This is a genomic window from Paenibacillus sp. lzh-N1, from assembly GCF_002872435.1.
Taxonomy (GTDB): domain Bacteria; phylum Bacillota; class Bacilli; order Paenibacillales; family Paenibacillaceae; genus Paenibacillus; species Paenibacillus polymyxa_C.
Window position 1 is genome coordinate 5554903 of the sequence record NZ_CP025696.1, and the last position, 57671, is coordinate 5612573.

A 57671-nucleotide genomic window follows, 5' to 3' on the forward strand; every position below is an offset into this window, starting at 1 on the left:
TCATAGAGTCACCTGCGCCTACAGAATTTTTCACCGTTCCTGCTGGTACATTTGCGTGATACACTTCATCAGCCGTAATGAACAAAGCTCCTTCTCCTGCCATGGAAATGAGTACATTTTTTGCACCTGCTTCCAGCAGTTTACGACCGTAAGTGACGATCTCCTCCTCTGAATGAATAGTTACGCCAAACAACTCAGCCAGCTCATGATGATTGGGCTTAATGAGCAGCGGCTTATGAACCAAAGCCTTCATCAGCGCTTCACCTGTGGTGTCGATGACGAATTCAGCCCCGGTGTCCTGACACACGCGAATCAATCGCTCATAGAAGTCTCCTCCAAGAGATGGCGGGATACTTCCCGACAAGACGACAATGTCATTTTTCTGGAGACCCGCCAGCTTTTGTACCAATGCATCGGCCTCTTGCTCACGAATCGCAGGTCCCAAACCGTTAATTTCTGTTTCATCACCATGCTTGAGCTTAATATTGATCCGTGTATCATCTTCGATCATTACAAAATCAGTTTTAATGGATTCTTCCCGCAATGTATCGTCGATAAACCTGCCTGTGAAACCTCCGAGAAAACCAATCGCCGTGCTGTCTGCTCCCAGTTGGTTCAATATACGTGATACGTTAATTCCCTTGCCTCCTGGCAGTTTTAGATCACGTTTCATTCGGTTCAAATCACCGAGCTTCAAATCGTCAACTTCCACGATATAATCAATGGAAGGGTTCAGTGTTACTGTATATATCATTGTTATCCCTCGATTATCTTAGTTTTCTGAGCTATGGATCGGCGTGAACGTTCTGGCACCGACTCAGTAATAAGGATAGCTTCCTTGAGATCGAATAGTTTGGCGAACGTTACTTCTCCAATTTTGCTGGAATCGGCCAACACATATGATTTGCCGGACAGCTGATGGGCACGCCGCTTGATCAGCGCCTCTTCAGGATCAGGAGTCGTATACCCCATCTCCACATCTACCCCGTTCGTTCCCAGAAAGCACTTGTCGAATCGAAAATTGTCCAGATTCTGTAGGGCAATACTCCCGATTACGGCTTTGGTATGAATTTTCATCATCCCCCCCAGTAGATAGCTTCTAATTCGTTTGCTTACCAGTGCTTCTACGTGGGAGAGACCGTTTGTCACGACCGTCACGTCTTTAGCTTCAATGTAAGGAATCATCGCCATCGTTGTTGTTCCCGCATCCAGATAGATACATTCACCATCCAAAATTTCTTTAGCTGCCATACGGGCGACTGCGTTTTTTTGTTGAACGTTTTTGAACGTTTTTTCTTCCATGCCGGGTTCCTGACTTTTCTGATTCAGCAAGGTTGCCCCTCCATGAATCCGCTTTAACAACTGACGGCCTTCAAGATCTATCAAATCACGCCGAATCGTTGACTCAGAAGCTCCCAAGAGATCAGCCAATTCCTGCAACTTTACAACACCACGTTCTTGTAAGCGCTGTATTATTAACTTGTATCTTTCTTCCGTCAGCATCTTCATTCCCCCAACTGTTCTTATCGTACCACAAACCTAGCAAAAAACAATCATTTTTCTTCAAAAAGATTCAAAAAAATTCATTCCAACTTCATTTTTTTACAAAATGGTGAATTCCTACTCTAATCAGCATGATTGCGTTTACATTTTAAAGAAATTTCATCTGCTTTTATGTAAATTCATTCTTCTTACATGGAAATTCAGCAATAAACGTTCAAAAACGTTCTGACACTTCAATTAGTACTATTTTACCATTCTGCGTACCATTCGTCCCAACCTTATTTAGTCAGAAAAGAGCTAATCACCGGGACTTCGTCCTCAGTGTTTAGCTCTTTGGACGCTTAACGTCCCTGACACTCAGTCCTTAACGATTCCAATAACGAAACCATCATATCCCTTGCTCCCCACGGTCTGAAAGGCTGTAGCTGTAATTCTCGATTCCTCAGCCAGCAAATCATAAAACTTTCTTACGCCCTGCACACGAGGGTCTGTGCTGTAAGCTTGAATGATCTCCCCTTCACGGACAACATTGTCCCCGATAATAACGGTGCCAGAACGTGAAAAACGAAGTGCCCACTCCAGATATAATGGATTATTGGGTTTATCCGCATCAATAAAAATGAGATCAAAAGGTGCAACGCCCTCATCCTTCATTTGTGTCAACTGCTCCAATGCGTCTCCCTCTCGAAGTTCCACCATTCCATCCAACTGAGCCAACGATATATTCGACCGAGCGATTTTAGCATGAACCGGATGGGCTTCCAGCGTAACTATTTTTCCATCTGTCGGCAACGCCCTACCCAGCCAGATTGTACTGTAGCCTCCCAAGGTACCAATCTCCAACACACGTCGTGCGCCTTGCATTTGAGCTAAGATATTTAATAGCTTTCCCTGATTAGGCGACACATCATGCGGAGGTAATCCTGCCTGTTGGTTAGTAGCCAATACCTTTTCCAAGACAGCATCATGCGGAATAAGACGCTCCGAGATATAATGATCTACTTGTTCCCACGTATTCGTTGAATGCATTTGCTCCACTCTCCTTTGGCTTTAACTTACAATTTGATTGTAAATGAATTACTATTATAAAAATAATATATGTTTTTACTCTATTCATAATTTAAATGTATGAGTTAATCAGAAAGGAGTCCGGTCTTGAACCTGCATGCATTACGCTTATTTCACGTGGTCGCCTCTACAAGGAGTGTGACACGTGCCTCTGAGCTATTAAAGATTAGCCAACCTGCGATAACAGCCCAGATTAAAAAATTCGAAAAAGAAATATCCCTCACACTGCTCGTGCCCATGGGAAGAGGGATTACCTTAACCGATGCTGGTGAAAAGCTTGCTGTTCTCGCCAAACGGCTCTTTGCTGTCGAACAGCAAATCGAACAATTTTCACAGGATTATCGTGACGGAGCCCATGGTCATATTCGGCTGGCTGCTACTTATTTACCGGCTCATTTCCTCATTCCGGCCTGGATCGCAAAATTCAAACAGCAATATGAACAAGTTGAAATGACGATTCATACCACGAACTCCAATGATGCCTTGCAGCAGCTATTGAATATCGAAGTAGATTTGGCGATCTATGGAGGACTGCCTGAGCAGTACTCCGATACGATTCAGACCGAAGAATTGTTTCGTGATGAGCTATGGTTTGTAGTAGCGCCGGATCATCGGTATGCGAATCAGCAGGTTTCATTATTGCAAATGATGCAGGAGCCCTTTGTTATGCGTGAGAAGGGAAGCTCGACACGAGAGAGATTGTTTTCCTTATGTCGAACCTACAATGCCCCTGCTCCCAAAGTCACACTTAACTTCACAGGGCTGCATGAGGCGATTACCGCAGTGATTGCCGGTTATGGTGCAAACTTTGTGTCCTCACTAGTCGTGCGTGAATATGTAGAACGCGGTGAGCTATGCCGGGTATATGTGGAGGGTGTCCAGCTTCTCAATTCAATCGCTATTTGTACTCGCAAAAATGAGCCACTATCAGCGGCTACCCAGAATTTCATCCAGCTTATTCGCAATCATTCTTGATAAGCATGGGATACCTGTGTACACTTGCGCCTTCTTTTAATAACAAGAGCCATGACTGCGTGCATACCGCATTCATGACTCACCTTGTTATGATAAATATTCACCCTCAATCATCTTCTCCAGGTAATCTCCCGGCTGCGCAAGAAACTCAGCAAAGCTGCATACATCCGCATATTCCTGATGTTCTTCATCGTAATAGCCCAGACACTTGTGCTTGGGATTCCACACCAAAAGGATATCCGAATAGTTATCTACTTCTAGAGACAAACGCAACAGCTTTTGCCGACCTAATTTCATCTCAACCGTATCTATGAAAGAGAAAAACTCAACAAATTGGATACCTAAATCATTTTCTGGCAGGTCTACACGGCGCTGGTCTCCCATTAGAAAGACTGTAAGATCCTTCGGAAGCTTGTAGCTTTTTAAAGCATGTTGTTTATTCTCCAGATTATGAAACGCTGGCGGTTCCACAGACTTTAGATATTCGGCCATTTCCACGTTCTTATTGCTAACAGCAATCGTATATGCCCGATCTCCACCTTTTTCTGCCAGTGTCACGTCAGCCCCATGCTCTACCAGGTACTTAACCATCGCAAAATCATTATTTCGTGCTGCTACAGTTAAAGGAGTCGCTTTATAGGGATACACCATATCAGAGGCATTGTAATTAATATCTGCACCATGCTCCAACAGTAGTGCTACAGTGTTCAGGTCATGGCTACTAACTGCGTTGCGCAGCGTCGCTCCCCCATGCTGCTTTATATCGAGGCCAAGTTCGTGAATCAGCGGGATATTCTTTTTATTGCCATAATAGGCTTGCTCATAGGCACCAGATTTGACTTGATTTTTTCCGTCCAGCTTGGCACCATGGGCCACCACATAGCGGACAATCTCTTCTGAGCAGTAGCGAACAGCTGTTAAAAATGCAGGGCGATCTTTTGCATTGAGTTGAACTCCCTGCTCCACCAACAGCTTTAACACGTCCATTCGCTGAGAAATAAGCGCAAGGTCTAATGGACTTAACGTCGTATGTTTGCTGAGTTTAATTTCTTGTTCTATATCCCAGCCTTCGGTCAGCGCTTGGCGTAATGCCGATATATTGCCTTCTACAATATGCATTGCGATTTCGGGAAGAACGTCAAATTTGCCAATATCTTTTAATTGGATCATTGTATACCCTCACTCTTTATGTATCTATTATCATGTAAATCTATTTTATACCAATCTCCCCTTTACATAAATCCGCCTGACTTCCCAGTTTATTTGCTCACTTTTAATGCAAACAAGTGAGTAGTATAGGTGAAAGTACCTTAGAGAAGCTATAATTGTATAGTATTATGATTCTGTATACTCGATGCAACGAAAAGGAGAACATATGAATAGCATTCAATACTTATCCCAATTCAATTTGCTACATAGTCTCTCACGAGAAGATTTGATTGAAATGGATCAAATGACCTCTATTACGACTATACAAAGAAACACATTTATTCAAACCCCGGATACCTTCTCCAAGGGGCTTTATTTTGTGAAAAGGGGAAAGGTACGTCTCTACAAGCTGAATGCCGATGGGAAGCAGTTCACTTTGGATATTCTCAGTGAGGGAAATGTATTCGGTGAAATGGACATGATTTCGCTGGGGACACGGGACATGTACATAGAAACGATAGAAGAATGCGATATCTGCTTGATGGACACAGACCGATTTGAACATTTTTTAATCCAGCATCCCCGGTTTATGATGAACATGATTCAGGTACTAAGTGACCGGATCTCAGGAATGAGCAGTTTAGCCCAGCATCTGGCTTTGGGGAATTTACAAGATAAAATTATGTATGTTCTGCTGAAATTGTCCGATCAGTTTGTCCTCCAAAGCCATGATGAATATTACAAAATCAATTTTCCCCTCACCCATCAAGAAATTGCCAATCTGGTCGGGGCCACCCGTGAAGCCGTAACAACTGCTCTTCAGGAGCTTGCCAATGAAAAGGTCATTAGAACCGGCTTTAAGACCATTTACATTCATCGTGAAAAACTATTATCTGCTACTAGAAATGTATGGGACCTATAAAGCAAACACAGCAGTTGTAAACTACATTACATCTATATTCCGAAGAAAAGAAGTATCGTATACCTACCCCAAAATATACGATATGGAGTGAATGAGATGAACAATTCAAGATTGCAAAATGAACTGGATTCAGCCAGAATTGATATGGAAAAAATGCTCCCTCAAGAGATACTCGATACATTTGAGAAAACGATTCGAGAAATTAGTGATTCGAATATCGCTAGTGGACTCAGTCTCGGAACCCAAGCACCTGATTTTAGCTTACCCGATTATACAGGCCGCATTATAACCCTTTCTGAGGAAACAACAAAGGGGCCAGTGGTTCTTATTTTTTACAGGGGACATTGGTGTCCGTTCTGCAATTTGCAGCTCAAAGCCTACCAACGATACATGGATGAGATAACGTCGCTAAATGCCCAACTGATTGCCATAAGCCCGCAGACGTCCGAACATTCAATGAACATGCAGCAAAAAAATGAATTGAGCTTTCATGTACTAAGTGATATGCATAATCAAACAGCAGAAAAATACAACCTCAATTTTAGACTTCCTGAATACGCACATGAAATTTACAAATCATTAGACATATCCCTGGATACATTTAATGGTGACAGCACTTGGGAGCTTCCTGTACCCGCTACATATGTCATTGATTCAGAAGGTATGATTCGTGCAAGAGTTGCTGATGCTGACTACAAAAAACGAATGGAGCCTGCAGAGGTATTACAGATTCTACGCTCTCTAAAATCATCATGAATACATAAAGACACAAAAAAGGAGGAAGTATATGGACTCTAAAAGTCCGATCCTAATGCCAGATTCGATATTACACCGCAAAGGAGCTCGCAAAGGAACAGATATCCCCCCTGATGTACTTCAACTGCTACAGCAGGGACAGCTTGAGACCGTGAATCTTACCGAATGGCTAGCTGTGGATCATGTTGTTCTTCTGCGGAACGCTCTGGATGAGTTTGGATTGCAGCGATCATTCAATGTCTTCTTGACTGAATTGGATCATCTGAAGGAAAAAAAGATCATGAAAATGATACCCGCAATAGCACAGGCGTGGCTTCATGTGTTTGAGCAACAAGCGCTAGAAGAACGTACTCGACTCTTTGACGCGATGGCCTCCCATCTTTCAGACAGCATTCGCTGCTGGGCTGCCTACATCATCGGGATTGATTCCCGTTTAAGTCTAGAAGAAAAATTAGCTGGCATTCGACCATTTGCAGCGGATTCCCATTTCGGAGTACGTGAAATAGCCTGGATGGCAATGAGAGAACCTATATTCTTGCAACTGGATGAGGCGCTTGCGCTATTAAACAGCTGGGTGCGAAATGAGGATGCTAACATACGTCGTTTTGCTATTGAATTAACCCGGCCACAAGGCGTTTGGGCCAAGCATATCCCTGAACTAAAAGAACATCCCGAGCTGGCTCTTCCACTTTTGGAAGCGGTTCAATCCGACCCAGTCAAATATGTTCAAGACTCGGTGGGCAATTGGCTGAATGATGCCAGCAAAACTAACCCGGAATGGGTAACTCAGGTTTGTGATACATGGCTGATGACTTCTGATACAAAGGAAACGAAGCGAATAGTGACTCGGGCCCAAAGAAGCTTGAACAAAATGAAATAATTTGAAGACTCCTCCCTATCCAATCCATATCTAAAATATTCACATAGACTATGAGATACATCTGGAATATTAGGAGTGGAATTTCTATGTCTATTATCCGAATCTATATGGAAGCAGACAGTATTGTATCTGGGAACGTTGCAGCGAGACGGGTTAACGACACTTTCTGCTACTAATCTAATCATAAATACTGGCTTATTAGTTGGCGTTACCGTAGTTGTTGAGGTGATCAATTTCAACACCAGCGCTTCCTCAACTTCTGTCAAGTATAACGTGTGAAGGCTGTCCGCTAAAGGGCATATTTAAGCTTCGTTTGGGGCATATCCTGATCTTGTCCCTGGATATGCTGCTGCCGTTCTTTTTTAAATCGTATAGGAGATAGTCCCTTATATTTCTTGAAGCTGCGACTTAATGAATGCGCATCTGGATATCCCACACGCTCTGCGATCTCCTGCAAAGTGGCATCCGTCTGCATTAGCAGCTCTGCCGCCCGATTCGCCCGTATCTGAACCAAGTAATGAATTGGACTGGTATGCATTTTACTTTTGAACAGCCTTGATAAATGTCCGGTACTGCACTCTAGGTCCTCCGCAATAGATTCTAGTGTTATAGGCCGACTAAAATGCTCACGAATATAGGTTACAGCTTGCGCTACCAAGTCAGGCTTAAGGGGCTGAATACCTTGTCGATCCAGTTGATGTAACAACTCGAATACAAAATGATGAAACAAAGCTTTGACATGCAGTTTACCAAGTCCCGATCCCTTATCTTATGCCATTCTTGCTCCAACAGCTTCACTTTATCATACAGGGGCAGCGGGTAATGAGGTCCGAAAGCATACTGATTCTGAAAGGGATTTTCCCTTTCCAGCAATTGTGCGACCTCCTTACGACCAGGCAGGGCCAAAGTTGCCTTGTACAGAATGATATAATATTCAAGCACATCCTCTGTCAGGACGCTCAGACACATTCCTTCCCCCCCATGCAGGACATGGAAACGATCCACCCTATGAACACTGTCATCCAGCCATACTCGTGCACTTCCGCGCACCGTATATAAAAACGTACTGACCGGAAGTCTATAGCTCCTCAATTCTTCCCCTTTATCCATTTTCTTATGGCGAACATCCATCACCTCTATAAACACATGATTCCACAATACAATGTGATCGTTCAACTTCATTACTACCACTCAGCCCCTATCCAAACCGATGTGTTGCTTATCCCGCCCAATTTATTAGAATAAATTTATTATAATTGATAATCATTCTCACAAGCAATCATTACGTCTAACTTCCTCTAGATCGTCAAAGCCGCTGATTATCCCCCTATGCAAATATAAGAAAAAGCCCTGTAAAAGGGCTCTCTTTCTTGTGATCCATTCTATTGTCGCTTAAAGTTCCACCTCTATGATTAGGTTCCAAATCGTTTGCGATACCCACACTTTCGGCACAACTCTTCTACTGCTTCTCTTCTGGAGAATCCAAAGTACAGACGGTTTGCACGCTCACCTTCCACGATCTCGGAAAAAGTTTGCTCATGCACATTTCCTAAGTTAATGACACCTTCTCCATCAAGACAGCAAGGGACCACTGTTCCATCCACCAAAACCGCCGCCTGACTGCGAAGCGCGTGACAAAAGCCTTTTCCGTCATCTTCCGGAGCACTCAGGCTAGGCCATTCAAATTCGTAGTCCTGATTCAAATATACATTAGGAGCGATTTTGACCCCACTGCCCGGTATTACTTTTTCCTCAATCCGATAATCCAGTCCAAACTCTTGCTCCAATTGCTCCAGTGTCTCCCGGTTGCGCTGACGCTGCACATTAGTCAAATTATCTTGAGTCAGATTCCAGAGACGGAAGGAGATAATGATATTGTGCTTCACAGCTTCTCTGACAAACGTGAAAATATGACCCAAATAACCTTCTCGATCCACAGAACCTTCATGCCCGTCGAAACTATGAAGAGAAAAATTCATCTGCCGTAAGGCTGGCTGACCAAGCAGCTTATGTCCGGTCTTCGGCAGCAAGGTACCATTGGTGGTAATGTTGACCTTTAAGCCTTTCTCATGCGCACTCTCCAGCAAAAGATCAATTTTGGGATGGAGCAAAGGCTCTCCTTTTACATGCAGATAAATGTAATCCGTATGCGGCTTGACCTGATCAAGCACATTCCGAAAAACTTCCGGATCAATAAATTTTTTGACACGTTGTGTCTGAGGGCAAAAACTGCATGCAAGATTGCAAATGCTTGTGATCTCAATGTATACCTTCTTAAAAGTCTTCAACATGATTTCCCCATTCTAACCTTCATCCTGAACATTTGGTTTATGCTCACTAATCTTATGATTATAACGGGTTATGAACGAGAGGTAAACTCTGCGGATATTTTCTATTGACCATAGGTCTGACCTAAGGTTTATAGTGAAGTTATTCAATTATCAATTATGAGTAAGGAGACCTATCATTGAAAAAACACATAACGATCAGCCAGCTTGCTCAGCTCATGAATGTATCTGTACATCAGCTGCGGTATTTTGAGGAAAAGGGGATCCTTTATCCGTTATACACAGATGAAAATCAATATCGAATGTACGGACTTCATGAAATTTATCAACTTTCCCATATTTTAATGCTACGTAAACTAAACATCCCTGTCGGTCAAATTGAAGAATGTATGACTTCCTACACTGCCGATGATTACAACCAGCTTTTAGAACATTCGTTACAGAAGGTACAGGATGAAATCGCTAACTTAAAGTTGCTCGAACAGTTTATTCACAAAGTGCTAAAAGAACATCATACCCTTACCCAGCAGAACAATGAGTATCGACTCAAGCTGCAGGGCACTCGACATTTAAAGCTGTGGTTTGCATTGGAGAGTGATCAAGAACTCACGGCCAGGAATCTATTTGAGCAGCGGCCTGCCCCGCCACAATTATTTGAAAATGATCTACATTATCTATCTGATTCTGGAGAGGTGAAGCTATATTATGAAACGACATCAGGAACAGCTGACTACATTCTGGAAGAAGGTACCTATCTCTACAAGCATTTCTCCGCCACTGAAGACGCTGAGATAGGACACCAAGTCCAACAACTGGAGCATTATGCGACCCAGCACCAGTATGAATGCTTAAGCAAAATCATTGTGGTGGAAAAATCCTATCTATCCATATTTGACAGCAACGAGCTGCAATATGAGATTCAAGTACAAATTTCGGATGTGCAGGAGGACGTTACATGAGTCCACAATCCTATGACATTGTTGCTTATCAAGAGCAAGACCATGAAGCCGTATGTAAGCTCTTAGTGGAATCATTTAAAGCAAAATTTCAAGTTCTTGTTGCACTGGAGGATCAAGATATACAGCGTTTATTAATGCAGGTTTGGGTTCAAAATGCTAATTGTATATCTATGAAACAATTTGTCGCCAAAGAGAACGAAGATGTTGTTGGTGTCCTTTCGCTCAAATGGAAGGCTCCCTCCTCTTCACTTCCTATAGCCAATCTCATTTCTTTGGCTCCGCTTATAAAACAATTTGGCTGCTTTAATGTATTTAAATTTTTGACAGGCATGCATGCGCTGGAATATAAGCCTGCCATAGATGAGTGTTACATAGATCATTTGGCGATTCGCTCAAGTCATCGCAATCAGGGGATCGGGCGACGTTTTTTAGCTTTCGCACAGCAGTTTACGGTTGAATCCGGTTTCCATGCGTTGACACTTCATGTAGCACATAAGAACCAGCAGGCTATTCGTTTGTACCACAATCTAGCGTTTGAAATAGAGCAGTCCCAATATAATTATTGGCGGCATTTTTGGTTCAAGGAGCCTGTATGGCATCTAATGAGCTGGAAAGAACGAAACTGCAATCGAGGAGAGAACAGCATTGAACAAAACATATAGGCTTACCCTTGGTATTGTGGCAGGTCTGGTTGTTGCCTTGATATTGATTGTTTTATATCAAAATTCCTACAAGATGACGGAAGAAAAAATACAAATTGCGACTCCCAAAGGAGTATTAACAGGTACACTGGCTTTGCCTAAGAACTACTCGGGAAAGATTGGACTGGTTGTTTTTGTCCATGGAGATGGTCCAATCAATGACACCTATGATGATGGATACAAACCACTGTGGGAAAGGTTCGCTTCTAAGGGCTATGCTTCCTTATCCCTGAATAAGCCCGGTATTAACGGCGCTCCAGGCAATTGGCTGGAGCAGAGCATGGAGGACCGGGCACAGGAGATTCGATATGCAGTTGACTGGGCCAAAACCTTACCGATGATTGATAAGCACAAAATCGGCCTATGGGGAGCCAGTCAAGCTGGCTGGGTCATTCCGAAAATCGTTAAAGAGGAGCATGATATTGCATTCAGCATCCTTGTATCGCCGGCCGTGAATTGGATTACACAAGGGCAATTTAACACCAGGAAAGAGTTGGAACAAGAAGGAGCTAGCCCGCAGCAAATTAAAAAGAGACTGGACTACGACCAAAAGATTCTACAACTACTGAAAAAACATGCTTCCTATGAAAAGTACCTAAGCATGGCCGATCCTGAGAATATAATTCCCAAAGAAAGATGGAGCTTTATAGGCAAAAATTTTCGTTCTGATTCTACGGAAGAATTAAGCTACTTAAAATCCCCAGTACTCTTGGTTCTGGCTGGAAAAGATATGAACGTAGATGTAAAAGACACCGAGCGAGTATATCGCCAAAAGATATCTCCAGAGCTGCTGTCTGTCATTCATTTGCCTGAAGTTGACCATTCCATGATGAATGAACAAATCGCACATTCCAAGCCCCTAACCTTCTTAACAGCCATATTTGCCCCGAGACAATTGGTGAATAGTGAGTACCTGAAGATTCTTGCCGATTATGTCAGTCAGCATTAAACAATGATATTCTTTTTTTCCATATTTCTTTGGAATAGGCTAATGAAAACCCCATCGAAAAGATTCTTTCTACACCTTTGTCCTTGACTCTTTTTATGGCTTCATAAATAACGGCTTTTCCAAGCCCCATTTTTCTATACTTCGGTATCGTACCTACAGGCTCCAGTATTCCTATTTTATTTAGCTCGTCGTACCAGAGAGTAGTGAAAGAAGCAACTTCATTCGCATCCGAAATTCTAAACCCGTTTGGTAATTCCAGCTTTACATCATGCGGTACATTCATATAGGACGTCGTTTCTTTCCCATCCTGCAAGATGTACCCTCTTTTTTTCAAAAGCTCCTTCAGTTGCTCTCCATCCTCGTTTACGATTATATCTAAAGTAGCTACATTCTCACCATGTAAAGCTATTTCAATTCAGCATAATCTATTAATTCATTTAGAAATTCATTTGAAGGAACTCAACTCATTTGTAAAATATGAACTGCGTTGAAACAACGATCAAAGTTACACTCACAAACAATGGGTTGCTATTTATAATCAAACTCGATAAGCGCTCATTCAACCCTTACCTGTCCTTGGTTAGGCTGGGAACAGATCTATGAACAACAAAAAAAACGGCATTTCTGCCGTTTTTTCTAAAGAATGGACTCTCAGGGACTCGAACCCTGGACCAATTGATTAAGAGTCAACTGCTCTACCAACTGAGCTAAGAGTCCATATAAAATTATGGTGGAGCCTAGGGGGATCGAACCCCTGACCTCATCGCTGCCAGCGATGCGCTCTCCCAGCTGAGCTAAGGCCCCGTCACATGTAAATGAATTAACGTTTCAAGCGACTTCTATATCATATAAAATATTCGACCCTGTGTCAATACTTTTATAAAAAAAATATAATCCTCTTCCCACCACGGCCCTAAAAAGATACAGTCAGCGATCAGTCGCTGTCTGTATCTTTGGATAACAGTGTTTTCAGTTCCTTCATAAACATATTGATGTCTTTGAACTGCCGATAGACGGAGGCAAAGCGTACGTAGGCGACTTCATCCACCGGATAGAGCTGTTCCATGACTAGCTCACCAATCTGCTGGCTATCCACCTCTGTGGCTGCTGTGTTGCGTATAGCGTTCTCCACCTGAGATACGATCAGATCAAGTTGCTCGACTGATACTGGACGCTTTTCACAGGCTCGAATGAGACCGCGCAGCATTTTATCACGGCTAAACTCTTCACGGCTGCCATCTTTTTTGATGACCATCAGTGGGGTCTCTTCTACCATTTCAAAGGTGGTAAAACGCCTGGCACACTGTTCGCATTCGCGACGGCGGCGGATGGACTTATTATCATTCGCTGGTCGCGAATCCAACACTTTCGTGCCATTGTAGGCACAATATGGGCACTTCATAATCTCATCACTTCCTTTTTCCAATAAATTCCCGAAGCTTTTTAGTAATAATTTTGTCGAAACGGATCATAATATGTTTACCACGTCGCGAGGAGGTGAACAACAATGGCACAAGGAAACAATGGCAACTCCAACAACCTGGTAGTCAGCAGATCCTCCGGTGCTCTGGAGCAAATGAAATATGAAATCGCTCAAGAGCTGGGGATCAGCATTCCTCAAGATGGATACCAAGGCAACATGACTTCCTATGAGAACGGTTCGATCGGGGGCTACATCACAAAACGCCTCGTAACGATCGCCGAACAACAATTGGCAGGTCAATACCAATAATCTCGGTAATAATCAAGAAGTAATACGAAAAAGTGTAGGGATAGGCTGCTAAAAACAGCCTGTCCTGCGCTTTTTTCATTTTAAAGCGAAAAGGCTCATATTGTCATTAACCTGTCACTTAAAACTCATTATAAATTTTTGTATATTGCCTGTAATAGTAGATGACTCGCTGTACATAATGCCGTGTCTCACCAAAAGGGATTTGCTTAATGGACTCTTCTTTGCCATCCCACACCCCTTGATCCAGCCACTCCTTAACTTTACCTGGACCAGCATTGTATGCCGCTACGATGACCACAGGATTATCCTGAAACTTCATAGACAGGTTATGCAGATACCAGGTTCCCAGCTCAATGTTGGTGCCGGGCTCGTGCTTTACACTGTCCAGCGGGACCTTCTGAATCTGGGCACTGTCCATAATCCAATTGGCGGTATTCGGCATAATCTGCATAAGCCCCAGTGCACCCTTGTGTGACTGCTTGCTGGTTTTAAAGTTTGTTTCCACACGGATAATAGACGCCACCAAAAATGGGTCCACTTCATACGTCTGTGAATATTGCCGAATTTCATCCTTATATTGAATCGGGTAAAACCAGGACATCCAATTGGAGTTGAGGAACAGAATCAGGACAAATCCGACAAACAAAATGAGCAGGACTCTTTTCTTACGTAAAATGTTCATGCAAGTCCCTTTCGCTGCCAAAACTGATCAATTTGCCGCTTCGTCTCAGTCTGTGTTCCGCTATTATCAATAACAATATCAGCCAAACTTTTTTTCTGCTCGATATCCATTTGTGCGGACAGGCGAAGCTCGGCTTGCTCTTCTGTCAGACCGTCTCTAAGCATCAAACGTCGGAGCTGAATATCACGTGGTACATATACAACCATAATTTCCTCGTACAGGCTCTCCAGCCCAGACTCATACATTAACGGGATATCTGCCAAAACAAGCTTGTCCGGCTGCTCCCGTTCATAAGCTTCCATGCGCAGACGCATTTCCTCACGAATAGCAGGATGCGTAATATCGTTAAGTGCCTGTCGCTGAACAGGGTCTCCGAATACAATCTCTCCCAGTCTTTTGCGGTGCAGGGTTCCGTCACTGTTCACTATAGCTTGTCCAAAATGCTGTATGACCGCCGCCAGCACCGGATGCCCCGGAAGCATGACTTCCCGGGCAATGGCATCTGCGTCGATCAGCAGCGCACCCTTGGCGACCAAAAGAGCCGACACGGTGCTTTTTCCGGTAGCGATCCCTCCGGTTAATCCGATATTCATGCTCTTCACCTCATAACAGCTTCAATATGCCCATCATAATGAGTAATAATGCCGGCAATACACCGAGCGCCTTCATAAATCGAAATGCTGACAGGAAGAACCCTGCCCTCATACCAGCGATCAAAAATATACCACTGAATAACGTAATAGCCAGCGCAGTAGACAGGGGCTGAAAACCAAGCATGGCTGCACCTAATCCCGCTCCAAACGCATCGACCGATAATGCAATACCTAGCCAAACCGCTTCGGTAGCAGATATACTGCCGGAACGATCCATATCCGCAGCAGATGGGCTTCGAAGAATCCGAATAACAAGCCCCCATTTGCGGAACTCCAGCGAAAATAACGTTCGCTCCTCTTGCTGTAGCTCCAAAGAGGTTTCTCTCGGTAGGCCTTTTCCTGAGCTGCTTAGAGACTTTGTATTGGCATCCTCTGCACTTTTTTTCTCCGCAAGTGCTGATATATTCCCTGGATCAACCTGTTCCGTAAGGCAAAGATTCCCCGGGACTTCCGCTGCTTCCTCCGTCAAATCTTCCTTGCGGTGCAGAGCCTGAATCAAAGAGTAGCATCCGATACAGATCAAAATGACAGCACCGAAAACCGTCGTATATACAGGGGACAGGACACGAGATAGTAATGCGCCGAGCTGCATGGATATGCCGATCACTAAACCTGAACATACTGAGATGATGGCAATCGACAACAGTGGAATTTTCATTTTGCGCAGACCATATGTAACACCGACTCCGAAACTGTCCAAACTTAGCGCAAATGCCAGTAACAGCAGGGCTCCCCAATGATTAGCCACTCCAAATTCCCTCCCATTGCGAAGGCTGGGCCTTACAGCAACCTACTTCCTTCGCAGTATTGGTACTTGGAACAATATATGAGAGGGATGGGCTTGGGGTGACTGTGCCTGTTTAGCGCAAAGGCTGGCAGACCGGGCAATGATGTGTGCCACGTCCGGCTACGACGGATTTTTCGATCAATGTACCACAGTTCATGCAAGGCTTCGCGTTACGTCCATAAATTTGCAACTGATGCTGGAAATCGCCCGTTTTGCCCTGTCCGTTGACGAATGATTTGATGGACGAGCCACCAACCTGAATCGACGCGCCCAGCGTGGAGACAATAGCTTCATGCAGTATGCGAAATTGACTATCCGTTAAGCTTTTGGCTGGCTGTGCCGGATGAATCCCTGCCTTAAATAACGATTCATCTACATAAATATTCCCGATGCCTACTACATATGACTGGTTTAACAGCGCTGCCTTGATCGAAGTCGAACGAGTTCCAACAGCGGCACGCAGCATTTCAGGTGTAAAAGCCTCGTCCATCGGTTCCAAACCGAGTTTGTTTAGCGGCTTTTCCAGCAAATCCTGTCCTGCCGGAAATAAGTGCATCGTGCCGAACTGGCGCACATCCTGATAACGCAGCTCCGTACCATCTTTAAAATGAAAGATGACATGGGTATGCTTTTCCACAGGATCATCTTGTAAATACAATCCATAGCGTCCTTCCATTCGAAGATGGGAGACAAGCACCAGCCCGTCCAGCAAAATCCGAAGAAACTTACCGCGTCTCTCCACTCCTGTAATCCGGTGGCCGGCCAATTCCATCGCAAATGCGTGGATATCATCGGGACGTTGGATAATACGCGGCAAATTTACGGTTACATGATCTATATGTTTATCAACGATAAGCTCGTTTAATGTTCGTTTAATGGTTTCTACTTCCGGTAATTCCGGCATGATGTCTTCACCTCACCCTATATTATAACGGAAGCAACGTCAAATTGGGACTATCTGCTCATTGAAATATCTTACTTGGCCTCATACCAATTGCTGCCATAGCTGACTTCCGCTTTAAGCGGTACAGCCAATTTTAATGCAGCTTCCATGGTAGCCGGGACAAGCTCTTTCATCGCCTCCATTTCCTCAGGCGGAACCTCGAATACAAGCTCATCATGTACTTGTAGCAGCATGCGGCTGCGAAGATTGCGTTCACGCAGCGCTGCGTCCATCTGCACCATCGCCAGCTTGATAATATCGGCTGCGGTACCTTGAATCGGCGTATTCATCGCTGTACGCTCAGCGAACGAACGCTGGTTGAAATTGCTGGCGTTAATCTCAGGCAAATATCGTCTGCGTTCCAGTAGCGTTTTTACGTATCCATCCCTCTTCGCATCCTTCACAATATCATCCATGTAACGGCGAACACCTTGGAACACGTCAAAATACTGGTCGATAAAGCGAGCCGCTTCCTTCCGGGTAATATTCAAATTTTGCGACAGACCATAGTCGCTAATCCCGTAAACGATCCCAAAGTTGACCGCCTTTGCGGAACGACGCATATCGGAATCTACAGCTTCTGCTGGTACACCGAACACATCGGATGCGGTCTTGGTATGGATGTCCATATCGTGGACAAAAGCCTCTTTCAAACGCTCATCATCCGAAATATCAGCCAGCACCCGCAGCTCGATTTGTGAATAGTCTGCCGCCAAAATCGACCAGCCCGGCTCCGAGGGAACAAATACTTTGCGGATTTTGCGTCCTTCTTCGAGACGGATCGGGATATTCTGCAAATTCGGAAATTGACTGCTCAAGCGTCCGGTTGCCGCAACCGTCTGCCGGAAATACGTATGCACTTTACCTGTCTTCTCCGAAATTTCTTTAAGCAATCCTTCGACATACGTCGATTGGAGTTTGGCAATGGTGCGATATTGCAAAATATTTTGCACAATATCATGATATGGAGCAAGCTTTTCCAGTACCTCTGCATCGGTCGAGTACCCGGTTTTTGTCTTTTTAATAACTGGCAGACCCAGTTTATCAAACAAAATCTCACCCAACTGCTTGGGCGAATTAAGATTGAACTCTACCCCTGCAATGCTGTAGATCTCACCCACCAACGTTGCAATCTGGGCTTCAAATTCTTTACCCAAAGCGCGCAGTTCCTCTACATTCACCAAAATCCCCTGCTTCTCCATATCCGCCAGAATGCGTGATAACGGCATCTCCAGCTCATGGAACAGCTTGTGCATTTCCGTCTTTTCCAGTTCCGCCTGCTGCACGGGTACCAATGCTTCGATCACCGCTGCCTTACGTGCCACATGATCGGATAGTACATCCACGTCAGGAACTTTATATTTAGCTCCTTTACCAAACACTTCGTCATCTGGACGAATCGATGACAAGCCATACTTGGCTGCCAGTCCACTCAACGTCTGATTCGCGTCTGTCGGGTCTAGCAAGTATCCGGCCAGTTGCACATCAAATTCGGCTCCGGCAAACTCAATTCCATGCCAGTGTAAAGCCAAGTCTGTACGGTGCAAATCATGACCGCGTTTTTTGCGTTCAGGATCGGCAAGCCATTCGCGAATAGGGGTAGCTGCATCACTTTGTAGAACATTCAGTGTCATAAAGAACTGCCGCCCCGTTGCGGCAAATATTAAGCCTACAATTTCAGCATGATGCGGATTATCACCATGCGTCTCCACATGCAGCACATCTATGTTATTCAGCACTTCTACCAATTCGCTGATACGCTCTTCATCCAGCACAGTCACGTCTGCCGCGGCTTCCTCTACGCCAACTTCAGCACTGCCAACCTCGCCCGATAAGGATAAACGCTCCAGCAGGGACTTGAACTCCAGTTTCGCCAGAGCTGGTCCAGCCGTCTCTGCCTGTAGCCCGCTGAAAACTACATCTTCCAGCTGTTTGTCCAACGTTACATCCCGATAAATAGTCGCCAATTCCTTGCTCATTCGTGCATCGTCAGCATGTGTCTCCACGCGTTCTTTCATTTTGCCCTTCAGCTCATCCGTGTGCGCCAGCACCTCTTCGACTGAACCATATTGATGCAGCAGCTTGAGCGCTGTTTTCTCACCCACGCCCGGAATGCCAGGAATATTATCCGACGTATCGCCCATCAGACCCTTAAGGTCTATGATTTGCAGCGGCTTCAAGCCGTAACGTTCCTGAATCTGCTCAGGTCCGTACGTTTCCACCTCGGTAACCCCTTTGCGGGTTAAGCCGACCGTGACATGGTCTGAAGCCAATTGAAGCATGTCCTTGTCGCCAGTCACAACCAGCACATTGAAACCCGCTTCGTCCGCTGTTCTGGACAGGGTGCCTATAATATCGTCTGCCTCATAGCCATCCAGTTCAAATTGGGCAATGCCAAAGGCGGTCAATAGCTCTTTCAGCAGCGGAAATTGCTGGGACAGCTCCGGCGGCGTTTTCTCCCTTCCACCTTTGTAATCCTCGTACCCTTTATGGCGAAACGTAATTTTACCAGCATCAAAGGCAACCAAGATATGTGTTGGTTTGTGCTCCTCCAAAAGCCGCAATAACATTGTCGTAAATCCATACACCGCGTTCGTCTGCTGTCCGCTTGAATTCGTCAATGGCGGCATAGCAAAAAACGCCCGGTATATGATACTGTTACCATCTATAAGCATGAGTTTATCCATTTCGCACCTCACAAGTTCATCAATGCATTCGTAACGTTCTTACGTTTTACTCATTCCTCTTCCTATCTTAACATACAAGACTCTTTTTCAGAAAAAAACGGCTGTTTCCTAGCCAAATTTGCCTTTTGCTCAAAGACAAGTCTGGGTTGGAAACAACCGCTATATACCAATCGCTCTACTGGTTCAAATCTGGTCTCTCCCCTGTCACGAGATATACAGTGCTTTCACCGATATTCGTGGCATGGTCACCAATACGTTCAATGTACCGTCCTACAAGCAATTGCAACATGGCCTGTGAAGCCTCTGCTGGCTTTTCTACCATAAAAGCGTATAGATCGCTGATCATGTGGCTGTACAAGGAATCTACCCGATCATCCTCTTTAGCCATTTTGTAGGCCAGATCTGTATTTTCATCCAAATAGGATTTGATCGCATTGTCGATCATTTCTTTAACAATGGAAGCCATGTGTGGGATATCTACCAACGGCTTCATCGCCTGTTGCCCTTCCAAGCGAAGTGTGACCTTGGCAATATCAAGTGCCAAATCGCCCATACGTTCCAAATCACTGGAAATTTTAAATGCAACAATGATCCGGCGTAAATCCTTCGCTACCGGCTGCTGGGTAATTATGAGCTTGGAGCCCATATCCAGAATATTTTCTTCCATTGTATTGAGGGATGCATCATTTTTGACTACCTGCTGGGCCATTTCTGTATTTTTGGTCTGCAAACATTCAATAGCCTGATCGAGCGCCTTCGAAACGTGTGCACCCATTTCGCGCAGTACGGCTCTCAGTTCTTCTAATCCTTCATCAAAACCTTTTCTACGTATCATTTCGAAGTCACCCCTTCTCGCATAATCATCAATTTGGCTTTAGCCAAAACGCCCGGAAATATAATCTTCCGTACGTGAATCCTGTGGCGTGGAAAACATCGTCTCAGTATCCGCTGCCTCCACTACAACCCCATTCAAAAAGAACGCAGTTCGACCAGACACACGCGCTGCCTGATGCATGTTATGCGTCACCATGACGATAGTATACGTGTCTCTTAATTCTTGAACCAGTTCTTCAATTTTCATCGTCGAGATCGGATCCAGCGCAGATGTAGCCTCGTCCATGAGTAAAATATCTGGCTGTACAGCAAGCGCCCGGGCAATGCATAGCCGTTGTTGTTGTCCACCGGACAAGCTCAGAGCAGAACGCTTCAGAAAATTTTTAACCTCTTCCCAAAGTGCTGCCTGCCGCAGACTTTGCTCCACCAGTTCATCTAACTTGTCCTTTTGCCGAATTCCATGCAAACGCGGGCCATAGGCCACGTTATCATAAATGGATTTGGGAAACGGGTTAGGCTGTTGAAAAACCATTCCCACCTGTTTACGCAGCATTTCTACTTCCATGGTATCGCCGTATATATCCTGACCTGCGATGCTCACGGTGCCTTCAATACGTGTTCCCGGTATCATGTCATTCATCCGGTTCAGCGTACGTAGCAAGGTTGATTTGCCGCAGCCGGATGGGCCGATGAAGGCTGTTACCGTTTTTTCAGGAATATCCAGGTTTATATGTTTCAACGCGTGGAATTTTTCATAATACAAATTCAGCTTATCAATCCGGATTACGGAATCATTCATGGATTTATGATCTCCTTCGTGTTGCAGTTATGGTCCTCAAGCATTGCACCTGATTTGCACAATATGAAGATTATATAAGCTGTGTGTAAATTCAGTGTGGTGGATTTGTTAACGGTATGTAAAATGATCAAGAACTCAGCATGAGTTCAAGCTCCTGTGCAATTCCGGCTGCATTCAAGGCCGCTTCTTCTGCGGAACGGGACATTTCGCTGTTTTTAGCCTCTATTTCATCGACTGCCTGCAATAATTTGGCAAACGTTTGGGTTCCGGCAGATATAAATTTAGACCCTGTATGAATCTGCTGCATACTCGTATCCGTCAGTTCAGCGGTATCACGCAGCATTTGCTCGATATGAGTGAGTAAGCCTGTAATCTGTACAGAAAAAGCTTTGGTCTGGAGTGACATATTTCGAACCTCTTGAGACACAATCTGAAAACCACGCCCGTGTTCACCAGCATGAGCCGCTTCAATGGACGCATTGATCGCCAGCAATCCGCTGTGATCTGCCAGTGCACGAATGGATGAAGCCATGCCCGCAATATCATTGAGCGATTGGGTTAACGCCGTCATCTGCTCATGCTGGCGCTTCATTTGCTCCGTCACTGCATGATAAGAAAGCAGAACATCCTCCAGTTCCACTTTGCCACGGCGGGATAATTCACTCATTGAGCGGGTTAGCTGCACACTGTCATCGGCCTCTTTCGCTGCATCCAGAACAGTCATCCGAATACGCTGGACTCCGTCATAGCTATGTCGAATCACATCGCCCCGGTCTTCGTCTGCTTCTCTTTGCATTCGCTGAACGACAGACAGGATATCACGAATTGTGAGTACACCGAGTAATCTTGTCCCTTCCTTTATTAGTAAACAATCGTAAAAACACTGATCTTCACGCATCATCGCCTGTTCTACAATTTCTGCTGCTGGACTTTTCAGATCCACAATTAATGTATTGGGATCGGCAAATATAGAAGCCGGTTTGTCATAGAACAATGCCGCAGCAAACCTGCCCGTAAAATGACGATTGTACGCATCTCTCATGATGATGCCCAAAGGAAGATCATTTTTATCCACGACGATGACACAGGGAATATCTTCCTGTGTTTTCATGAGTGCTAACAGTTCTTTGCAAGACATATCCGTGCCAATGATCGGAACCTCCCGGCATGGCACATAGGTAGTAATCGGCTTGAACGTTTCACGTTCAATCACGGCAGTGGAACTCGTCTGGGTCTTTGGTTCCGTTATCATCGTTCTGAAGTCCCCTTTTTTTAACTACTTGAAGTGACGGGAACATCATATCGGTCATTTGTTGATTTTAACGGCTATTTTTGTTAACTAAATGTAAAATCACAAAATGGACATAAAAGTCACTGCTACTGCCTGGAAAGAGAAAAACGCTCCTCATTTATAACAAATGAGAAGCGCTTCTTTTTTTATTTACAACCAGCTTGTACCCCACTCCACGGATTGAATCAATATGAACCGAGTCGGGATCAAGCTCCAGCTTTTTACGTAAGGAACTGACGTGTACATCCACTGTCCGTTGACCGCCGATGTAGTCAAAGCCCCACACGGCATTCATTAGATCATCCCGAGTCAGGACCACACCCGGCTTGCGGGACAAATAGAGGAGCACCTCAAATTCCTTCGGTCTTAAGCTGATGGACTGACCTCCAAGAATGACTTCATATTTCTCAGGGTAGATCTCCAGCTCGCCCAGTTGAATTTTGGAGCCATCCTTCTGTTCAGACAACACTCCTTCATCCCCTCCGGATGTTCTTCGCAGTACAGCCGTTACGCGGGCCAGTAGCTCAGAAACGCCAAAAGGCTTTGTGATGTAGTCATCAGCACCCGACTTCAGTCCTTGGACCACCTCAGCCTCCCCGTTTTTAGCGGTTAGAATAATGATAGGTGTTGTCAGCCCCTGATGGCGAAGTCTGCTGAGAATATCCAGTCCATTCATCCCCGGCAGCATCAAATCCAGCAGGATCAAATCGTAGGATTCTCTGGAGGCTCTTTCAAACCCAGCACTGCCATGATCCTCCGTGTCCACTTCGAAACCTTCTTGTATCAAATTGTAGGATAGCAATCTGGCAAGCGTTGGTTCATCCTCAATAACCAGCAAACGTTGTCCCATTAATAACTTCATCTCCTGTTTACCTGTTAAAGGCGCATTGGTCAAAATCCTGAAATCTTTTCCATACTCATGCGACACCCGTTTATTTTATCACGGCATTGTTAACACAATGTAAAAAATATTATAGTTCATTCTTCCTGTTGCAATAACGGTAATTCAACGGTAAACGTGGTACCCAAACCAAGCTCGCTTTCCACTGAGAGTGTACCATGATGTAGATCGACCAAGTGCTTGACGATGGACAATCCCAGTCCCGTTCCGCCCGAGTTGCGCGAGCGTCCTTTGTCCACCCGGTAAAAGCGCTCAAAGATACGTGGCAGGTCCTTCTTCGGTATCCCAATACCCGTATCACTGACTGTAAATACGACCTTTTCCGTGTCATTGTCCCGTTGTAACGTTATAACCTTGATCTTTACCTTGCCGCCATCAAGGGTATAGTTAATGCCATTAGACAAAAGGTTCAGGAAAATCTGCTGAAGCTTATCTTCATCTGCCTCCATAAACAGTTCATCCGGGATATCCATGTGCAGCGTAATTCTTTTTTTGGCAGCTACATTATTCAGTTTCTCCAGCAATGATTCTATGAATGATGAGATATGAATCGGAGAGCAATCCAGAGGGGACCGTTTGGACTCGATTTTGGAAAGCTCCAGAATATCGCCGATCAGTCGATTCAGTCGTTCACTTTCGTCATATATAATTTGCAAAAAGGAACGGGCCGTTTCCTCATCTTTAACCCCGCCACCAAGCAATGTCTCGGCAAAACCCTTGACTGCGGCAATCGGTGTTTTTAGCTCATGGGATACGTTTGCCACAAATTCGCTTCGCATATTTTCCAACCGTCGAATAGCTGTAATATCCTGCAACAAGAACAGCATCCCCCGGTATCCCCCTTCATCCTCATACATAGGGACACCATCCAGCAAAACGAGTCGTTCCTCAGGATTGTACAAATGCACCTCACCATGCAGCCTTTCTCGGCTTTGTATACTGCCCTCAATTAGCTTTGTGAGCTCATAGTGCTTCTTCAGCTCATGATACGGCTTGTCTGTCACCCGCTTACCCACGACACCGAGCATACGCTCAGACTCACGGTTGACAAGCGCTATGCATTCACGAGCATCAATCATCAGAATCCCGCCTGTCATATTACTCATGACACTCTGGAGGAGATCCTCATTGTCACGTATCGTTTTCATTTGGTTTTGGAGACTGTCGGCCATACGATTAATAGCTTCACCCAGTTGTCCTACCTCATCCCGGCGCTGTACACCGACCCTAGCGTCATAATCTAGTCCTGAAATGCGGTTGGCTACCCCTGTAATATGTTCAATGGGCGAGGTGAGGCTGCGAGCAATACGATAGCTCATCAGTCCAGCAGCAATAAACAGCAACACAAGACCGATCCCGATGGCCGTCCAGCCTCGCTGCATTCCCTCTTCCACCGCTTTCAGACTCATGGACAAACGGATATATCCGTCAAAGCCCTTGTCCGATACAACAGGCTCAGCGACGTATAGCATGTTTCGTTGCAAAGTTTCACTGTAGCGTATCGTCCGTCCGATTCCCTCCGACGTAGCTTGCCGTATTTCTTCACGCGATGCATGGTTTTCCATCTTGCGTGGATCGCTTAACGAATCACCCACCACCGTTCCATCCTTACGAATGAAGGTCACTCGCGAATCGGTCAGATGGGCAATTTCCTTCGCCTTCTGAGAATAATAGGAGACGTAATCTGTGCTGGATAGGGCATCAGCATTAACAAATGGGAAAGTAGCGCGAAGCAGGTCGATCTCGCGACCCATGTTCTCCTCTAGCACCTTCATATTCGAATTTTTAAAAATTTGTCCCATAGTGATCCCAGCAGCAAGGACAGATACGCCAATCAAAATCAGCATGATCAGGGTAAGCCTGAAACGAAACGATTTCATAGAAATTTGCCCATCCTTTTATGTAAGTTAATCTCATTCTACAGGCTACCTGCATTATGTTCCACTGTGAAAAGAAAAAAAGGCCGGAGCAAAAGACTGCCCCAACCTTTTCTTTATCCTCTTATCCGTTTACAACTTCACCGCCATTGATATGAATAACCTGCCCGCTTACATAAGACGAATCGTCTGAGGCAAGGTACACATAAGCTGGCGCTAATTCTTCCGGCTGACCTGGGCGCTTCATAGGCTGTGCTCCTCCAAATTCGCTCACTGTTTTTGCATCAAAGGTAGACGGGATTAACGGTGTCCAGATCGGTCCTGGGGCTACAGCGTTCACCCGAATACCTTGATCCGCTAAATTGAGCGAAAGGGAACGAGTGAATGATGTGATTGCCCCTTTGGTGGAGGAATAATCAATGAGTGTCTTATTCCCAGCATACGCGGTAATCGACGTTGTGTTGACGATCGCGCTCCCTTTCTTCAAATGCGGCAACGCCGCTTGTGTCAGGAAGAACATACCGAAGATATTCGTACGGAACGTGCGCTCCAACTGTTCTTTGGTGATATCCTCCAGCTTTTGCTGTGGATGCTGCTCGGCCGCATTGTTCACGACAATGTCGAGCTTGCCCAGTTCGTTCACCGTCTGTTGCACCGCTTTTTTGGCAAATTGGTCATCTCCGATATCGCCAGGAATCAACACGCATTTGCGTCCTTCCTGTTCGACTTGACGCTTGGTTTCTTCCGCATCCTTATGCTCATTCAAGTAGACGATAGCTACGTCCGCACCTTCTTTAGCATACGTGACAGCTACAGCCCGCCCAATTCCACTGTCTCCACCAGTAATCAGTGCAACTTTGCCTGTGAGCTTGCCAGCCACTTTGTAAGTTGGTTTTTCAAATTGAGGTGCAGGCGTCATTTTGGATTCAATCCCCGGTTGCTGGTCCTGATGCTGTGGGGGCAAGGTTTGCTGAGGTTGGTTGCTTTTAGCCATTATACATTCTCCCTTCAAAATCAGATATTTTTTAGGATGCAACATTTGCATCCACTCTACTCCTGATTTACCACACAAACTTATCGGTTAAACGAAAAAAGAAAAAACTAGCTATCTGAGCACACAAAAAAACGGCCTGTGCTTATTCTGCACAGACCGCTTTATTCAACGTTAGCCTTCGTCATTATTTAATTGGCCGATTAAAATGGTTCATTAAATAATATGGCTGTATACCATTAAAATCGTAATTAGAATCATGAAGACAGCCAGCAGCGTGCTGAACATCCGCATTTTACCAGTGTATTGCGTAATCGGCTGTTGGTTGCGAACCGCTTCCAGTGACAAGCGTAATGGCTTACCCATAGCACCAGCGATACCGGAAATGGCAAGAAACAACACCAACACAACAACGATCCATGCTACCGAATAAGAATCCCAAACAAAGATCATATAGATGCCGCTAATAAGCACAAGAATCAGTGCAAATTGAGCCAGACGGTTCAATAGCTGTACAGCCGATATCGTCCCTTCCTGCGCGCTTGGAGCCAATTTGTCGATTTTGCCCACAACAAAGGGAAGCAATAAATAAAAGCCCATTGCCAGTGATCCAATAATGTGAATAAAAAACATTCTTTACAACCTCCCAGTTCTTTGTTTTCTTACAAACTTTTTTTCCATAGAACGATCATATTCCAACGAATGACTAGCATCTTTGCAATGTTTTGGGACATGCTTTTCTATGTAACTATTAGTGCATATGAACTCTATTATACCGGGGAAGTGGATCAAAGCAAAGGAATAGGACGGGGAAAGTTTCAGCTTGGGGGGAGGGTACAAACCCAAACTGAAATTTTCAATATTAAATGAAAAGGAAGAAAACGAATAGACTATTAAAAAATAAAAGAGGTGGCCAGCAGCCATAACGATGGCTAGGGGACACCTCTTCAAGTAAAAGTATACTGTTTTAGTAGAAAATCGGATCTATACGTTGACTATTTTAGTCACATTGCGAACCGCTTCAGCGGATTCATCGAGCGCTGCTTTTTCTTCGGCTGTCAATTCCAACTCGAACACTTTTTCGATGCCATTACCGCCAAGAAGTGTAGGCACACCGAGGAACAAGTCCTGATAGCCATACTCTCCTTCCAGGTAAGCAATGACTGGAATAATCCGTTTTTTATCTTTTACAATCGCTTCTGTCATTTGCGCAAGCGAAGCTGCCGGAGCATAATATGCGCTGCCATTACCCAATAGGTTAACGATCTCTCCGCCGCCCACTCGTGTACGTTGTACGATCGCCTTGATACGTTCCTGAGAAATCAGGTTTTCGATAGGTATACCTCCCACGCTGGAATAGCGTACGAGCGGCACCATATCATCACCGTGACCACCCATAACGAAGCCGCGCACGTCTTCAACCGAAACGTTCAGTTCCTGTGCAATAAAGGTACAATACCGGGCTGTATCCAGCACACCTGATTGACCAATAACCCGATTTTTCGGGAAATCAAGCGTTTGGTATGCAGTATAGGTCATAGCATCGACCGGATTACTCAGAATAATGACGATAGAATCGGGCGCATACTTCTTCACATTCTCACATACGGATTTTACAATTCCTGCGTTCGTGTTGACCAAATCATCACGGCTCATACCCGGCTTGCGCGCGATCCCGGCTGTAATAATGACGATATCCGAGTTAGCTGCATCCTCGTAATTAGAAGTGCCCATGATCTGGGTGTCAAATCCCTGCACTGGACCAGCTTCCAAAATATCAAGCGCTTTGCCTTTAGTCGGATTCTCTAGTTGCGGAATATCGATGAGTACGATATCACCTAACTCCTTTTGAGCCAGCAGCAATGCGGTAGTGGCACCGGTAAAACCGGCGCCAACAATGGATATTTTTTTGCGTTGAATGGTCAAGTAGTATTCCCCTTCCTTACAGGTTACTGATAATGGTATCCGCGAACTCGGAGCATTTCACCTGTGTAGCACCATCCATCAGACGGGCAAAATCATAAGTTACAATCTTCTTATTAATGGACGTCTCCAGTCCTTTGTAAATCAGGTCAGCTGCTTCTTTCCAACCCAAGTGTTCAAGCAGCATGACGCCGGACAGAATTACGGAACCAGGGTTCACTACGTCTTTGTCAGCATATTTTGGAGCTGTACCATGTGTAGCTTCAAAGATAGCATGCCCGGTTACATAGTTAATGTTTGCACCTGGCGCGATACCAATTCCACCAACTTGAGCAGCAAGAGCATCGGACAGATAGTCCCCGTTCAGGTTCAGCGTAGCAATGACATCAAATTCAGAAGGACGAGTCAGCACCTGCTGAAGTGCAATATCAGCAATCGCATCCTTGATAATGATTTTGCCTGCATCTTCAGCTGCTTTTTGAGCTGCATTTGCCGCATCCTCACCTTCTTTTTCCTTGATGACATCATACTGGGCCCAAGTAAATACTTTATCTGCAAATTCTTGCTCGGCTACTTCATAGCCCCAGTTCTTGAAGGCACCTTCGGTAAATTTCATAATGTTACCTTTGTGTACGAGCGTTACACTCTTGCGTCCGTGGTCAACAGCATACTGAATAGCTGCCCGTACCAGACGCTTTGACCCCTCGGAAGACACTGGCTTGATCCCAATTCCTGAAGTTTCAGGGAAACGGATTTTATTCACGCCCAGCTCTTGCTGAAGGAACTGAATCACCTTTTTCACGTCTTCGGACCCTTCGGCATATTCGATCCCTGCGTAGATATCTTCTGTGTTCTCACGGAAAATGACCATGTCCACCAACTCAGGACGTTTTACTGGAGACGGCACACCGTTAAAGTAACGAACAGGACGCAGACATACGTATAAATCCAGTTCTTGGCGCAATGCCACATTCAATGAACGGATACCACCGCCAATAGGTGTCGTAAGTGGACCTTTAATGGCTACAATATACTCACGGATGGCTTCCAACGTATCGTTAGGGAGCCACTCACCGTATGTATTGAAAGCTTTCTCACCAGCGAATACTTCATACCAGGCAATCTTTTTCGTGCCGTTATATGCTTTTTCTACAGCTGCGTCCAGTACGCGCTTGGAAGCTTTCCAGATGTCGCGACCTGTGCCGTCACCTTCGATAAACGGAATGACCGGATGGTTTGGAACCTGCAGTTGACCGTTATCAATCGTAATTTTTTCGCCTTCAGTTGGGAGCTCAAACTTTTCAAATTTCGCCATAAGTTCCTTTTCCTCCTCAGATATGAATGGGTACAGGACGAAAGACATGATCTTTATCATAGACAAAAAATTATATCTCTCGCCGACCCTTCTATTGTACCTTATTTTTTAAATTCAGGGTATACAACCTCAATCTTCCTCCAAAGGTTAGCGCAACTCTGGTGACACATATTTTTGATCCATTGGGCCTGTGTATTCGGCACGAGGACGAATCAAACGGTTATTTTCATACTGCTCTAAAATATGTGCAGTCCACCCCGATACACGGCTCATAGCAAAGATAGGAGTAAACAAATCCCTCTTAATACCCAGCTGGGTATATACGGAAGCAGAATAAAAATCCACATTCGGTTTCAAGCCTTTTTGCCCTGTTACAATACTTTCAATTCGAACTGACATATCAAACAACGTAGTGTCGCCGTTCATTTCTCCCAGTTCGCGGGACATTTTGTGCAAATGCTTGGCACGCGGATCACCGTTTTTATAGACACGATGTCCGAAGCCCATAATTTTTTCGCGGTTATCCAGTTTGGCCTGAATATAGGAGTCCACCTGATCCAGACCGCCAATCTCCTCCAACGTTTTGGCAACAGCCTCATTGGCTCCACCATGCAACGGTCCTTTTAAGGCCCCGATGGCAGACGTGATCCCGGAATAAATATCTGATAAAGTGGCTACCGTTACACGCGCAGCAAAGGTCGAAGCATTCAATTCATGATCGGCATGCAGCACGAGAGCCTGATTGAACGCTTTAATAGCCGTCTCCTCCGGATCCCTGCCAGTCAGCTGATACAAAAAGTTTTCAGCAATAGAAACACCTTTTTTAGGCGCAATTGGTTCCAAGCCTTCGCGTATACGTGCTATGGCTGCCACAATTGTGGGCAATTGCGCCTGAAGCTTGACGGTTTTAGTCACATTGGACTCTCTTGACATATCATCCGCCTCTGGGTCATACAAAGCAAGAGACGATACAGCTGATCTCAAGGCAGCCATCGTGCTCAATTCTTTCGGGTATAACTTTAATTGAGTAATAATTTCATCCGGAATAGCAGCATAGTCGCTTAACTGGCTGCGAAGCTCTTGCAATTGTTCTTGGTCAGGTAATTTTCCAAACCACAACAAATAAGCTACCTCTTCAAAATCGGCGTTAACAGCCAAATCATCAATGTTATAACCCCGGTACGTGAGAACGCCATCTACGATAGAGCTTATGGAGGAAGTGGTCGCTACGATCCCTTCCAGACCTTTGGTCGCCGTCATCGTTACATCTCTCCTTTGTAAAAACATTGTGAACGGACTTGCAATGTAAACATTTTCAAAAGTAAGATATGTCTTTTAAATAGCTGAGTAATGTTAACGCCATATGTCAATATTTAAACCTTCTTTCACTATACTGGATTTTGTCGTTTATGTGAACATTGAGGGCTATTCCAACACATTCAAATGTTTTATCGCTTCTATAAAGAAATTTTTGAAACCCCTTACAAAAAATATGAGCTCATTTGCACTTTTTTACATAGGTCTTGTCTTACCCTCTCCCCGCATAAGTATAGTAGAGCACTGATTTTAAGGGACACCATCGAAAAGAAAGGAGTCGTGAGCGCTTGAGCCGGTTAATCCTGAATCGCATATTACGTGCTCTATGGGTCGTAATCGTGATTGTAGCTCTGTTGCTGGGCATATATGTGCTGTTCCCTCTCGTTTATCCTTTCCTATTCGCCTGGCTTGTGGCCTATGCTATGAACCCACTGGTCGTTTTTTTGCGTAACAAGGCTCGTATGCCGCGTTGGGCAGCTGTCACGGTCTCATTATTTGTATATTTAGGCGGAATCGCAATCATCCTGTCTGCTGCAATCACCCGCATGGTTCGAGAAGTGATTAAGCTGGCCATGACTTTTGACGGGCATATCGAGCGTTTTAAAAGCCTGTTTATTGATTGGACTCAAAGCGATTTGATCCAAAATATAATTATTGAAATCAACCATTTTATTCGGGATAATCCCGATTACCAACACACCATCAACAGCAATATTGATAAAACGACTCAAACCGTCAGTTCGGCTGTTACTACGCTAGTTGGTCAATTTTTTAATGGGGTTTTGAATTTACTAACCTCTCTGCCTAATATGGGAGCTGTGCTTATGGTTATTGTATTATCGGCCTTTTTTATTAGTAAGGATTGGGATCGACATTATCGGATACTTTCGAATACGGTTCCAGATACGATCCGCAAACCATTGTCAGATATTTGGCACGATCTGCGTAAAGCATTGTACGGCTATTTGCGTGCACAGTTTATTATCATTTCCATTACGGCATTAACGGTTATCATTGGGCTGTTCATCTTGCGTGTGGAATCGGCCTTTACTATCGGTTTGATGATCGGGCTGGTGGATTTGTTACCTTATTTAGGGGTTGGCATTGTGATGATTCCGTGGATACTGTATGCGTATATGTCAGGGAATTTAGCACTAGGGGTTGGATTGTCGATCCTATATGCCATCCTGTTGATTGGACGGCAGATCGTGGAGCCTAAGGTGCTGGCCAGCAGCGTGGGATTGAACCCGCTTCCCACCCTCATCGGTATGTTCATCGGGCTCAAGCTGTTTGGCGCTTTAGGACTCATTATCGGACCTGTATCACTCATCGTCCTTGATGCACTAAATCGCGCAAATGTCATTCAGGACTTGCGCAACTATATTCTTGCTGGAAGAGTCCGTTAGTCATGGATAGGGGATAACGGCAGCTCAGTCAAAAGCGCCGAAATGTAATACTGCCGTTTTTCATTTTTTTCTCCAGCCACTTTAATAAAAAACGTCGGTACAATACTCGTGTTAAAGGAAATACCAACGTAAAACCAATAATATCCGTTATAAATCCAGGGATGAGCAGCAAGCTCCCACCGAAAAACACACATAATCCATCTAGCATTTTACGGCCGGGCATTTGGCCCCGATTCATTTCATTTTTGGCATCGGCAATCACCTTTCGGCCTTCAAATTGCATCATGGCAGCGCCAATCAAGGTCGTCAGAATAATGAGCAGAATAGTTTTCCCCGCTCCAATCCAGTGACTTACCCATATAAACCCGTACAGCTCCGCCAAAGGAATGAGCAGCAGCAACAGCCACAGACGTTTACGCATCATCATGACTTCTGTCCCTCCCCGCCTGCAAAAGCAGACCTTAACGCAGTGTACAACTCAGGTAGTGCCTGATCGAGCCGAACGGGCTTCCAGTCGGTATTCAGCCACACATGTCGTGTCGTTCCTGTGACCAGCAGTTCTCCCGGCAGCGTGTCAGCCTCTGTCCATACCTTTCCCACATTCTTTTGGTGCTCCTCCTCCGTTACCCGTCGAACCTCATAAGTATAGTTCAAACGTAGTCTGGAGAAGTCCGTAATAGCGGTATAAATAGTAACTAAATCATCATATCGAGCAGGACTCGCATATTTCGCATTGATTTCAATAACTGGCAGCAAAACTCCCCGATCTTCCATACTCCGGTAGTTAAAGCCTGCCTGCCGGATCATTTCCGTACGCCCGATCTCAAACCAGTTTAAATAATTCGCATGATACACGACCCCCATCTGGTCGCTTTCCTGATAACGGACACGTAGAGGTGCGCCATACCATCGTAGTTGCGTTTGTTTCTCCTCTTGAGTCATACAAGCTCTCCTATCTTTGTGCATCTTTATCTCTATTTTGCCCTCTCTCCATTAAACCATATTTACCGCCTGGGAACAAAAAGAGGGCCGAACCATACGGCCCCCCCCTCTCAAAGCATTTACAATGATGGCTTTATTATTGTGGCAACGGCTTGGACAGTTTATAATATCCACTTTCCGAAGCCAGTTTCAGTAAGCTCTTCGCTTGACTTCCCGCCCAGGCGTAACCGAGTCGTCTTTCTTCACTAATTTTCATGATGTCCGTATACTTTTTGCCATCTCGGTCTGAGAAGAAATACTTATTGTCCTCCACATTGTAGAAACGATACCACATCACGCTTGATGCATCCTTTTGGAAAAACTCCGGACCTTGACGGTTGTATTTCATACCGTCGATCCGATTCATATCAAACCATTTCAAGGCACTCTGAGCAGCCTTTTTCACCTCAGCCGTCTGCGGTTGAGACATCAAGAAGGCTGTAATGCCTACCGATTCCGTAGTTGTTTTGGAAGCAAGCTCGAATGCTCGCGCAGGTACAGATTCATAAGTAACCGGATCATGCTGTGCTCCCCAGATTGTCGGTGTGCCATTGTTTACAATTTGAGCTTTAATTGTGTACTGTACGCCTTTATTCAGAGCCTGCTGAAGTCTGGAGCGATATGTATTGTCAAGAATATCGCTATCAAACGGCTGCCTTTTGTTTACAATGTCATCTGCCAGTACCATCACTCTAACCATTGCATCATCGTTGTAGGTTGCGGCATCAGAATAATTACCACGTTTAGGATATACCTGCGGCCAAGCACCGGAGGAATATTGAGAGGTTAATACAAAATCAATTGCTTTTTGTACACTGTTCTTAATGTCTTTGTTTTTGGTTTTTTTGTATACATCCGCTAAAAAGCGGATCTCGGTTGTCGTGGCCTCGTTATCAAACGTTCCGAGTTCAACACCATCCTTGCTCTTCCATGTAGAGCGAGCTGCCTTGCCATCCCATTTGGATTTATAATTTTTTTCCATCGCTTTGAAGAATCCGCCATGCGGCAATTGCCACGATACAATATTCAAGGCAAGCGTAGTGTCCTTGGATGTATTCCCTGTAGAAAATTTACTAAAATCACGATACTTGTCCAGCAAACTACTCACATTCACACTAGCCAATGGAACAACAGCATTTTTGTAAACGTTTGCATCATTGTACACGGCCTGGGTAACACTAGCACCTGCATCAGTCAAATTCTGCTCAGCTGCTGCCCATGAAGGGCTAACAAGTCAAGTTGTTAGGGTAATAGCCATTCCAGAAAAAGCAATCCATTTGACAGATTTTTTAACGTTAAACCTCATTGCAAACCTCTCCTTTAATTGGATTGTGGTATTACAAGAACTATTAAACACATGTATTATATGAAAATATAACCAAATAATCAATATATTTTATTATATACAAATGTAAGAGTTTACTAAACTAACATAAAAAAACATCTTACCAATACTAGATTAGTAAGATGTTTTTTTATGTTTCATATATATAACAAGTCGCCAAACTGCACGGCTTATCCAAAGCGACCCATGATGTATTCTTGAGTCAACTCGTTTTCAGGATTGGTGAAAATATCATTTGTTTTCCCATGTTCAACCAAACTTCCGACATAAAAATAAGCCGTATAATCGGAAATCCGTGCAGCCTGCTGCATATTGTGCGTCACAATAACGATGCGCAGTTCTTTTTTCAATTCGGTAATAAGCTCTTCCACCTTGCCTGTAGACACAGGGTCCAGCGCGGAAGCTGGCTCGTCAAGCAACAGAATTTTCGGTTGGACAGAAAGTGCACGTGCAATACAAAGCCGCTGCTGTTGCCCGCCAGACAGAGCAAGAGCGGAATCGTGAAGACGATCCTTGACCTCATCCCATAATGCCGCCTTACGCAGGCTGCTTTCGACGATTTCATCAAGCTGCTTCTTTTTACGCACTCCCCGGTATTTAGGACCGAAGGCAATGTTATTATAAATCGATTTGTAAAAAGGGTTAGGCCGCTGCCACACCATGCCAATTTGCTGACGCAGCTTGATCACGTCCGTCTCTGGCGCGGTCAAATCCTGTCCGTCCATCCAAATATGTCCCGTTGTCGATGAAGACGCAATCTCATCATTCATTCGGTTAAGGGAACGCAAAAAAGTCGATTTACCACAGCCGGAAGGCCCAATCAGGGCGGTCACGGTCTGCTCTGGAAAAGCTAAGTTTACTTTTTTCACGGCCTCAAAACTTCCGTAATAAATACTCAAATCCTCAGTACTGAACGGATGTGGCGCTTGCCCCGCAAGTTGTTCTGAACGCGTAGACTGAACGGATGTTGCTGGTGTGGCGGTTTTTGCCGCTCGTGTAATCACATGTTCCATTGTTCTCCATCCCCTTTCTAATCCATTCGTTTGGCAGCTGTCAACCGACGGTAAACGACTCTTCCGAACCATCTTGCACTCAAGTTGAAGACCAGTACCAGCAGCACCAATACCGCAGAAGCGCCTGCCGCGATATCTTTGGAGTCAGGAGCAATACCTTCACTGTTGACCTTCCAAATATGAACAGCCAATGTTTCAGCAGGCCGCATCGGATTAATAGGCGATCTGGCATGCAATGGATTCCAATCGGTAAAATCAAGCGGCGGCGTACTCATCCCTGCTGTAAACAGCAATGCGGCGGCTTCGCCGAAAATGCGGCCTGCGGCCAAGATGGTACCCGTAATCAAGCTTGGCAGCGCAGCTGGCAACAAAATGGAGGTAATGATTTTCCACTTGGACAATCCAAGCGCAAGTCCGGCTTCCTTTTGCTCCTTCGGTACAGCGCGGAAAGCCTGCTCCGTTGTGCGAACCATCAGCGGCAGATTGAATACGGCCAAAGCCAGAGCCCCTGACAAGAGGGAAAAGCCAAAATCAAACGTATTTACGATGAGTAATAGTCCAAACAATCCAATGACGATCGACGGGAACGAGGACAATACTTCAACGACAAGTCGTATGAAGTCCGTAATTTTCCCCGGCTTTGCATATTGCGCCATGTAAATGCCGGCGCCCCAGCCAATTGGAATGGTAATAATCAAAGTTAAGATTAGCAAAAATACAGAATTAAACAGTTGCGGACCAATGCCGCCACCTGCACGTAACGTTTGCGGAGCACTGGTTAGAAAATCAAAAGAAATATGGCTAACTCCGCGGGCCAAAATGAAGCCCAGTAATCCCACCAAAAGTGCAACAATGAACAAGGCGAAGAAACAGATTACAAATGTAGCGATCTTGTCGGTCGTTTTAGCTTTCATCAAACCCGGTTTCTCCTTTCAAGCAGCCTAACCAGCAGCACGAAAATGAATGTCATGAGCAGAAGAACAAGCGCCATACTCCAGAGTGCATTGTTATGAACAGAGCCCATCGCTGTGTTGCCCATGCTAAGTGTAATGACGCTGGTCAAGGTCGAAGCGGATTCCAGCAAGGAATGCGGTATGTGCGGAGCATTCCCGATAACCATCTGTACAGCCAATGCTTCTCCGAAGGCACGAGCCATACCGAGAATAATTCCTGTTAAAAGAGCAGGCAGCAACGTCGGAATAATAACACGGGCAATCGTCTGCCAGCGGGTAGCACCCAACGCATAAGAGGATTCACGCAGCCCTCCCGGCAAAGAAGACAACGCATCCGCCATAATACTCGTAATTGTCGGTAAAATCATAACTGACAACACAAGGCAACCTGCGAGAATACCGATGCCTTGTCCCCCAAACACGTTTCTCAGCAGTGGGACGATTACGGTCAAGCCGACAAAGCCATAGACAACCGACGGAATGCCGGATAATAATTCAATGGCAGGCTGAAGGATGCGTTTACCCGATTTTGGCACGATTTCCGTCATAAACAAAGCTGCACACAAGCTAAGCGGACTGGCAATTAAGGCCGCTAATATGGTTACGGCAAAAGAACCCGTAATGAACGGAAGCGCGCCGAAGGACTTGGGCTCGCCATCCGGGCTCCATTTGGTTCCAAAGAAAAATTCTCGCAGACTGACTCCATTCACCGCAAATGTAGCTACACCTTTGGAGGCAACAAAATATACGATGGAGACAATGACTGCAACTAAAAAAACGACACAAACCGACGTATAGATGCGGCCGGTCCATTCTTCCCAGTAATGTCTTTCTTTCATAACTCGGGATCGTTTATTCTGTTCCATGTATGCCTTCCCTTCAATTGGTTCCATACTGTAACTCCTTTAACCGAAGAATAGAGGCCGGACGCTAGTCCGCCTCTTCTTCGTGAATATACTCGCGTTAGCTGCGTGCATCCGAACAGGAGATCGCTCTCCTTATTTCGTGATATTACCGTCAGCATCACGTTTCACTTGCATACCTGATACCGGAATGTATCCCAAGTCTACAACGTCTGTTTTTTGGATTTCATCAGACAGAATGTAGTCCAAGAATGCTTTTACATGTTCTTTTGGCTCACCCTTGGTGTACATATGCTCATATGCCCACACTGGATATTTACCTTGTTCTACATTTTCAACGTTAGCTTCCACACCGTCATACTTCAAAGCAGTAACTGTGTTGTCGATGTAGGACAGAGCCAGGTAACCAATCGCACCAGGTGTTTCAGCAATCAGCTTTTTCACAGTACCAGAGGAATCTTCCTGGATGGAGCCTGGCAGATCTTCCGTTTTTTGTCCCAGCGCATATTTTTCAAAGGTTGCACGAGTACCGGAGCTGCTTGGACGGTTCACGATCACGATTTTTTGATCTGCACCACCAACTTCTTTCCAGTTCGTAATTTTACCTGTGAAGATTTGTACCAGTTGATCTTTCTTCAGGTCTGTTACGCCTACTTTAGGATTCGCTACCGCTGACATGGCTACAACTGCTACTTGGTGATCGACCAACTCTTCTGCGCCGCTCTCCAGTTTTTCCTTTGCAAACACGTCAGAGTTACCGATATCCGCTTGTCCACCGGAAACTTGAGTCAAGCCAGTACCGCTACCGCCACCCTGCACTTGAACTGCAATGCCTTTATATTTATCGACAGCCATAAATTTTTGTCCCGCTTGCTCTACCAATGGTTGAAGTGCAGTGGAGCCAACAGCCAGAATATTACCTGTCAGTTCAGCAGCTGCTTTATTGTCTGTTCCTGCAGCAGCGTCTCCTTGTGGTGCAGCATTGTTACCTGATCCGCAAGCTGCAAGTGCAAATACCATGGTGAGAGTCATCAGAATGAACGGCCATTTTTTCAACATTTTTTATTGTCCTCCCCTTAGTTAAGTGACGGTTTTTTATTTATGACCATCAACACTTTTACATTGTAGGCCTGGAATGTTAGACGAACGACTAGGTTTTGTAAAACAAATATAAAATATTGATAGATAAATTGTTTTTCAGTATATAATTAATCTATAGTGTGAATTCACGCATAAATATCAAGTAAGGAGAATTGTTCGATTCCATGAATATTTTAAAATTGCGCATCTTAGTGCTGATCGACAAATTCCATAAAGCAACAGAGGTTGCCGAAACTTTGCAAATCAAACAGCCCACCGTCAGCTTTCATATGAAAAGTCTGGAAAAGGAAATGGGTGCGACCCTGTTCACTCTCCAACAAGGCAGAATTATGCTAACTGAGGCTGGTAAAAAAATGTTGCCTTACGCAAAGCAGATTCTCTCTCTCGAGCAAGAAGCCAGACAAGCTGTAGATGAAATGACAGAACAATCACAGGGCCTCTTACATCTGGGCGCAGAGTCGATTTCAGGCATGTATCTTCTCCCGACTATCATGGCTGATTTTGCTCAACAATATCCAGAATGTCGTATTCAGTTAGAAATTCAATCTCCGGATGTAATCAAGCAGCTACTGAAAGACGGAGAAGTTGATTTTGCTTTTCTCGACGATGGAGAATCTCTTCTGGAGAATACTGTGGCAGAACCAGTGGCTTCAGATCAGGTGGGAATTATCCGCTCTGCATCGGCAGAGACATCCAAGTCACTGGACATCAATGGGGCCGATACGCTGGATAAACACATATGGGTAAAATATAGCGGGGCATCCGTTGTAGATTCCTATTCCTCGCTAGTTAAATCCCATCTGGAAATCAACTCTTGGGAAGCAGTAAAGCAAGTGGTTAGTGGTGGAGAAGCGCTTGCCTTCTTTCCTGCCTGCGGAGTTCGTAGCGAGGATCATACTATCCCCTCGGTGGAATGGCTTCCTTATCCCGAAACTGACAGCACAAAGAGCCATTATCAAATAAACATCGTGTATCAACAAAATACACATAAGAACATGATGCAACAGGCATTCCTTGATTTTATACGACGAGAAGGAATAAGGACTAGCTAACAAAAAAAAGAGCATCCAGGCCTTATTGACCTGAATGCTCTTTTGCTTACTGTAACGAGTAGATGCCGTCCCAGTATTACTTCGTGGAGACTACAATTACGCTTGTGCTGGAACGCAGCTAATTTTGATCAGGTTCGTGGAACCGGAATCACCAAGAGGTACGCCCGCTGTAATCACAACCAAATCGCCCTCTTTAACGAGGCCAGATTTGCGACCACCTTCCAGCGCATTGTCAAACAGACTATCTGTTGTGTCGACGATTGGTCTGCCTTGTACTGCATGTACGCCCCAGATCAGAGCCAAACGGCGAACTGTTCTTTCCTGTGTTGTCACAGCGATAATTGGAGCTTCTGGACGGTATTTAGAGATCATACGCGCCGTTGTTCCGCTTTGTGTGGACGTCAGGATTGCTTTGGCATGCAGGTCAAGAGCAGAAATAGAAACGGATTGGCTGATTGCTTCTGTAATACTAATTTCTTGCGCCGTTCTTTGTTTTTTGAACAAATCGCGGTAGTTCAGAGAAGACTCAGCTTTTTCGGCAATACGTGACATTGTCAGTACAGATTCTACCGGATATTTCCCAGCAGCTGTTTCGCCGGACAGCATAATTGCATCTGTTCCGTCAAAAATAGCATTGGCTACGTCACTTGCTTCCGCACGAGTCGGACGCGGGTTACGTTGCATGGAATCCAGCATTTGTGTTGCTGTAATAACAGGCTTGCCAGCTACATTACATTTGTTAATCATCAATTTTTGCGCCAGAGGCACTTCTTCAGCAGGGATTTCCACACCGAGGTCACCACGGGCAACCATCAGACCATCCGAAGCTTCCAAAATTTCATCCAGGTTGTCAACACCTTGCTGATTTTCTATTTTGGAAATGATTTGAATGTGGCTTGCATTGTGCTTCGCCAGCAATTCACGGATTTCCAGTACATCACTTGCTTTACGAACAAAAGAAGCTGCGATGAAATCAATGTCCTGCTCAATACCAAAAATGATATCATTAGCATCTTTCTCCGTAATACCAGGCAATGAGATAGCAACGCCTGGAACGTTAACGCCTTTCTTGCTTTTGATCGTTCCGCCATTGACAATGCGGCATTTGATTTCAGTGCCTGATACTTCAATAACGGTGAGTCCGATCAGACCATCGTCGATCAGAATGGTGGAGCCGGGCTCCACGTCCGAGGGAAGATCCTTGTACGTAATGGAGATACGATCTTGCGTACCGAGAATTTCTTCCGTTGTCAGCGTAATGAACTCGTCCTGAACAAGCTCAATAGGTTCAACTTCGAGCTTTCCTGTCCGGATTTCCGGCCCCTTCGTATCGAGCAAAATAGCAACATTTTTGTTAAGCTCCTTACAAGCTTGACGGATGTTTTTAATCCGGTTGCCATGCTCCTCGAAATCACCGTGAGAGAAATTCAGGCGGGCTACGTTCATACCAGCCATAATCAGTTTCTTCACATTTTCCAATGATTCACTGGAAGGACCGATGGTACATACAATCTTAGTTTTGCGCATTTGGGTTTTTCCTCCGTTTTCAAAGGTGCTACTCTTTATATCTTTTTCCAACAATTAAATCTACTACACTTTTTCCTATTTGTATAGGAAGTTCGTCATATTTATTGTTACCCGTTTCCAGCGTATTACAACATAGGTTCAGATTCCGAAGGTTTTAAGAAAGTATATTGACCTATTTTCCGGAATTTTTGATACCTGTCTTCTCTCAATTCATCGCAGCTCATATTCGTAAGGTCTGCCAAATGGCGTTCTAATAACTCCTTGATTGCAGCAGCAGTCACTTCATAGTTACGATGTGCGCCCCCTTTCGGCTCTGGCACAATACCCTCGATAATCTCCATGCGCAGGAGGTCATTAGCGGTGATCTTCATCGCTTCAGCTGCCTGATCTGCCTTAGAAGCATCTTTCCATAGAATCGAGGCTGCGCCGTTTGGAGAAATGGCCGAATAAATAGCATGTTCCAGCATCAGCACACGGTTACCCACTGCAAACGCAAGCGCACCGCCGCTTCCCCCCTCGCCGATGACCACACAAATAACAGGCACCGAAAGCTTTGCCATCTCCCGCAAATTGCGGGCAATCGCTTCCGATTGACCTCTCTCCTCTGCTGTATTACCCGGATAAGCGCCCTTCGTATCAATAAATGTAATAATAGGACGCTTAAATTTGTCAGCCTGCTGCATCAGCCGCAAGCCTTTACGGAATCCTTCCGGATGGGCACTACCAAAAAAGCGTGCAATGTTATCTTTCGTATCCTTACCACGTTGCTGGCCAATGACGGTCACCGGAATACCATTTAGCTTGGCAATCCCGCCCACAACCGCCAGATCGTCTCCGAACAAGCGGTCGCCATGCAATTCAATAAAGTCCGTAAACACCTGCTCGATCAAATCAAGGGACGTTGGCCTTTGATGATGGCGGGCCAGATGCATTTTTTGCGATGCTGTAATGTTAGAATATATTTCTTCTTCCATCTGGAGATAACGTTCTTCCAGGCGGTTAATTTCATCTGTAAAATCAATTTGCTTATCCTGTCCGAATTGCTTAAGTTCTTCGATCTTCTGTCGCATCTCGACCAGGGGCTTTTCATAAGGCAATTCGCCAGCCATTTATTCCTCCCCTTTCACACTGTGCAGATCAAGCAATTGCCCAAGGGTATCACGCAGTTCCTTGCGATGTACAACCATATCCAATTGTCCGTGCTGCAAATTAAATTCGGAAGTTTGGAAATCATCCGGCAGCTTCTGTCTGATCGTTTGCTCAATTACAATACGACCTGCAAAACCGAACACAGCACCTGGCTCTGCAATAATAATATCTCCAAGCATAGCAAAGCTGGCGGAGACTCCACCTGTAGTCGGATCAGTGATCACAGAAATATAAAGCAATCCCTGCTCGTCCAGACGAGCGAGAGCAGCGCTTGTTTTGGCCATCTGCATCAGACTCAGAATACTTTCCTGCATACGTGCCCCACCGGATGTGGAGAAGATGATAAGCGGCAAGCGCTTGTCTATCGCCTGCTCAATGGCGCGCGTAATTTTCTCTCCTACGACTGAGCCCATACTGCCTGTAAAAAAGTCAAAGCTCATCACCGCTACGACAACAGGAAGCCCATGAATAAGGCCGTCGCCCGTAACGACAGCCTCGCGCAGGCCAGCTTTCAGGGTCTGTTGCTCCAACTTACTTGCATATCCCGGAAAGTCCAGCGGATCAACCGAAATCATATCGGCATCATATTCCGTAAACGTGTCTTCGTCGAGCACCATACGAATGCGATCCATCGCATTCAAACGCATATGGTATCCGCACACCGGACACACTTTCAAATTTTTCTCCAACTCTTTGCTGTATTGAATACTTCCGCACTTGCCACATTTGGTCATAAGACCTTCGGGAATTTCCCGTTTGGGACGATCCGGCATGTCCGCTTGATCGCCGCTCAGCGCCCGTTCCGAAGGGATGGTCGCGTATTTACGCTTCTTTTGGAATAAATCTTTAAACACAACTACACCTCTCCAGCCGTTTATTTGTCAGCCGTAACCGATACAAGGTCCTCTGCCGTCGATGCGGCACCTCTTAAGCATTATGTTCATACACACGTCAACGCCAGTTAATACAACATTACCGCCGATCGTGCATCCTTTGTTCCATTCATGCTGCTGTATCACTTCCGCCGTTCCGGACTCAAGGGCGCAAAATCGAATTCAGCACTTCCTGTATTTCTTCGACTTCACCCGAAGGCACAAGTATCTCAAACTGTTGCTTGGATGCACTGATGGCCCGGGTCTGCACCATAAAACCTTCTTCAGACAGTTTGAGCTTAATCATGTCAGCCAGTCTGGCCGTCGGTGCAATATATATCACCGTCCACATGCCTTGTTTCTACCCCCTAAGCCTCAAGTTTTGAGCCCATATAATAGACTCATGATAACATACCTTACTTTTTTCCCGCAACAAAAGCCCTCCTGATCATTCAAGTTCCGTCGGAGGGCCTAGAAAATCATTAATTCTGTTTATTCAGGCCAATTAAACATCCAATGATGCAGGATAATGCTTGGCATGAAGGCTCCGATGGGCAATACGCGAAGAAGCGGCGGCAGCCAATCCGGCGACAAGATCATCTAAAAACACATGAATACCACTGCCTTTTTGGTTCAGCTTTTCGATAATTCCAATCTTTTCTTTATCCAGATAGCCAAAACTGGTTAAGCCGATCATGCCGTACACGCTCGTAATGCCAAGAGCCATTGTCTCGTCCACTCCATACAGCGGTTCGTCTGCCTCCATAATGGCTTGAAGTGGCTGGGGAAGAAGTTTTTTTTCGGCCAGCTCATCAAGCGCAATGCCTGTCAGCAGTGTATATTGTACCTCTCGCTTTTGCAAAACCGCTTTGACACTTTCTACACATTCTTCCATAGTCAAATGAGGATAATATTTTAGCTGAAGCTGAAAAACAATGTCCGCAATGGACTCGATCTGAATGCCTCTGCGATTTAACAAGGTTTCTGCATATTCATAGGACATAATTTCCCTCCCGCTTTCACCATGCAGTTCTATTCTTCCACCGTGCGGGACTTTATGGTGCAGGATACGTGTTGAACCTCCTGTTCCGCCAGTTTTCCAAGTGTATGCGAAAGGGAAGGAAAATGTTCATTAAACCGTTACAATAAAGACGAGTTGCTGTGTGCCTGTCATTTGACTTTCACGGTGCCTTCACCCAGCATCGATTCCATTCGATCAAAAAGCTGAGGAGAAGGCTTAATGCTGTAAGCATCACTCAACGCCAGCAGACGCTGGTTGCTCTCGTAAAAAAGTACGGTAGGTACAGCACCGGGATGCTCCTGTAGCAATGCCTTGAGGCTGACCAGCAAGCTGGCGTCCTCCTCGGCCTGGCGGGTGATTTTGACAAACACCCGCTGACGGGCGGGCGATTCCGAGCCGCGCGGGGAAGGCACCTGCTCACTGTGAGCCGCTTCGCCTCTGCGTTGTGAAGAAGCCGCTACGGGACGAGCCTCCTTCTGCTGGGGCGACGCTGATGGAGCTGCTGCCGAAAGCGAGGTCGACACACGTGGCGCTCTCCCGCCCGTATTGCCAGCAGCTGGCACGGATGTTCCAGCTGCTGCGGACGAACGTGCTCCGGTACGCCGGCGCTGAAGAAGCCGTGACAGCGCGTCTTCCGCCAACGGAACTGCCTCATCCGCTAGGAGCTTGAAGTGTTCGTCCTGCTGCTGCATCTTGGCGCGAAGTGCAAGCAAGGCACCTTTTTCAATCCACTGCTGGCTTCGCTTCCAAACTTCAGGAAACAGCACAACCTCACAGCGTTCAATCTGATCCTCCAGCTCAATAAAGGCCATAGCCTTTCCCTGCTTGGTCGTAATCGTCTTGAGTGACACCACCATGCCTGCGGTCACAATAACCGTTTCATCTGGCACATCGCTCAGCTCCATCAGACGATCCGCTTGGCTGCTTTCCAGCAGCGACTCAAAATCATCTAGCGGATGCCCAGACAAATACAGTCCCAGCAGTTCGCGTTCCAGCTCTAATTGCTGGCTGGTACTAAATGGGGGTACATTGGGATATTCGATATCCCAATTAGGCATTTCCACAAACCCAAACATATCAATTTGCAAATCGTCACGTTCCTTGCGCCATTTGGCAGCTGCATCCACCGTTTCATCAAGCATGGCAAGCAACTGTGCCCGATGGCCTGTCAATGAATCAAATGCCCCTGCCTGAATGAGCGATTCAATCACTCTCTTATTACACACCCTTAAATCAACACGTCGACAAAAATCGAGCAGACTGTCGAAAGGACGTTCCTTACGAACAGCAAGAATGCTTTCCATTGCTTGTGTGCCGACATTTTTAATTGCAGCCAGTCCAAAGCGGATATCACCGTGCTGTAATGGGGTAAACAGCACCCCACTCTCATTCACATCAGGCGGCAACACTGCGATATCCATACGACGACATTCGACGACATATTCAGCCACTTTTCGGTGACTTCCCATTACGGCCGTCAGCATGGAAGCCATGAATTGTACAGGATAGTGAGCCTTAAGATAAGCCGTCTGGAATGCTAGCACACCATAAGCGGCGGCATGGGCACGCGGAAAACCGTAGTCGGCAAAACGGACGATCATATCGTAAACCCTTCCAGCTTCCTCCTCCGTGTAGCCCTGCTTGATACTGCCATCGACAAAATGGCCACGTTCCCGATCCAGCACCTCACGCTTTTTCTTGGATACCGCGCGGCGCAGCAGATCAGCCTCTCCCAAAGAAAAGCCAGCCATGCGCGAAGCAATCTGCATGATTTGTTCCTGGTACACAATAATACCGTACGTATCCTTTAAGATCGGTTCAAGATCAGAATGTGGATAAGAAATCTCAATCTGTCCGTGCTTAGCCTGTATAAAGTTAGGAATAAAGCCCATCGGACCCGGACGATACAAAGCCACGACAGAAATGATATCCTCAAAAACACTCGGTTTCAAATCCTTGAGCACCCGGCGTACACCGGCCGACTCCAGCTGGAACACGCCTCCTGTATCTCCTTTGCCCAGCAAGTCATAGGTATGCGGGTCATCATCGGGAATACGGCTAAAGTCAGGTGTTTCTCCATGCTGCTCCGCAATCCAGCGCATGCACCGTTCAATAATGGAGAGCGTACGCAGTCCAAGGAAATCCATTTTCAGCAAACCGATGCGTTCCAGATTTTCCATCGAGTACTGCGTTAAAGGAACCCCTTCGCTCCCCTCTTGCAGCGGAACAGCATCGGTCAGTGGAGTCCGCGAGATGACAACACCTGCCGCATGTGTCGAAGCATGACGAGGCATTCCTTCTACTTTGATCGCCATATCCAGCAGTTCACGTGTCTTGGGCTTCGTTTCATACAGAGCCTTCAGCTCGGGGGTAATCTCCAGCGCATGTCGGATATTAATACCGAGCTGCGCCGGGATCAACTTGGCTGCCTTGTCCACCTCGCCATACGGCACGTTCAATACACGGCCGACGTCACGGACTGCAGCTCTTGCCGCTAATGTCCCAAAGGTAATAATTTGCGCTACATGCTCATTTCCGTACTTCTGTACTACATAGTCGATAACCTCGTCGCGGCGTTCATCGCTAAAATCAATATCTATATCCGGCATACTGATCCGTTCAGGGTTCAGAAACCGTTCAAAGAGCAGATTGTATTTCATTGGATCAACATTCGTGATATTAAGCACATAGGCAACCAAACTACCTGCGGAGGAACCCCGTCCCGGACCGGTTGCAATCTTATGCTTATGAGCAAAAGCGATAAAATCCCATACGATCAGGAAATAATCGCTGAAACCCATACTATCGATCGTATTTAATTCGTAGTTCAGCCGCTGGTCCAGTCTTTCCCGCTCCTCTGGCTGCTCCCACACAGGATCGCCTCCATAGCGACGCTCCAGCCCTTGCACGCACAGACTACGCAAATAGGACGAAGACGTCATGTCCTCCGGCAGCGGGCGATATTCAGGCAAAATAGATTGGCCGAATTCCAGTTCCAGCTCGCACTTCTCAGCAATACGCACTGTATTGGCGATGGCTTCTGCTACATGTGGAAATAAACGAGCCATTTCCTCCTGACTTTTCAGATACAACTGACGTGTTGGTATCCGCAAGCGCTCCTCATCGTCAACTGTCTTCCCTGTCCCAATACAGATCAGGACGTCCTGGACATCAGCATCCGGCTCGGTTAAGTAATGCACGTCATTCGTCGCCACTAGCGGAATATCCAGTTCCTTTGCCAGTGCGATCAATTGAGGATTTACGCGCTTTTGCTCCGACAGACCATGATCCTGAAGCTCCAGATAAAAGTCATCGCCAAAAATGCTATGGTATCGTTCCGCTGCACGTCGTGCTTCGGTTTCTCTGCCATGCAGCAAATGCTGCGGCACTTCACCGCCCAAGCAAGCGCTCAAGCATATGATGCCTTCATGATGGGCAGCCAAAGCATCCATATCGATGCGCGGCTTATAGTGAAAACCCTCCAAATGGCCAATGGAGCACAGCTTCATTAGATTTTGATAGCCTGTTTTATTTTTGGCGAGCAAAATTAAATGATATATAGGCTGATCCTTCCGGCTGCCACGCTCCTTGCGCGATCCTGCCGTCATATAAGCCTCACACCCGATAATCGGCTTAATGCCGTTCTCTACACATGCTCTATAAAAAGGAATGGCACCGTACATGACCCCATGATCTGTAAGAGCCAGCGCCTTCATTCCGTAAGCTGATGCCTGTTTGACCAATTCCTCGGTACGAGCCGCGCCGTCCAGCAGGCTGTACTCGCTGTGAACATGCAAATGCACAAATGAACTCATGCGCTTCTCTTCCCTTCACCGCTTGATTTTCTTCAAACTATTTTATCATATCCGCGTTAGTAGCGCCCATAGAATAAAAGTACAGACCCGGGCGGACAAGCGCGGTCCTGATTCATATACCCAAGGAGGAAAAGGGCATGAGCACTTTTATATCCAAAGCGATTCTCGACTTCTTCATTGCCTTCGGCATCGTGCTCGGAGGAGCCATGCTCGGCGGAATGGGAGCTGTAGTATCGCTTCAGCCACCTACCCAGACGATGCTGGAGGTTGCAGGAAGGATTAAAATATGGGCGCTTGCCGCCGCTGTGGGGGGAACGATGGACCCGATCCGGGTCATTGAGAGCAATATGTTGGATGGTAATTTGTCACCTGCCATTAAGCAGATATTGTATTTGATTTTCGCCTTTCTAGGCGCTCATATGGGTGCAGAGCTGGTCAAGTGGGTATGCGGCAACGGACGGCCGTGAGGTGAAACGACTATGAGAGTTCCCCCCTTTGAGCGCCTGCGCCCTTTTATGCAATTATCCTCCGTTTTTGTACTCGGTATGATTACGGGAGGAATGATCTATAATGCCATCTGGCATGCGAGCTTCAATCAGCTGTGGGTGAACAACCAGGACCTTCAATTCCAGCTCCAGCAAGCCGAAGAGGACAACAAAACATTACGTAAATACAGCAAGCGCCAAACCGTCATCAAAGAAATCAAGCTGATCGCGGAGGAAGCTTCGGCTGAAAAAATTGACTCTATTAATCTAAAAGAGCTTCTTCGCCGCGTCAGTCGTGATCTGGAGGTGCTGCGCGGCAGAGATATGTTTGAGATTGACTCTGATAGCAAGCTGGTACGTATGTTGCTGCACCAAAAAAAATACACCGTTCGTGACAAGGAGTATACAATCCAGGTCAAAACGATGCTTGTAATGGAAGGTGTGCTGCAAATTTGGCTGGAGGCCAAAGAAAGACTGCCTCAAAGCCACTAATCGATCTATTTCACCCCACCTTTTGCTCCAATCCAGAGGTAGATCAACCATGTTCAATAGATTGGAGCGTCATCACTGCTTTACACACCAAATGATTTTCCCGTGAAATCGCAATTTCTAGCTTACATGTGCGGCGACTCATCTCGAGCAGCAACGGACGAAGAACGACAGCATCCTCAATCTGTACCGGTCGAATAAAATAAGTCGTCAAATTATCCAGCACATAATCCTTGCCGCTCATATCTCTAGCTGCTCGGTAGCCCGCTTGTGTCATCACGTTGACCAGTACGCCTTCCGAGATCGTCCCTAAATTGGTGGCCATCTGTGGAATGATAAAACCGCGAAAAAATAAGGATCCGTCCTCATTACGCTCCTCAGCAAAACCGTTCCAAATCAGCTGGTCGAACGTCTCGCCCAGTTGTGGCTGCTTTTGGGCGTTACGCAGTGCTTCCAGCACCTCACGCCGTGTAACGGACCCAAGCAGCTTACGGTTGCGGTCCACGACCGGCAAGTAATCTACACCTTCCCATGCCATCATTTGAGCAGCAGAAGCCAGCGAGGTCTGGTAGGTGACCGTAATTGGGTTACGGATCATACATTTATCCATCGTATGCTCAGGTTGAAGTCCTTCCACATCTTTACGGCTGACGATACCAATTAAACGATTCCATTCATCCACTATGGCAAAATGATGATATCCTGTGGTCGCTGATAGCTGTTCAAATTCGGTAAGCGTGCTGTTGATTTTCAAGGTCAGCGTCTTCGGTTTGCTTGCCGCAATGTCTTCAATCAACATAATTTTCTTTTTGATCAGGCGGTCAAATATTGCTCTATTAATCATAGATGCCACCGTAAATGTATCATGGCGCGAGGAAATAATCGGCAGACTAATCTGGTCTGCAAGCTGCTTAACCTCCCGACTCGTACCGAACCCCCCTGTAATCAGCACACCTGCCCCTTGCTCTAATGCAAGCGAATGTGCATCCTCCCGGTTACCTACGATCAGCAAACTGCCTGCGTCAATATAACGAGCCATCGCTTCCTCACGCATCGCCCCGATCACATACTTGTGCAACGGCTTCTCTAGCCCCTCGCTTCCGCCCAGCACATGTCCCTCTACAATATTCACGACATCCGCAAAGGTCAGCTGCTCAGACAAGCCACGTGGGCGCTTCTCCACTCGTACTGTTCCGATCCGTTCCTTGGTAATGACAATTCCTAAATTCTCTGCTTCTTTCACGGCCCGATAAGCCGTGCCTTCGCTAACGCTCATTTCTTTAGCCAACCTGCGTACAGAAATTTTGGAGCCTATTTTCAACTGCTCGATATGACGCAATAGCTGCTCATGCTTCGTAACTGTTTCATCTAGCCCGTCCAACCTGTTACACCCCCAACGTTCAATCTGTATCATTCTGTATCTATTATACCACAAAACCCCTTTGTTTTAGACCCTTGTTATTAGGATATCTTTCCTTTGGAAATAACAAAAAAGCGGTCCCTTGTTACAAGAGACCGCTTCGTACTAGGATTGATTTGTAATTTAGGAGCAAGCTTAGGACAATCCGGAGGAAAACTTACAGCATATTGCCTTTGTCAGCTTTATTATCCCATTTCATCTGCCACTGCTGCATTTTGGCCCGTCGCACACGCTCCAGCGTTTTGCGTTTTTCCTCATCTACACCCAGCAAAAAATGCAGGTTCGCTCCGATGACAAGCAACGCAAAAAGTACCCATACCATCCCAAAGCCGTTGACCCAGTTCAAACCACCTGCCAGCGAGATGCGTGGTAACGCGACCAATACCATAGCCAATGCGATCAGTGTGTACATACCGTGTTTCCATTTTTTAAAAGAACCCAATCGTATCCCTTCCTCTCCCTGTGACTCTATGTATCTAGTCTATGAGAGGACAGGAAGGAATATGAGACAAACTTACAGAGACGAACCGTACAAATGTTGAAGACTGTCTGCAATAATCTTATTTACGTCCTCAATAATCACTGCCAGGCGACGTTCAGCGTCGAACAGACGACGGATGTTAAGGTTCAAGCTGAGTACCTCGAACATTTTTTCCATCTTTTCCATCTCTTCCTGTGCTGGCATATCGCCGCTCATCATCCGCTGTTGCACTTCCATTTGGCGTTCACGGAAATCGTCGAGCATTTTCTTGGCTTCCGGATCAGTCTCAATCAGCTTCATCGCTGATGTAATTTCCTCTACCTCTTTGCTTTCCTTCAATGCTTTCGCTAAATCATGGGCTTTGTCATAGATATTCATGATTGTTCATTCCTCCATTACAAGTTTTGTGTCAACATTTCACATTGTCCGTCAATCACCAAGGTATATATGTCCTCATATGATGAATCAGTGCTATTACAGCCCATTCACGTTTCCCGTTACTTTCAAGACATCAAGTTGCTGCCCGGAAGGAGATCCACGATGTCCATCAAAAAAACAACGATTCAAATCATCGGATCGGGCATCTTGCAGGATGACGTACTCATGGTCGGCGAGTCCCTGCTTCGCAAATGGAAAATATCCACAGGCCACCCCGTTCAGCTCGCCTTCGGTTCGTTCCGCCAAGAGGTTACCGTCATATCGGTACCCCGATACAGCGGTCTACGCGTGGGAAGCGTGCTGGCCCGAAAAATGGGGCTTCATGCCAGTCATGACAGTTGTAATCTGCGAGTAACCTACAGCCGAGGCCGCCGGACACTTCGAGTGGGCCCACTTATTAGCGTGCTGGTTAGTCGTGACTATCCCGAACAGCCCGACAAGCCTTTCGGGTCGATCACCCTGTTCTGCCGTGAACTAGTCGGGGAATGCCGCAGACAAGGAGCATATGTGTATTTCTTCACCCCGGAGCATATCGGAAGTCAGCCCGGGCGAGTTCAGGGATGGGTGTATGACGGAGGCTGGAAAAAGACGGTCATGCCTGCCGGCGATGTCGTCAATAACCGGCTTACCTCCCGTAAACTCGAGAACAGAACTAGCGTACAGCATTTCATGAAAGAAGTAAAATCGCAGTACGGCACGGCCTTTTTTAATGAAAAGTTTTTGGATAAGAACGAAGTGTTTGATGCACTCAAATCGAATTCTTCCCTGCGCAAGTATTTACCCGAGTCCCACTTGCTGCAAACCTTTGCCGTTTTCAAAAAAATGTGCAACCAGTATCCCTCTGTTTTTCTCAAACCCGTGCGCGGAAGCCTTGGTAAAGGCATTATGCGCATTAACAAGCAAACCGATGGTACCTTTTCGGTGCTATCCACAACAGCGGGCACCCCCCGAAAGCAAACGTACGCCAACGTCGATAAACTGTACAAAAGCTTAGCGGGAAAAATGAAATCAACACGCTTTCAGCTGCAACAGGGTCTTACCTTGATTGATCACGGTAAACGTCCGGTCGATTTTCGCGCGCTTGTACAAAAAAATGCGTCTGGAACCTGGACCGTAACATCCATTGTCGCTCGGATCGCCGGAGGCAGCCACTTTGTATCCAATCTGGCAAGAGGCGGTACGCTCAGTACAGTCAAGGAAGCACTGGCCAAAACCACGCTGCCCGCAACTGTTAAATCGAATGGTCTTACCTCTCTCAAAACAGCAGCACTGGATATCGCAAGCGGAGTAGAAAAGGCAATTCCCGCCCATTTCGCGGAATTTGGTATTGATTTGGCGATTGACAGCACGGGGCGTATCTGGTTGCTGGAGGTCAATTCCAAACCATCAAAAAATGACAATACGCCGTTAAACGATCAGAAAACCCGCCCGTCCGTAAAAAAAATGATTGAATACTGCTGTTATTCAGCCGGATTCAAATGAATCCATCTCTTTCAGAGTCCGGCTGCCAAAGGAGCTGTTGTCGGTGTCTCTTGTTATGCCAGGCATGCTGGGCGTGCTTGTTAGCCGAAAGCAGGACGCTACTCCCCCTATTACCGAAGCCGATTTCTGCCGCAGGCTAAGTTTGTTGGGCAAGCGCTCTGGTATTAGCGTAATGGCGTTTACCGCCGAAGGAGTTTCACCTGAAGATCATTCCATACGGGGTTATGTTTATCGTGCTGGATTATGGACATTCGGCCGCTTTCCCTTGCCGGATATTGTTTATAACCGCTGTCTCCATGTCCATGAGAGCCAGAATGTCAAGCGCACACTGGGAGACATAGCGGAGCAAAAATCGTGCAAGCTCATCTACTGGTCGCGTAACTTGCCTGGCAAATGGCAGGTATATCGCGCTCTGCATACGGTAGATAAAGTGCGGCCCTTTGTACCGCCTACGGCCCCATACCGGGATACGCTCCAGCTTGTGGAGTGGCTGCAACGCCATTCGGAGCTATTTATGAAACCACAGTCCGGAACACATGGCAAGGGCACGCTGTATCTCCGGCTGGCGGAAGGAGGTCAGGGACTGTACGTACAAGGCAGGAACTCCCAAAATCGCCCGTTCCGTCGCTTGTTTTCTGAATTGGATGCAGGATTGTCATGGATCGACGGTATTGCACACAAACGCGCCTATATCGTGCAGCCTTATTTGAAATTAACAAGCCAAAGCAATCATCCCTTTGATGTTCGCGCGCTCATGCAAAAGGACGGCAACGGTTGTTGGCGCCTGACGGGCTTTGCCGTGAGAGAAGGCAGAAAAGGAACTCTGACTTCCAATCTGCACGGTGGGGGCGAAGCCCATCCGGCAGAGCCTTACCTTCGTGAACAATTTGGCGTGGACAGCACACGTCTCATCATCGGGCAGATGATGGAGCTGTCCTTGACCATTGCCGGGGCGTTGGAGGAACGCTATGGTCGCCTTGGCGAGTTGGGAATTGATTATGGTATTGACCGGAGCGGGAATATCTGGCTGTTGGAGGTTAATTCCCGCCCTGGTCGGGCTTCCTTTTTTCAGACTCGTCAGCCAGAGTGCGCTTTTCGGTCGGTCAACCGCCCGCTCGAATATGCTCGATATTTAATGACCCATTCCAAAGCGACAGGGCCAAAGGGCGCGGGCGCCTCCCTTGAACATACGGTATAGGAGGATAAACAGATGAGTTTAACGCATTGCAATGTGCATTTCTCACAGCAGCCCGACAAGGTGGCGTATATATCCACTGCCTTGTTGAAAAGCCTTAAGTTATCTGGAGCCAAGTCCATTCGTTTGCGACTTGGCAAGGATCAGATTCCCGCAACAGTAAAACCCATTCAGAAGGCGGGACGTCATCTATACTTGACCTCCGGCTTACGCAATGCAATCCGTGTTCCCAAAAGCGGGTCTATCTATTTGCGGAATCTGGACGGAGATGTTCAGCTTGGACCGTTGATTGGAGTATTGTCTGATGCTACTAGCTCCACCACCCGCCCTTTCGGATCACGCACAGGCTTTATTAAGCAACTGTTGAAGGAAGGCAGCAAAAAGTCTTATATTTTTGCCTTCACCCCACGGGATATCAACTGGCAAAATGATACGATTAACGGCTATTTTCTGTCATCCAGCGGGGAGTTTACCCGTAAACTCGTACCTCTGCCGGACGTAATTTATAATCGTTTGCCGAGCCGTCGCTCTGATTTTTCCCCAGCGATCAATCAACTACGCGAACGCTTTTCCCGTAAACGAATTCCTTTCTTTAACTGGAGCTTTTTCAATAAATCCGATATCTATCATTTGCTAGAAAATAATCCAGAGGTTAACCGTTATGTCCCTGAATCCTATATGAATCCTAGCTCTGAACGTATTCGAGGTATGCTGGAGCGGCATCAATTTGCTTATTACAAGCCAAGTAGCGGCAGTCTCGGCAAAGGAATCTATCGCCTGTCCTATGTCCCCAAGCAAGGATACTATGTAAGGTACCGAAAAAAAAATAGCAATGTATTGCTGCGGTTCGCCTCTTTTAATTCCATGCTGAGGATGCTTCACTCCAATAAGGGGCAGACGCTAAAAGGCTACGTCATTCAGCAGGGCATTCAGCTGATCGAGATTGATAATTGCCCGATTGATTTTCGGTTTCATATGCACAAAGACGGTAATAACCAATGGGTCGTCGTTGGCATTGGAGCCAAAAAAGCCGGACGTGGCAGTGTCACGACCCATATCAAAAACGGCGGTTCCCTGATGACACCCGAGCAAGCGCTCGGTCGTGTATTCGGAGACCGGGCGGGTGAAGTGCTGCAACGTGCCAAGAATGTAGCAGTTACGCTAGCAGAAGCCATTGAATATCACCACCAGCATCTACTGGGTGAAATCGGATTCGATCTGGGCATTGATCAGGATGAAAAGGTATGGATGTTTGAAGCCAATTCTAAGCCAGGTCGATCCATTTTTCAGCATCCATCGTTGCGTGCGGAGGGTAAAGCATCCGTGGAGCATATTTTGGACCACTGTCTTTACCTCAGTAAATTCCGCAGAAAAGAGGAACTATGAATACCCGGGCGGAGCAAAAACCAGTTGTTGCTGTATTGACAGTGCACGACGATGAACAATTTTTCAAGGGAAATCAGCGAAACTTCAGGGATATTCTTGAAACGGGAACGCGCATGGGTTATCAGGTATACATTGTTACTGTCAGGGACTTGAAACTGACGGATGAAACAGTGAAGGGCTACATCTACAACAAAAACTCACAGATATGGGAGGAACAAAATTTCCCATCTCCACAGGTCATTTATAATCGTATCCCCAACCGTAATTATGAACTTAAAACATCTGTGCGCACAAAGCTGGATGAAATTGCACATGCCTCAGGCGTTGAGCTGTACAATCCAGGCTTTTTTAACAAATGGGAACTGTTCAAATGGCTCCGCACCTCGGAATCCACTCGTCAACTTGTTCCGATTACCAAACGATTAAGCAACCTGTCATCCTTAGGAAAAATGCTGTCTGCATATCCATACCTGTATCTCAAACCGGAAAACGGTAAAGCCGGAAAGGGAATTATGATCCTCAGATTCAACCCAGAGCATCTGATGGCATACAGGTTGACCATTCAACATGACAAAAAAAGCATAACCTACCGATCTGTATCCTTGTCTCGGTTATGGGGACGTATTCGCCGAGAAGCAGGCAACTCCCCTTATATCATTCAGCAGGGTATCGATCTAGCAACCTATCAGAAAAAGCCCTTCGATTTGCGCATTCTAGTGCAAAAAAATGCCCGTGGCGCATGGAGCATTACCGGAGTAGGTGCCAGACTAGCGGGTAAGGGAAGTATTACAACACATGTTCCGCGCGGGGGAAGTGTGGAGGACCCGTTTATGCTGCTGTCCTCACTCTTTGGACCTGAGGATAGCACAGATTTGCTGAATAAGGTTAAAAGTACGGCCATTCAGATTGCACGTCAAATTGAACGCGCATCCGGTCTTTCTCATGGTGAAATGTCCATGGATCTGGGCGTAGACACACTCGGGACCCTCTGGTTTTTTGAAGCCAATGCCAAACCGATGAAATTCGACGAGCCGGACATCCGTCAAAAATCACTTAGACGTATATTTCAGTACAGCTCCTTTTTGGCCGAACGAATGAAATAATCTCAAGGAAGTGGAATTATGCCGCAAATTAGCGATGTTCAACATTTGCCTGCCCGGAGTTGGGTACTGAGACGACGACAGTTGCTGTTTCTGGCTCGTAGCTCGGGCGGCATGCGCATTACTCGCAATGCTCTGCGGCAGTTGGCTGTTTTAACGCCGGAGCAATTGAACACCCCTGGCTCCTCCCTCCTGTGCGCATATGTGCGCACAGAGAAGGGGCTGCGGATTGCGGGATTTTCCCTCGCTCTGAATTATGGGAAGGATGCTTGCATCGTAATTGTTCGTCCGCTTTACCGGGGCCGCAGACTGGGCGCTAGACTGCTGTCCGCCCAGCTTCAACAGCTGCGCCGTCTGACGTGCAGCGTAGCCACCGACAATATGGCCAGTCTCAAAACCTGTTTTCGTGCTGGACTTATTGCACATGAAATGACAACTGGACCGACGGGGAAGCCCACGCTAATATTTTGTGGGAAGTTATCCGAAGATGAGCAGACGGCAGAGGAAGGTGGAATGCTGTGCCAAAACCTGTCCTAGGCATCATGACTTTGTATTTGAACAGTAAGAAGCAACTGGAGGAACGTGACATATATGAACGCATGATTGCAGAAGGAAAAAGGCTGGGGCTGGATATGTATGTATTCACTCCTGCGGATGTCCATAAGGATCGCAGACTGCTCCTTGCCCAAATCTATGATCCACACAGCGATAAATGGACACGAAAATGGCGAGAATTTCCGGATATGATTTTCGACCGCTGCCGAGTGCAGCGCAGTGAGCGGTATCGTCAATTAAAGAAATTCCGATTGCAGTATACAGACCTTGTTTATTTAAACCGACCGCTGAGCAATAAATGGGCCATTCATCAGCAGCTTGCGAGAAAGGCTGCCTTTCGCCCCCATCTGCCTGCAACAGAGCCGTTCGATGGATTTCATAGTGTAAAGCGAATGCTCAAACAGAATTCACTAGTATACCTCAAGCCAATTAACGGCACGGGAGGCCGCGGGATTTTACGCATTGAGCCTGTTAACAAGCAGAGCGGCCTGTATCTGATTGAGGGACGCAATCGCAAACGCCATATTATTCCTCAGCAGCGGGTACGTCTAGATCGTCTGGAGCCGCGTCTGAGCAGCTGGAACATGGATAACTACATTGTTCAGGAAGGCATTCCTGTGCAGTTGCCGAATGGCAGGGTCCATGATTACCGTATGCTGG

57 protein-coding genes, 2 tRNA genes and 1 pseudogene (2 of these 60 only partly in view) are annotated in these 57671 nt (G+C 46.1%); 18 read left to right on the forward strand and 42 right to left on the reverse strand.

Translation table 11 applies throughout. The features are described from left to right. The 3 genes from pfkB to C0638_RS24660 form a co-directional block, all read right to left on the reverse strand. Positions 1-754, reverse strand: partial view of a 1-phosphofructokinase gene (pfkB, locus tag C0638_RS24650; RefSeq protein ID WP_058711454.1) — the 5' portion only. It extends 158 nt beyond the left edge of the window; only the first 754 of its 912 coding nucleotides appear in the window; its start codon is at positions 752-754; the stop codon falls past the left edge of the window. A gap of 2 nt (positions 755-756) precedes the next feature. Next, positions 757-1503 (reverse strand): DeoR/GlpR family DNA-binding transcription regulator, encoded by a 747-nt coding sequence (locus tag C0638_RS24655; RefSeq protein ID WP_058711455.1) that lies wholly within the window; start codon positions 1501-1503, stop codon positions 757-759. Between the two features lie 357 nt (positions 1504-1860). Then, entirely contained in the window at positions 1861-2532 is a 672-nt protein-coding gene (locus C0638_RS24660) for an O-methyltransferase (RefSeq protein WP_058711456.1), read from the reverse strand. 126 nt (positions 2533-2658) lie between these two features. Between C0638_RS24660 and C0638_RS24665 the strand changes: the two genes are divergently transcribed. Next, complete coding sequence (locus tag C0638_RS24665; protein ID WP_058711457.1) at positions 2659-3546, forward strand: LysR family transcriptional regulator; 888 nt, start codon at positions 2659-2661, stop codon at positions 3544-3546. 87 nt (positions 3547-3633) lie between these two features. On the opposite strand, the gene C0638_RS24670 is transcribed toward C0638_RS24665, so the two are convergent. Next, positions 3634-4716, reverse strand: coding sequence for an ankyrin repeat domain-containing protein (locus tag C0638_RS24670; RefSeq protein ID WP_058711458.1), 1083 nt, complete (start codon positions 4714-4716; stop codon positions 3634-3636). Positions 4717-4921: 205 nt separating this feature from the next. Between C0638_RS24670 and C0638_RS24675 the strand changes: the two genes are divergently transcribed. From C0638_RS24675 to C0638_RS24685, 3 genes are all read left to right on the forward strand, one after another. Then, positions 4922-5617, forward strand: a complete 696-nt coding sequence (locus C0638_RS24675; RefSeq protein ID WP_102163823.1) for a Crp/Fnr family transcriptional regulator — start codon at positions 4922-4924, stop codon at positions 5615-5617. Between the two features lie 96 nt (positions 5618-5713). Next, positions 5714-6373 carry a peroxiredoxin-like family protein gene (locus C0638_RS24680; RefSeq protein ID WP_102163826.1) on the forward strand — a complete coding sequence of 220 codons (660 nt, stop codon included), beginning with the start codon at positions 5714-5716 and terminating at the stop codon, positions 6371-6373. A 67-nt stretch (positions 6374-6440) separates the two neighbouring features. Then, positions 6441-7253, forward strand: coding sequence for a DNA alkylation repair protein (locus C0638_RS24685; RefSeq protein WP_082689649.1), 813 nt, complete (start codon positions 6441-6443; stop codon positions 7251-7253). Between the two features lie 289 nt (positions 7254-7542). Here C0638_RS24685 and C0638_RS25950 read toward each other — a convergent pair whose 3' ends face one another. The 3 genes from C0638_RS25950 to C0638_RS24695 all read right to left on the reverse strand — a co-directional run bounded on the left by C0638_RS25950 (position 7543) and on the right by C0638_RS24695 (position 9544). Next, complete coding sequence (locus C0638_RS25950) at positions 7543-7983, reverse strand: helix-turn-helix domain-containing protein (RefSeq protein ID WP_233902258.1); 441 nt, start codon at positions 7981-7983, stop codon at positions 7543-7545. Next, on the reverse strand, positions 7905-8435 hold the full coding sequence (locus C0638_RS25955) for a hypothetical protein (RefSeq protein WP_233902259.1): 531 nt from the start codon (positions 8433-8435) through the stop codon (positions 7905-7907). Before C0638_RS25955 ends, C0638_RS25950 begins: the two co-directional genes overlap by 79 nt. Positions 8436-8665: 230 nt before the next feature. Further along, positions 8666-9544, reverse strand: a complete 879-nt coding sequence (locus C0638_RS24695) for a radical SAM/SPASM domain-containing protein (protein ID WP_013370372.1) — start codon at positions 9542-9544, stop codon at positions 8666-8668. A 176-nt stretch (positions 9545-9720) separates the two neighbouring features. Here C0638_RS24695 and C0638_RS24700 point away from each other — a divergent pair, with 176 nt between their 5' ends. The 3 genes from C0638_RS24700 to C0638_RS24710 are packed head-to-tail and all read left to right on the forward strand — an operon-like array spanning position 9721 to position 12150. Continuing rightward, positions 9721-10500: a helix-turn-helix domain-containing protein gene (locus C0638_RS24700; protein ID WP_058711461.1), complete on the forward strand. Its 780-nt coding sequence runs from the start codon at positions 9721-9723 to the stop codon at positions 10498-10500. Further along, positions 10497-11162 carry a GNAT family N-acetyltransferase gene (locus C0638_RS24705; RefSeq protein ID WP_058711462.1) on the forward strand — a complete coding sequence of 222 codons (666 nt, stop codon included), beginning with the start codon at positions 10497-10499 and terminating at the stop codon, positions 11160-11162. Before C0638_RS24700 ends, C0638_RS24705 begins: the two co-directional genes overlap by 4 nt. Then, entirely contained in the window at positions 11146-12150 is a 1005-nt protein-coding gene (locus C0638_RS24710) for an alpha/beta hydrolase family protein (RefSeq protein WP_058711463.1), read from the forward strand. The genes C0638_RS24705 and C0638_RS24710 overlap by 17 nt, the downstream gene beginning before the upstream one ends. On the opposite strand, the gene C0638_RS24715 is transcribed toward C0638_RS24710, so the two are convergent. The 4 genes from C0638_RS24715 to nrdR form a co-directional block, all read right to left on the reverse strand. Next, entirely contained in the window at positions 12137-12463 is a 327-nt protein-coding gene (locus tag C0638_RS24715) for a GNAT family N-acetyltransferase (RefSeq protein WP_058711464.1), read from the reverse strand. The genes C0638_RS24710 and C0638_RS24715 overlap by 14 nt on opposite strands. 331 nt (positions 12464-12794) lie before the next feature. Beyond that, a tRNA-Lys gene (locus C0638_RS24720) sits at positions 12795-12867 on the reverse strand. A gap of 11 nt (positions 12868-12878) precedes the next feature. Then, positions 12879-12954, reverse strand: a tRNA-Ala gene (locus tag C0638_RS24725). A gap of 130 nt (positions 12955-13084) precedes the next feature. Beyond that, on the reverse strand, positions 13085-13552 hold the full coding sequence (gene nrdR, locus C0638_RS24730; protein WP_013370366.1) for a transcriptional regulator NrdR: 468 nt from the start codon (positions 13550-13552) through the stop codon (positions 13085-13087). A gap of 105 nt (positions 13553-13657) precedes the next feature. Here nrdR and C0638_RS24735 point away from each other — a divergent pair, with 105 nt between their 5' ends. Beyond that, positions 13658-13882 carry an alpha/beta-type small acid-soluble spore protein gene (locus tag C0638_RS24735; RefSeq protein WP_013309613.1) on the forward strand — a complete coding sequence of 75 codons (225 nt, stop codon included), beginning with the start codon at positions 13658-13660 and terminating at the stop codon, positions 13880-13882. 118 nt (positions 13883-14000) lie between these two features. Here C0638_RS24735 and C0638_RS24740 read toward each other — a convergent pair whose 3' ends face one another. From C0638_RS24740 to citZ, 15 genes are all read right to left on the reverse strand, one after another. Then, a complete protein-coding gene (locus C0638_RS24740) occupies positions 14001-14564 on the reverse strand; it encodes a lytic transglycosylase domain-containing protein (protein WP_013370365.1) in 564 nt (187 codons plus the stop codon). Then, entirely contained in the window at positions 14561-15157 is a 597-nt protein-coding gene (gene coaE, locus C0638_RS24745) for a dephospho-CoA kinase (protein WP_013370364.1), read from the reverse strand. The genes C0638_RS24740 and coaE overlap by 4 nt, the downstream gene beginning before the upstream one ends. 10 nt (positions 15158-15167) lie before the next feature. Then, entirely contained in the window at positions 15168-15965 is a 798-nt protein-coding gene (locus C0638_RS24750) for an MntP/YtaF family protein (protein WP_040101711.1), read from the reverse strand. 112 nt (positions 15966-16077) lie between these two features. Continuing rightward, a complete protein-coding gene (mutM, locus tag C0638_RS24755; RefSeq protein ID WP_058711465.1) occupies positions 16078-16908 on the reverse strand; it encodes a DNA-formamidopyrimidine glycosylase in 831 nt (276 codons plus the stop codon). A gap of 71 nt (positions 16909-16979) precedes the next feature. Next, positions 16980-19634, reverse strand: coding sequence for a DNA polymerase I (polA, locus tag C0638_RS24760; RefSeq protein WP_058711466.1), 2655 nt, complete (start codon positions 19632-19634; stop codon positions 16980-16982). Between the two features lie 175 nt (positions 19635-19809). After that, entirely contained in the window at positions 19810-20469 is a 660-nt protein-coding gene (gene phoU, locus C0638_RS24765) for a phosphate signaling complex protein PhoU (protein ID WP_016819636.1), read from the reverse strand. Between the two features lie 39 nt (positions 20470-20508). Further along, positions 20509-21267 (reverse strand): phosphate ABC transporter ATP-binding protein PstB, encoded by a 759-nt coding sequence (pstB, locus tag C0638_RS24770; protein ID WP_013370358.1) that lies wholly within the window; start codon positions 21265-21267, stop codon positions 20509-20511. Positions 21268-21394: 127 nt separating this feature from the next. Beyond that, positions 21395-22519 (reverse strand): methyl-accepting chemotaxis protein, encoded by a 1125-nt coding sequence (locus C0638_RS24775; RefSeq protein ID WP_058711467.1) that lies wholly within the window; start codon positions 22517-22519, stop codon positions 21395-21397. Between the two features lie 157 nt (positions 22520-22676). Further along, positions 22677-23408 carry a response regulator transcription factor gene (locus C0638_RS24780; RefSeq protein WP_013370356.1) on the reverse strand — a complete coding sequence of 244 codons (732 nt, stop codon included), beginning with the start codon at positions 23406-23408 and terminating at the stop codon, positions 22677-22679. 128 nt (positions 23409-23536) lie between these two features. Beyond that, a complete protein-coding gene (pnpS, locus tag C0638_RS24785; protein ID WP_013370355.1) occupies positions 23537-25339 on the reverse strand; it encodes a two-component system histidine kinase PnpS in 1803 nt (600 codons plus the stop codon). A gap of 121 nt (positions 25340-25460) precedes the next feature. Next, positions 25461-26330 (reverse strand): SDR family oxidoreductase, encoded by an 870-nt coding sequence (locus tag C0638_RS24790; protein WP_058711470.1) that lies wholly within the window; start codon positions 26328-26330, stop codon positions 25461-25463. 213 nt (positions 26331-26543) lie between these two features. Next, the gene (locus tag C0638_RS24795) at positions 26544-26960 is read right to left on the reverse strand and encodes a hypothetical protein (protein WP_044785435.1); all 417 of its coding nucleotides are present in this window, start codon (positions 26958-26960) and stop codon (positions 26544-26546) included. Between the two features lie 351 nt (positions 26961-27311). After that, on the reverse strand, positions 27312-28253 hold the full coding sequence (gene mdh / locus C0638_RS24800) for a malate dehydrogenase (protein WP_025676256.1): 942 nt from the start codon (positions 28251-28253) through the stop codon (positions 27312-27314). Between the two features lie 16 nt (positions 28254-28269). Then, positions 28270-29565: an NADP-dependent isocitrate dehydrogenase gene (gene icd / locus C0638_RS24805; protein ID WP_016819629.1), complete on the reverse strand. Its 1296-nt coding sequence runs from the start codon at positions 29563-29565 to the stop codon at positions 28270-28272. Positions 29566-29712: 147 nt separating this feature from the next. Then, complete coding sequence (gene citZ / locus C0638_RS24810) at positions 29713-30825, reverse strand: citrate synthase (protein WP_013370349.1); 1113 nt, start codon at positions 30823-30825, stop codon at positions 29713-29715. Positions 30826-31169: 344 nt separating this feature from the next. On the opposite strand from citZ, the gene ytvI reads away from it, so the two are divergent. Continuing rightward, positions 31170-32288, forward strand: a complete 1119-nt coding sequence (gene ytvI / locus C0638_RS24815) for a sporulation integral membrane protein YtvI (protein WP_025676254.1) — start codon at positions 31170-31172, stop codon at positions 32286-32288. A 28-nt stretch (positions 32289-32316) separates the two neighbouring features. On the opposite strand, the gene C0638_RS24820 is transcribed toward ytvI, so the two are convergent. The 7 genes and pseudogenes from C0638_RS24820 to C0638_RS24850 form a co-directional block, all read right to left on the reverse strand. Further along, positions 32317-32715 carry an FxsA family protein gene (locus tag C0638_RS24820; protein WP_013370347.1) on the reverse strand — a complete coding sequence of 133 codons (399 nt, stop codon included), beginning with the start codon at positions 32713-32715 and terminating at the stop codon, positions 32317-32319. Further along, positions 32712-33230 (reverse strand): acyl-CoA thioesterase, encoded by a 519-nt coding sequence (locus C0638_RS24825; protein WP_044785433.1) that lies wholly within the window; start codon positions 33228-33230, stop codon positions 32712-32714. The genes C0638_RS24820 and C0638_RS24825 overlap by 4 nt, the downstream gene beginning before the upstream one ends. Before the next feature lie 136 nt (positions 33231-33366). Continuing rightward, positions 33367-34575 (reverse strand): annotated as a pseudogene (gene pelA / locus C0638_RS24830) (pectate lyase). A gap of 209 nt (positions 34576-34784) precedes the next feature. Next, positions 34785-35627 carry a phosphate ABC transporter ATP-binding protein PstB gene (pstB, locus tag C0638_RS24835; protein ID WP_013370344.1) on the reverse strand — a complete coding sequence of 281 codons (843 nt, stop codon included), beginning with the start codon at positions 35625-35627 and terminating at the stop codon, positions 34785-34787. Positions 35628-35644: 17 nt separating this feature from the next. After that, positions 35645-36541: a phosphate ABC transporter permease PstA gene (gene pstA / locus C0638_RS24840; RefSeq protein ID WP_013309592.1), complete on the reverse strand. Its 897-nt coding sequence runs from the start codon at positions 36539-36541 to the stop codon at positions 35645-35647. Continuing rightward, positions 36541-37473, reverse strand: coding sequence for a phosphate ABC transporter permease subunit PstC (gene pstC / locus C0638_RS24845; RefSeq protein WP_013370343.1), 933 nt, complete (start codon positions 37471-37473; stop codon positions 36541-36543). The genes pstA and pstC overlap by 1 nt, the downstream gene beginning before the upstream one ends. Before the next feature lie 105 nt (positions 37474-37578). Further along, positions 37579-38502, reverse strand: coding sequence for a phosphate ABC transporter substrate-binding protein (locus C0638_RS24850; RefSeq protein WP_013370342.1), 924 nt, complete (start codon positions 38500-38502; stop codon positions 37579-37581). Positions 38503-38708: 206 nt separating this feature from the next. Between C0638_RS24850 and C0638_RS24855 the strand changes: the two genes are divergently transcribed. Beyond that, a complete protein-coding gene (locus C0638_RS24855) occupies positions 38709-39596 on the forward strand; it encodes a LysR family transcriptional regulator (RefSeq protein WP_044785432.1) in 888 nt (295 codons plus the stop codon). A gap of 96 nt (positions 39597-39692) precedes the next feature. On the opposite strand, the gene pyk is transcribed toward C0638_RS24855, so the two are convergent. From pyk to C0638_RS24885, 6 genes are all read right to left on the reverse strand, one after another. Further along, positions 39693-41123 carry a pyruvate kinase gene (gene pyk, locus C0638_RS24860; protein WP_013370340.1) on the reverse strand — a complete coding sequence of 477 codons (1431 nt, stop codon included), beginning with the start codon at positions 41121-41123 and terminating at the stop codon, positions 39693-39695. A gap of 125 nt (positions 41124-41248) precedes the next feature. Further along, entirely contained in the window at positions 41249-42232 is a 984-nt protein-coding gene (locus tag C0638_RS24865; RefSeq protein ID WP_044785431.1) for an acetyl-CoA carboxylase carboxyltransferase subunit alpha, read from the reverse strand. Next, positions 42233-43126, reverse strand: coding sequence for an acetyl-CoA carboxylase, carboxyltransferase subunit beta (gene accD, locus C0638_RS24870; RefSeq protein WP_013370338.1), 894 nt, complete (start codon positions 43124-43126; stop codon positions 42233-42235). A 181-nt stretch (positions 43127-43307) separates the two neighbouring features. Beyond that, positions 43308-43496: a hypothetical protein gene (locus tag C0638_RS24875; protein WP_007429680.1), complete on the reverse strand. Its 189-nt coding sequence runs from the start codon at positions 43494-43496 to the stop codon at positions 43308-43310. 153 nt (positions 43497-43649) lie between these two features. Further along, entirely contained in the window at positions 43650-44147 is a 498-nt protein-coding gene (locus tag C0638_RS24880; RefSeq protein ID WP_013370337.1) for a phosphatidylglycerophosphatase A family protein, read from the reverse strand. A 167-nt stretch (positions 44148-44314) separates the two neighbouring features. Continuing rightward, on the reverse strand, positions 44315-47980 hold the full coding sequence (locus tag C0638_RS24885) for a DNA polymerase III subunit alpha (RefSeq protein WP_058711217.1): 3666 nt from the start codon (positions 47978-47980) through the stop codon (positions 44315-44317). A gap of 137 nt (positions 47981-48117) precedes the next feature. On the opposite strand from C0638_RS24885, the gene C0638_RS24890 reads away from it, so the two are divergent. After that, positions 48118-48447 (forward strand): YtrH family sporulation protein, encoded by a 330-nt coding sequence (locus C0638_RS24890; protein ID WP_013309582.1) that lies wholly within the window; start codon positions 48118-48120, stop codon positions 48445-48447. Between the two features lie 12 nt (positions 48448-48459). Then, positions 48460-48957 carry a sporulation membrane protein YtrI gene (locus tag C0638_RS24895; protein ID WP_013370335.1) on the forward strand — a complete coding sequence of 166 codons (498 nt, stop codon included), beginning with the start codon at positions 48460-48462 and terminating at the stop codon, positions 48955-48957. A gap of 43 nt (positions 48958-49000) precedes the next feature. Here the strand turns inward: C0638_RS24895 and C0638_RS24900 are convergent, their stop codons facing one another. The 3 genes from C0638_RS24900 to C0638_RS24910 form a co-directional block, all read right to left on the reverse strand. After that, on the reverse strand, positions 49001-50335 hold the full coding sequence (locus C0638_RS24900; protein ID WP_058711216.1) for a DRTGG domain-containing protein: 1335 nt from the start codon (positions 50333-50335) through the stop codon (positions 49001-49003). 196 nt (positions 50336-50531) lie between these two features. Next, positions 50532-50816, reverse strand: a complete 285-nt coding sequence (locus C0638_RS24905) for a hypothetical protein (protein ID WP_013370333.1) — start codon at positions 50814-50816, stop codon at positions 50532-50534. A gap of 72 nt (positions 50817-50888) precedes the next feature. After that, positions 50889-51233, reverse strand: coding sequence for a YlbF/YmcA family competence regulator (locus C0638_RS24910; RefSeq protein WP_013370332.1), 345 nt, complete (start codon positions 51231-51233; stop codon positions 50889-50891). 162 nt (positions 51234-51395) lie between these two features. Here C0638_RS24910 and C0638_RS24915 point away from each other — a divergent pair, with 162 nt between their 5' ends. The 6 genes in view from C0638_RS24915 to C0638_RS24940 are tightly spaced (at most 43 nt apart) and all read left to right on the forward strand, a layout consistent with a single transcriptional unit that may run on beyond the window. Then, entirely contained in the window at positions 51396-52775 is a 1380-nt protein-coding gene (locus tag C0638_RS24915) for a YheC/YheD family endospore coat-associated protein (RefSeq protein ID WP_058711214.1), read from the forward strand. A gap of 43 nt (positions 52776-52818) precedes the next feature. After that, on the forward strand, positions 52819-53973 hold the full coding sequence (locus C0638_RS24920; protein ID WP_058711213.1) for a YheC/YheD family endospore coat-associated protein: 1155 nt from the start codon (positions 52819-52821) through the stop codon (positions 53971-53973). A gap of 12 nt (positions 53974-53985) precedes the next feature. Then, a complete protein-coding gene (locus tag C0638_RS24925; protein WP_013370328.1) occupies positions 53986-55356 on the forward strand; it encodes a YheC/YheD family endospore coat-associated protein in 1371 nt (456 codons plus the stop codon). Beyond that, positions 55353-56459: a YheC/YheD family endospore coat-associated protein gene (locus C0638_RS24930; protein WP_013370327.1), complete on the forward strand. Its 1107-nt coding sequence runs from the start codon at positions 55353-55355 to the stop codon at positions 56457-56459. Before C0638_RS24925 ends, C0638_RS24930 begins: the two co-directional genes overlap by 4 nt. Positions 56460-56477: 18 nt before the next feature. Then, complete coding sequence (locus C0638_RS24935; RefSeq protein ID WP_013370326.1) at positions 56478-56993, forward strand: GNAT family protein; 516 nt, start codon at positions 56478-56480, stop codon at positions 56991-56993. Then, positions 56975-57671: the 5' portion of a YheC/YheD family endospore coat-associated protein gene (locus C0638_RS24940; protein WP_025676032.1), read on the forward strand. The gene runs 482 nt beyond the window's last position; the window shows 697 of its 1179 coding nt (coding positions 1-697); its start codon is at positions 56975-56977; its stop codon lies beyond the right edge, outside the window. The genes C0638_RS24935 and C0638_RS24940 overlap by 19 nt, the downstream gene beginning before the upstream one ends.

What these genes read in the sequence shown, in the direction of transcription:
- C0638_RS24895 (WP_013370335.1), top strand. Translation starts at nt 48,460, where the DNA reads ATGAGAGTTCCCCCCTTTGAGCGCCTGCGCCCTTTTATGCAATTATCC.
- C0638_RS24675 (WP_102163823.1), top strand. Translation starts at nt 4,922, where the DNA reads ATGAATAGCATTCAATACTTATCCCAATTCAATTTGCTACATAGTCTC.
- C0638_RS24825 (WP_044785433.1), bottom strand. Translation starts at nt 33,230, where the DNA reads ATGACTCAAGAGGAGAAACAAACGCAACTACGATGGTATGGCGCACCT.
- C0638_RS24915 (WP_058711214.1), top strand. Translation starts at nt 51,396, where the DNA reads ATGTCCATCAAAAAAACAACGATTCAAATCATCGGATCGGGCATCTTG.
- C0638_RS24855 (WP_044785432.1), top strand. Translation starts at nt 38,709, where the DNA reads ATGAATATTTTAAAATTGCGCATCTTAGTGCTGATCGACAAATTCCAT.
- icd (WP_016819629.1), bottom strand. Translation starts at nt 29,565, where the DNA reads ATGGCGAAATTTGAAAAGTTTGAGCTCCCAACTGAAGGCGAAAAAATT.
- coaE (WP_013370364.1), bottom strand. Translation starts at nt 15,157, where the DNA reads ATGAATATCGGATTAACCGGAGGGATCGCTACCGGAAAAAGCACCGTG.
- C0638_RS24670 (WP_058711458.1), bottom strand. Translation starts at nt 4,716, where the DNA reads ATGATCCAATTAAAAGATATTGGCAAATTTGACGTTCTTCCCGAAATC.
- C0638_RS24680 (WP_102163826.1), top strand. Translation starts at nt 5,714, where the DNA reads ATGAACAATTCAAGATTGCAAAATGAACTGGATTCAGCCAGAATTGAT.
- C0638_RS24875 (WP_007429680.1), bottom strand. Translation starts at nt 43,496, where the DNA reads ATGTGGACGGTGATATATATTGCACCGACGGCCAGACTGGCTGACATG.
- C0638_RS24910 (WP_013370332.1), bottom strand. Translation starts at nt 51,233, where the DNA reads ATGAATATCTATGACAAAGCCCATGATTTAGCGAAAGCATTGAAGGAA.
- phoU (WP_016819636.1), bottom strand. Translation starts at nt 20,469, where the DNA reads ATGATACGTAGAAAAGGTTTTGATGAAGGATTAGAAGAACTGAGAGCC.
- pyk (WP_013370340.1), bottom strand. Translation starts at nt 41,123, where the DNA reads ATGCGCAAAACTAAGATTGTATGTACCATCGGTCCTTCCAGTGAATCA.
- C0638_RS24655 (WP_058711455.1), bottom strand. Translation starts at nt 1,503, where the DNA reads ATGCTGACGGAAGAAAGATACAAGTTAATAATACAGCGCTTACAAGAA.
- C0638_RS24660 (WP_058711456.1), bottom strand. Translation starts at nt 2,532, where the DNA reads ATGCATTCAACGAATACGTGGGAACAAGTAGATCATTATATCTCGGAG.
- C0638_RS24885 (WP_058711217.1), bottom strand. Translation starts at nt 47,980, where the DNA reads ATGAGTTCATTTGTGCATTTGCATGTTCACAGCGAGTACAGCCTGCTG.
- C0638_RS24820 (WP_013370347.1), bottom strand. Translation starts at nt 32,715, where the DNA reads ATGATGATGCGTAAACGTCTGTGGCTGTTGCTGCTGCTCATTCCTTTG.
- C0638_RS24935 (WP_013370326.1), top strand. Translation starts at nt 56,478, where the DNA reads ATGCCGCAAATTAGCGATGTTCAACATTTGCCTGCCCGGAGTTGGGTA.
- pstB (WP_013370344.1), bottom strand. Translation starts at nt 35,627, where the DNA reads ATGGAACATGTGATTACACGAGCGGCAAAAACCGCCACACCAGCAACA.
- C0638_RS24865 (WP_044785431.1), bottom strand. Translation starts at nt 42,232, where the DNA reads ATGGCTGGCGAATTGCCTTATGAAAAGCCCCTGGTCGAGATGCGACAG.
- pstB (WP_013370358.1), bottom strand. Translation starts at nt 21,267, where the DNA reads ATGAATGATTCCGTAATCCGGATTGATAAGCTGAATTTGTATTATGAA.
- C0638_RS24735 (WP_013309613.1), top strand. Translation starts at nt 13,658, where the DNA reads ATGGCACAAGGAAACAATGGCAACTCCAACAACCTGGTAGTCAGCAGA.
- C0638_RS24740 (WP_013370365.1), bottom strand. Translation starts at nt 14,564, where the DNA reads ATGAACATTTTACGTAAGAAAAGAGTCCTGCTCATTTTGTTTGTCGGA.
- polA (WP_058711466.1), bottom strand. Translation starts at nt 19,634, where the DNA reads ATGGATAAACTCATGCTTATAGATGGTAACAGTATCATATACCGGGCG.
- pnpS (WP_013370355.1), bottom strand. Translation starts at nt 25,339, where the DNA reads ATGAAATCGTTTCGTTTCAGGCTTACCCTGATCATGCTGATTTTGATT.
- pstC (WP_013370343.1), bottom strand. Translation starts at nt 37,473, where the DNA reads ATGGAACCAATTGAAGGGAAGGCATACATGGAACAGAATAAACGATCC.
- C0638_RS24775 (WP_058711467.1), bottom strand. Translation starts at nt 22,519, where the DNA reads ATGATAACGGAACCAAAGACCCAGACGAGTTCCACTGCCGTGATTGAA.
- mutM (WP_058711465.1), bottom strand. Translation starts at nt 16,908, where the DNA reads ATGCCGGAATTACCGGAAGTAGAAACCATTAAACGAACATTAAACGAG.
- C0638_RS24850 (WP_013370342.1), bottom strand. Translation starts at nt 38,502, where the DNA reads ATGTTGAAAAAATGGCCGTTCATTCTGATGACTCTCACCATGGTATTT.
- citZ (WP_013370349.1), bottom strand. Translation starts at nt 30,825, where the DNA reads ATGACGGCGACCAAAGGTCTGGAAGGGATCGTAGCGACCACTTCCTCC.
- C0638_RS24890 (WP_013309582.1), top strand. Translation starts at nt 48,118, where the DNA reads ATGAGCACTTTTATATCCAAAGCGATTCTCGACTTCTTCATTGCCTTC.
- C0638_RS25955 (WP_233902259.1), bottom strand. Translation starts at nt 8,435, where the DNA reads ATGAAGTTGAACGATCACATTGTATTGTGGAATCATGTGTTTATAGAG.
- nrdR (WP_013370366.1), bottom strand. Translation starts at nt 13,552, where the DNA reads ATGAAGTGCCCATATTGTGCCTACAATGGCACGAAAGTGTTGGATTCG.
- C0638_RS24880 (WP_013370337.1), bottom strand. Translation starts at nt 44,147, where the DNA reads ATGTCCTATGAATATGCAGAAACCTTGTTAAATCGCAGAGGCATTCAG.
- C0638_RS24795 (WP_044785435.1), bottom strand. Translation starts at nt 26,960, where the DNA reads ATGTTTTTTATTCACATTATTGGATCACTGGCAATGGGCTTTTATTTA.
- C0638_RS24930 (WP_013370327.1), top strand. Translation starts at nt 55,353, where the DNA reads ATGAATACCCGGGCGGAGCAAAAACCAGTTGTTGCTGTATTGACAGTG.
- C0638_RS24790 (WP_058711470.1), bottom strand. Translation starts at nt 26,330, where the DNA reads ATGGCTAAAAGCAACCAACCTCAGCAAACCTTGCCCCCACAGCATCAG.
- C0638_RS24780 (WP_013370356.1), bottom strand. Translation starts at nt 23,408, where the DNA reads ATGGGACAACGTTTGCTGGTTATTGAGGATGAACCAACGCTTGCCAGA.
- C0638_RS24695 (WP_013370372.1), bottom strand. Translation starts at nt 9,544, where the DNA reads ATGTTGAAGACTTTTAAGAAGGTATACATTGAGATCACAAGCATTTGC.
- C0638_RS24705 (WP_058711462.1), top strand. Translation starts at nt 10,497, where the DNA reads ATGAGTCCACAATCCTATGACATTGTTGCTTATCAAGAGCAAGACCAT.
- pstA (WP_013309592.1), bottom strand. Translation starts at nt 36,541, where the DNA reads ATGAAAGCTAAAACGACCGACAAGATCGCTACATTTGTAATCTGTTTC.
- C0638_RS24925 (WP_013370328.1), top strand. Translation starts at nt 53,986, where the DNA reads ATGAGTTTAACGCATTGCAATGTGCATTTCTCACAGCAGCCCGACAAG.